This window comes from Streptomyces sp. NPDC041784 (assembly GCF_055591025.1).
The window spans coordinates 1-55,331 of record NZ_JBVJAB010000039.1 but is presented as its reverse complement, the minus strand read 5'-3'; the positions used below and the strand labels follow the sequence as shown (position 1 = coordinate 55,331).

53 protein-coding genes and 7 pseudogenes (1 of these 60 running past the window's edge) are annotated in these 55,331 nt (G+C 69.6%); 30 read left to right on the top strand and 30 right to left on the bottom strand.

Annotation, left to right across the window (positions count from 1 at the left end; translation table 11 throughout):
- Positions 1-1,567 carry the 5' portion of an alkaline phosphatase D family protein gene (locus ACZ6D7_RS42315; protein ID WP_469502944.1) on the bottom strand. It extends 281 nt beyond the left edge of the window, so 1,567 of the gene's 1,848 nt are visible here — the first part of the coding sequence; its start codon is at positions 1,565-1,567; its stop codon lies off the left edge, out of view.
- 128 nt (positions 1,568-1,695) lie between these two features.
- Between ACZ6D7_RS42315 and ACZ6D7_RS42310 the strand changes: the two genes are divergently transcribed.
- Complete coding sequence (locus ACZ6D7_RS42310) at positions 1,696-2,415, top strand: DUF4232 domain-containing protein (protein WP_469502941.1); 720 nt, start codon at positions 1,696-1,698, stop codon at positions 2,413-2,415.
- A gap of 87 nt (positions 2,416-2,502) precedes the next feature.
- On the opposite strand, the gene ACZ6D7_RS42305 is transcribed toward ACZ6D7_RS42310, so the two are convergent.
- Together ACZ6D7_RS42305 and ACZ6D7_RS42300 are read right to left on the bottom strand one after the other, a co-directional pair.
- Positions 2,503-2,922 (bottom strand): roadblock/LC7 domain-containing protein, encoded by a 420-nt coding sequence (locus ACZ6D7_RS42305; protein WP_469502939.1) that lies wholly within the window; start codon positions 2,920-2,922, stop codon positions 2,503-2,505.
- Positions 2,919-4,952: a sensor histidine kinase gene (locus tag ACZ6D7_RS42300; protein ID WP_469502936.1), complete on the bottom strand. Its 2,034-nt coding sequence runs from the start codon at positions 4,950-4,952 to the stop codon at positions 2,919-2,921. Before ACZ6D7_RS42300 ends, ACZ6D7_RS42305 begins: the two co-directional genes overlap by 4 nt.
- Positions 4,953-5,399: 447 nt before the next feature.
- On the opposite strand from ACZ6D7_RS42300, the gene ACZ6D7_RS42295 reads away from it, so the two are divergent.
- Positions 5,400-6,365: a hypothetical protein gene (locus ACZ6D7_RS42295; RefSeq protein ID WP_469502933.1), complete on the top strand. Its 966-nt coding sequence runs from the start codon at positions 5,400-5,402 to the stop codon at positions 6,363-6,365.
- A 217-nt stretch (positions 6,366-6,582) separates the two neighbouring features.
- On the opposite strand, the gene ACZ6D7_RS42290 is transcribed toward ACZ6D7_RS42295, so the two are convergent.
- The 3 genes from ACZ6D7_RS42290 to ACZ6D7_RS42280 all read right to left on the bottom strand — a co-directional run bounded on the left by ACZ6D7_RS42290 (position 6,583) and on the right by ACZ6D7_RS42280 (position 8,307).
- Positions 6,583-7,002, bottom strand: coding sequence for a DinB/UmuC family translesion DNA polymerase (locus tag ACZ6D7_RS42290; protein WP_469502930.1), 420 nt, complete (start codon positions 7,000-7,002; stop codon positions 6,583-6,585).
- Positions 6,999-7,406, bottom strand: coding sequence for a DUF4436 family protein (locus tag ACZ6D7_RS42285; RefSeq protein WP_469502927.1), 408 nt, complete (start codon positions 7,404-7,406; stop codon positions 6,999-7,001). Before ACZ6D7_RS42285 ends, ACZ6D7_RS42290 begins: the two co-directional genes overlap by 4 nt.
- Before the next feature lie 253 nt (positions 7,407-7,659).
- On the bottom strand, positions 7,660-8,307 hold the full coding sequence (locus tag ACZ6D7_RS42280) for a serine hydrolase domain-containing protein (protein ID WP_469502924.1): 648 nt from the start codon (positions 8,305-8,307) through the stop codon (positions 7,660-7,662).
- 146 nt (positions 8,308-8,453) lie between these two features.
- Here ACZ6D7_RS42280 and ACZ6D7_RS42275 point away from each other — a divergent pair, with 146 nt between their 5' ends.
- Positions 8,454-9,167 carry a GntR family transcriptional regulator gene (locus tag ACZ6D7_RS42275; protein WP_469502921.1) on the top strand — a complete coding sequence of 238 codons (714 nt, stop codon included), beginning with the start codon at positions 8,454-8,456 and terminating at the stop codon, positions 9,165-9,167.
- A gap of 36 nt (positions 9,168-9,203) precedes the next feature.
- Positions 9,204-10,370, top strand: coding sequence for an NAD(P)/FAD-dependent oxidoreductase (locus ACZ6D7_RS42270; protein ID WP_469502918.1), 1,167 nt, complete (start codon positions 9,204-9,206; stop codon positions 10,368-10,370).
- A 251-nt stretch (positions 10,371-10,621) separates the two neighbouring features.
- Here the strand turns inward: ACZ6D7_RS42270 and ACZ6D7_RS42265 are convergent, their stop codons facing one another.
- The 5 genes from ACZ6D7_RS42265 to ACZ6D7_RS42245 all read right to left on the bottom strand — a co-directional run bounded on the left by ACZ6D7_RS42265 (position 10,622) and on the right by ACZ6D7_RS42245 (position 13,841).
- Positions 10,622-10,864, bottom strand: a complete 243-nt coding sequence (locus ACZ6D7_RS42265; protein WP_469502915.1) for a DUF6417 family protein — start codon at positions 10,862-10,864, stop codon at positions 10,622-10,624.
- A gap of 535 nt (positions 10,865-11,399) precedes the next feature.
- Positions 11,400-11,693 carry a hypothetical protein gene (locus tag ACZ6D7_RS42260; protein ID WP_469502913.1) on the bottom strand — a complete coding sequence of 98 codons (294 nt, stop codon included), beginning with the start codon at positions 11,691-11,693 and terminating at the stop codon, positions 11,400-11,402.
- A gap of 126 nt (positions 11,694-11,819) precedes the next feature.
- Positions 11,820-12,707, bottom strand: a complete 888-nt coding sequence (locus ACZ6D7_RS42255; protein ID WP_469502910.1) for a septum formation family protein — start codon at positions 12,705-12,707, stop codon at positions 11,820-11,822.
- Positions 12,708-13,065: 358 nt separating this feature from the next.
- On the bottom strand, positions 13,066-13,521 hold the full coding sequence (locus tag ACZ6D7_RS42250) for a transposase (RefSeq protein ID WP_469502908.1): 456 nt from the start codon (positions 13,519-13,521) through the stop codon (positions 13,066-13,068).
- Positions 13,522-13,556: 35 nt separating this feature from the next.
- A complete protein-coding gene (locus ACZ6D7_RS42245; protein WP_469502905.1) occupies positions 13,557-13,841 on the bottom strand; it encodes a helix-turn-helix domain-containing protein in 285 nt (94 codons plus the stop codon).
- 401 nt (positions 13,842-14,242) lie between these two features.
- Here ACZ6D7_RS42245 and ACZ6D7_RS42240 point away from each other — a divergent pair, with 401 nt between their 5' ends.
- Both ACZ6D7_RS42240 and ACZ6D7_RS42235 read left to right on the top strand, forming a co-directional pair.
- Positions 14,243-14,800: a DUF3291 domain-containing protein gene (locus tag ACZ6D7_RS42240; protein WP_469502902.1), complete on the top strand. Its 558-nt coding sequence runs from the start codon at positions 14,243-14,245 to the stop codon at positions 14,798-14,800.
- Positions 14,801-14,860: 60 nt separating this feature from the next.
- A complete protein-coding gene (locus tag ACZ6D7_RS42235) occupies positions 14,861-15,028 on the top strand; it encodes a hypothetical protein (protein WP_469502899.1) in 168 nt (55 codons plus the stop codon).
- On the opposite strand, the gene ACZ6D7_RS42230 is transcribed toward ACZ6D7_RS42235, so the two are convergent.
- A complete protein-coding gene (locus tag ACZ6D7_RS42230) occupies positions 15,009-15,317 on the bottom strand; it encodes a transposase family protein (RefSeq protein ID WP_469502985.1) in 309 nt (102 codons plus the stop codon). The genes ACZ6D7_RS42235 and ACZ6D7_RS42230 overlap by 20 nt on opposite strands.
- Positions 15,318-15,749: 432 nt before the next feature.
- Here ACZ6D7_RS42230 and ACZ6D7_RS42225 point away from each other — a divergent pair, with 432 nt between their 5' ends.
- The 4 genes and pseudogenes from ACZ6D7_RS42225 to ACZ6D7_RS42210 all read left to right on the top strand — a co-directional run bounded on the left by ACZ6D7_RS42225 (position 15,750) and on the right by ACZ6D7_RS42210 (position 19,175).
- Positions 15,750-16,928, top strand: coding sequence for an NAD(P)/FAD-dependent oxidoreductase (locus tag ACZ6D7_RS42225; protein WP_469502896.1), 1,179 nt, complete (start codon positions 15,750-15,752; stop codon positions 16,926-16,928).
- A gap of 71 nt (positions 16,929-16,999) precedes the next feature.
- Positions 17,000-17,391 (top strand): annotated as a pseudogene (locus ACZ6D7_RS42220) (sigma factor); the annotation flags it as partial.
- Between the two features lie 64 nt (positions 17,392-17,455).
- Entirely contained in the window at positions 17,456-18,298 is an 843-nt protein-coding gene (locus tag ACZ6D7_RS42215; RefSeq protein WP_469502893.1) for an NAD(P)H-binding protein, read from the top strand.
- A 499-nt stretch (positions 18,299-18,797) separates the two neighbouring features.
- The gene (locus ACZ6D7_RS42210) at positions 18,798-19,175 is read left to right on the top strand and encodes a VOC family protein (RefSeq protein ID WP_469502890.1); all 378 of its coding nucleotides are present in this window, start codon (positions 18,798-18,800) and stop codon (positions 19,173-19,175) included.
- Positions 19,176-19,197: 22 nt separating this feature from the next.
- Here the strand turns inward: ACZ6D7_RS42210 and ACZ6D7_RS42205 are convergent, their stop codons facing one another.
- Positions 19,198-19,632, bottom strand: coding sequence for a nuclear transport factor 2 family protein (locus tag ACZ6D7_RS42205; protein WP_469502887.1), 435 nt, complete (start codon positions 19,630-19,632; stop codon positions 19,198-19,200).
- Between the two features lie 406 nt (positions 19,633-20,038).
- Between ACZ6D7_RS42205 and ACZ6D7_RS42200 the strand changes: the two genes are divergently transcribed.
- Positions 20,039-21,112, top strand: a complete 1,074-nt coding sequence (locus ACZ6D7_RS42200) for a tyrosine-type recombinase/integrase (RefSeq protein WP_469502883.1) — start codon at positions 20,039-20,041, stop codon at positions 21,110-21,112.
- A 22-nt stretch (positions 21,113-21,134) separates the two neighbouring features.
- Complete coding sequence (locus tag ACZ6D7_RS42195) at positions 21,135-21,887, top strand: hypothetical protein (RefSeq protein ID WP_469502880.1); 753 nt, start codon at positions 21,135-21,137, stop codon at positions 21,885-21,887.
- A 132-nt stretch (positions 21,888-22,019) separates the two neighbouring features.
- On the opposite strand, the gene ACZ6D7_RS42190 is transcribed toward ACZ6D7_RS42195, so the two are convergent.
- On the bottom strand, positions 22,020-22,610 hold the full coding sequence (locus ACZ6D7_RS42190; RefSeq protein ID WP_469502877.1) for a TetR/AcrR family transcriptional regulator: 591 nt from the start codon (positions 22,608-22,610) through the stop codon (positions 22,020-22,022).
- A 128-nt stretch (positions 22,611-22,738) separates the two neighbouring features.
- On the opposite strand from ACZ6D7_RS42190, the gene ACZ6D7_RS42185 reads away from it, so the two are divergent.
- The 3 genes from ACZ6D7_RS42185 to ACZ6D7_RS42175 all read left to right on the top strand — a co-directional run bounded on the left by ACZ6D7_RS42185 (position 22,739) and on the right by ACZ6D7_RS42175 (position 25,221).
- Positions 22,739-23,695: an SDR family NAD(P)-dependent oxidoreductase gene (locus ACZ6D7_RS42185; RefSeq protein WP_469502981.1), complete on the top strand. Its 957-nt coding sequence runs from the start codon at positions 22,739-22,741 to the stop codon at positions 23,693-23,695.
- Between the two features lie 70 nt (positions 23,696-23,765).
- Positions 23,766-24,185, top strand: a complete 420-nt coding sequence (locus tag ACZ6D7_RS42180) for a DUF6841 family protein (protein WP_190107452.1) — start codon at positions 23,766-23,768, stop codon at positions 24,183-24,185.
- A 481-nt stretch (positions 24,186-24,666) separates the two neighbouring features.
- Positions 24,667-25,221 (top strand): class I SAM-dependent methyltransferase, encoded by a 555-nt coding sequence (locus ACZ6D7_RS42175; protein WP_469502874.1) that lies wholly within the window; start codon positions 24,667-24,669, stop codon positions 25,219-25,221.
- Between the two features lie 136 nt (positions 25,222-25,357).
- On the opposite strand, the pseudogene ACZ6D7_RS42170 reads toward ACZ6D7_RS42175, so the two are convergent.
- From ACZ6D7_RS42170 to ACZ6D7_RS42160, 3 genes and pseudogenes are all read right to left on the bottom strand, one after another.
- Positions 25,358-25,486 (bottom strand): annotated as a pseudogene (locus ACZ6D7_RS42170) (IS30 family transposase); the annotation flags it as partial.
- 546 nt (positions 25,487-26,032) lie between these two features.
- Entirely contained in the window at positions 26,033-26,332 is a 300-nt protein-coding gene (locus ACZ6D7_RS42165; RefSeq protein WP_469502870.1) for a hypothetical protein, read from the bottom strand.
- A complete protein-coding gene (locus tag ACZ6D7_RS42160) occupies positions 26,301-27,068 on the bottom strand; it encodes an SDR family oxidoreductase (RefSeq protein ID WP_469502867.1) in 768 nt (255 codons plus the stop codon). The genes ACZ6D7_RS42165 and ACZ6D7_RS42160 overlap by 32 nt, the downstream gene beginning before the upstream one ends.
- Before the next feature lie 68 nt (positions 27,069-27,136).
- On the opposite strand from ACZ6D7_RS42160, the gene ACZ6D7_RS42155 reads away from it, so the two are divergent.
- On the top strand, positions 27,137-27,772 hold the full coding sequence (locus ACZ6D7_RS42155; protein ID WP_469502864.1) for a TetR/AcrR family transcriptional regulator: 636 nt from the start codon (positions 27,137-27,139) through the stop codon (positions 27,770-27,772).
- 804 nt (positions 27,773-28,576) lie between these two features.
- Complete coding sequence (locus ACZ6D7_RS42150) at positions 28,577-29,413, top strand: maleylpyruvate isomerase family mycothiol-dependent enzyme (RefSeq protein ID WP_469502859.1); 837 nt, start codon at positions 28,577-28,579, stop codon at positions 29,411-29,413.
- Between the two features lie 95 nt (positions 29,414-29,508).
- On the opposite strand, the pseudogene ACZ6D7_RS42145 reads toward ACZ6D7_RS42150, so the two are convergent.
- From ACZ6D7_RS42145 to ACZ6D7_RS42135, 3 genes and pseudogenes are all read right to left on the bottom strand, one after another.
- A pseudogene (locus ACZ6D7_RS42145) lies at positions 29,509-29,753 on the bottom strand (ABC transporter substrate-binding protein); the annotation flags it as partial.
- A gap of 204 nt (positions 29,754-29,957) precedes the next feature.
- Positions 29,958-31,187 (bottom strand): acyl-CoA dehydrogenase family protein, encoded by a 1,230-nt coding sequence (locus ACZ6D7_RS42140; RefSeq protein WP_469502857.1) that lies wholly within the window; start codon positions 31,185-31,187, stop codon positions 29,958-29,960.
- A 12-nt stretch (positions 31,188-31,199) separates the two neighbouring features.
- Positions 31,200-31,535, bottom strand: a pseudogene (locus ACZ6D7_RS42135) (winged helix-turn-helix domain-containing protein); the annotation flags it as partial.
- Between the two features lie 896 nt (positions 31,536-32,431).
- Here ACZ6D7_RS42135 and ACZ6D7_RS42130 point away from each other — a divergent pair.
- On the top strand, positions 32,432-33,568 hold the full coding sequence (locus ACZ6D7_RS42130; RefSeq protein WP_469502854.1) for an LLM class flavin-dependent oxidoreductase: 1,137 nt from the start codon (positions 32,432-32,434) through the stop codon (positions 33,566-33,568).
- The gene (locus ACZ6D7_RS42125) at positions 33,565-34,101 is read left to right on the top strand and encodes a GNAT family N-acetyltransferase (RefSeq protein ID WP_469502851.1); all 537 of its coding nucleotides are present in this window, start codon (positions 33,565-33,567) and stop codon (positions 34,099-34,101) included. Before ACZ6D7_RS42130 ends, ACZ6D7_RS42125 begins: the two co-directional genes overlap by 4 nt.
- Positions 34,102-35,052: 951 nt before the next feature.
- On the opposite strand, the pseudogene ACZ6D7_RS42120 reads toward ACZ6D7_RS42125, so the two are convergent.
- Both ACZ6D7_RS42120 and ACZ6D7_RS42115 read right to left on the bottom strand, forming a co-directional pair.
- Positions 35,053-35,431: pseudogene (locus ACZ6D7_RS42120) on the bottom strand (homoserine O-acetyltransferase); the annotation flags it as partial.
- 293 nt (positions 35,432-35,724) lie between these two features.
- Positions 35,725-36,234, bottom strand: coding sequence for an SRPBCC family protein (locus ACZ6D7_RS42115; RefSeq protein ID WP_469502848.1), 510 nt, complete (start codon positions 36,232-36,234; stop codon positions 35,725-35,727).
- Positions 36,235-36,375: 141 nt separating this feature from the next.
- Here ACZ6D7_RS42115 and ACZ6D7_RS42110 point away from each other — a divergent pair, with 141 nt between their 5' ends.
- Together ACZ6D7_RS42110 and ACZ6D7_RS42105 are read left to right on the top strand one after the other, a co-directional pair.
- Positions 36,376-37,317 (top strand): helix-turn-helix domain-containing protein, encoded by a 942-nt coding sequence (locus ACZ6D7_RS42110; protein WP_469502846.1) that lies wholly within the window; start codon positions 36,376-36,378, stop codon positions 37,315-37,317.
- Positions 37,318-37,486: 169 nt separating this feature from the next.
- Positions 37,487-38,452 carry an SMP-30/gluconolactonase/LRE family protein gene (locus ACZ6D7_RS42105; RefSeq protein ID WP_469502843.1) on the top strand — a complete coding sequence of 322 codons (966 nt, stop codon included), beginning with the start codon at positions 37,487-37,489 and terminating at the stop codon, positions 38,450-38,452.
- Positions 38,453-38,503: 51 nt separating this feature from the next.
- Here the strand turns inward: ACZ6D7_RS42105 and ACZ6D7_RS42100 are convergent, their stop codons facing one another.
- Together ACZ6D7_RS42100 and ACZ6D7_RS42095 are read right to left on the bottom strand one after the other, a co-directional pair.
- A complete protein-coding gene (locus tag ACZ6D7_RS42100) occupies positions 38,504-38,689 on the bottom strand; it encodes a hypothetical protein (RefSeq protein ID WP_469502841.1) in 186 nt (61 codons plus the stop codon).
- A gap of 65 nt (positions 38,690-38,754) precedes the next feature.
- On the bottom strand, positions 38,755-39,750 hold the full coding sequence (locus tag ACZ6D7_RS42095) for an alpha/beta fold hydrolase (RefSeq protein ID WP_469502838.1): 996 nt from the start codon (positions 39,748-39,750) through the stop codon (positions 38,755-38,757).
- 143 nt (positions 39,751-39,893) lie between these two features.
- Between ACZ6D7_RS42095 and ACZ6D7_RS42090 the strand changes: the two genes are divergently transcribed.
- The 3 genes and pseudogenes from ACZ6D7_RS42090 to ACZ6D7_RS42080 all read left to right on the top strand — a co-directional run bounded on the left by ACZ6D7_RS42090 (position 39,894) and on the right by ACZ6D7_RS42080 (position 43,001).
- Positions 39,894-40,517 carry a helix-turn-helix domain-containing protein gene (locus tag ACZ6D7_RS42090; RefSeq protein ID WP_469502835.1) on the top strand — a complete coding sequence of 208 codons (624 nt, stop codon included), beginning with the start codon at positions 39,894-39,896 and terminating at the stop codon, positions 40,515-40,517.
- A gap of 32 nt (positions 40,518-40,549) precedes the next feature.
- Positions 40,550-40,749 (top strand): annotated as a pseudogene (locus ACZ6D7_RS42085) (NrdR family transcriptional regulator); the annotation flags it as partial.
- 644 nt (positions 40,750-41,393) lie between these two features.
- Complete coding sequence (locus tag ACZ6D7_RS42080; RefSeq protein ID WP_469502832.1) at positions 41,394-43,001, top strand: phospholipase D-like domain-containing protein; 1,608 nt, start codon at positions 41,394-41,396, stop codon at positions 42,999-43,001.
- On the opposite strand, the gene ACZ6D7_RS42075 is transcribed toward ACZ6D7_RS42080, so the two are convergent.
- Both ACZ6D7_RS42075 and ACZ6D7_RS42070 read right to left on the bottom strand, forming a co-directional pair.
- Positions 42,974-43,687, bottom strand: coding sequence for a hypothetical protein (locus tag ACZ6D7_RS42075; protein ID WP_469502829.1), 714 nt, complete (start codon positions 43,685-43,687; stop codon positions 42,974-42,976). The genes ACZ6D7_RS42080 and ACZ6D7_RS42075 overlap by 28 nt on opposite strands.
- A gap of 342 nt (positions 43,688-44,029) precedes the next feature.
- Complete coding sequence (locus tag ACZ6D7_RS42070) at positions 44,030-44,188, bottom strand: hypothetical protein (RefSeq protein WP_469502826.1); 159 nt, start codon at positions 44,186-44,188, stop codon at positions 44,030-44,032.
- A 197-nt stretch (positions 44,189-44,385) separates the two neighbouring features.
- Here ACZ6D7_RS42070 and ACZ6D7_RS42065 point away from each other — a divergent pair, with 197 nt between their 5' ends.
- Together ACZ6D7_RS42065 and ACZ6D7_RS42060 are read left to right on the top strand one after the other, a co-directional pair.
- Positions 44,386-45,105: a helix-turn-helix transcriptional regulator gene (locus ACZ6D7_RS42065; RefSeq protein ID WP_469502823.1), complete on the top strand. Its 720-nt coding sequence runs from the start codon at positions 44,386-44,388 to the stop codon at positions 45,103-45,105.
- A 1,527-nt stretch (positions 45,106-46,632) separates the two neighbouring features.
- Entirely contained in the window at positions 46,633-47,229 is a 597-nt protein-coding gene (locus tag ACZ6D7_RS42060) for an RNA polymerase sigma factor (RefSeq protein WP_469502978.1), read from the top strand.
- On the opposite strand, the pseudogene ACZ6D7_RS42055 reads toward ACZ6D7_RS42060, so the two are convergent.
- The 3 genes and pseudogenes from ACZ6D7_RS42055 to ACZ6D7_RS42045 form a co-directional block, all read right to left on the bottom strand.
- Positions 47,139-47,441 (bottom strand): annotated as a pseudogene (locus tag ACZ6D7_RS42055) (VOC family protein); the annotation flags it as partial. The gene ACZ6D7_RS42060 and the pseudogene ACZ6D7_RS42055 sit on opposite strands and share 91 nt — an antisense overlap.
- 235 nt (positions 47,442-47,676) lie before the next feature.
- On the bottom strand, positions 47,677-49,197 hold the full coding sequence (gene glpK, locus ACZ6D7_RS42050; protein WP_469502819.1) for a glycerol kinase GlpK: 1,521 nt from the start codon (positions 49,195-49,197) through the stop codon (positions 47,677-47,679).
- A 61-nt stretch (positions 49,198-49,258) separates the two neighbouring features.
- Positions 49,259-50,026: an IclR family transcriptional regulator gene (locus ACZ6D7_RS42045; protein WP_469502816.1), complete on the bottom strand. Its 768-nt coding sequence runs from the start codon at positions 50,024-50,026 to the stop codon at positions 49,259-49,261.
- Between the two features lie 171 nt (positions 50,027-50,197).
- On the opposite strand from ACZ6D7_RS42045, the gene ACZ6D7_RS42040 reads away from it, so the two are divergent.
- On the top strand, positions 50,198-50,644 hold the full coding sequence (locus tag ACZ6D7_RS42040) for an ATP-binding protein (RefSeq protein WP_469502813.1): 447 nt from the start codon (positions 50,198-50,200) through the stop codon (positions 50,642-50,644).
- Here ACZ6D7_RS42040 and ACZ6D7_RS42035 read toward each other — a convergent pair whose 3' ends face one another.
- Positions 50,645-51,001: a hypothetical protein gene (locus ACZ6D7_RS42035; protein WP_469502809.1), complete on the bottom strand. Its 357-nt coding sequence runs from the start codon at positions 50,999-51,001 to the stop codon at positions 50,645-50,647.
- Positions 51,002-51,080: 79 nt separating this feature from the next.
- On the opposite strand from ACZ6D7_RS42035, the gene ACZ6D7_RS42030 reads away from it, so the two are divergent.
- The 3 genes from ACZ6D7_RS42030 (at position 51,081) to ACZ6D7_RS42020 (ending at position 54,128) form a co-directional block, all read left to right on the top strand.
- Entirely contained in the window at positions 51,081-52,667 is a 1,587-nt protein-coding gene (locus ACZ6D7_RS42030) for a hypothetical protein (protein WP_469502806.1), read from the top strand.
- Between the two features lie 230 nt (positions 52,668-52,897).
- A complete protein-coding gene (locus ACZ6D7_RS42025; RefSeq protein WP_469502800.1) occupies positions 52,898-53,125 on the top strand; it encodes a hypothetical protein in 228 nt (75 codons plus the stop codon).
- A gap of 79 nt (positions 53,126-53,204) precedes the next feature.
- Positions 53,205-54,128, top strand: coding sequence for a HEAT repeat domain-containing protein (locus tag ACZ6D7_RS42020; RefSeq protein ID WP_469502976.1), 924 nt, complete (start codon positions 53,205-53,207; stop codon positions 54,126-54,128).
- The last annotated feature ends 1,203 nt before the right edge of the window (positions 54,129-55,331 follow it).

Genomic DNA, 55,331 nt, shown 5'->3' with positions numbered 1-55,331 from the left:
GGAAGGTCGCGGCTGTGGTGGTCGTGCCGTCCCTGGTCAGCACGGTGGAGATCGCCCGCAGTCGTGCGTCGATACGGTCCGCGGTGATGTCGAAGAGCAGATAGCCGCGCCGGGCGTCCATGATCTTCCAGTGCGGGTTGTCCGCCAGCTTGGGCGCCCACTCCGCGGCGAAGGCCACCAGGTCCTCGTCCCCGTTGCTGGAGATGGAGGTCCCGACGAACTCCGCGCCGACCACGGCCGACTCCGCGTCGGCGAAGTCCAGCTTGAGGTCGCTGACGATGGTGCGGTGCCTGTCGCCCGAGAGCACCACGGGGTTGCGGATGTCCTGGAACTCGGAGAGCAGGGTGTCGCGTTCCTTCTGGTAACCGTCCCAGGCGTCGTACGACCACTCCTTGCCCACCCCCGCGAGGAAGTCGGTCTCGGCCATCATCACCTGGGAGGCGACCAGGTTCCACCGCGCGCCGGAGGTGCGCATGCTGTTCACCAGCCAGTTCCGCTGGGTGTCGCCCATGATGACCCGGCCGGCCTTCAAGGCCCCGGCGGAGGTGGTCGCCTGGTCGTCGCGGTACTGCCGGGTGTCCAGGACATGCAGCCGGGCCAGGGGGCCGAAGTCGAGCGAGCGATACATCAGGACGTCCGGGCCGCTGGGCTTCTGCGCGGCACGGATCGGCATGTGCTCGTAGAAGGCCTGGAAGGCGGCCGCCCGACGGGCCCGGAACTTCGCGGTGGGCCAGGTGACGGGGTCGTTCGCGACGTCACCGGCCCAGTCCTGCTCCACCTCGTGGTCGTCGAAGACGACGACGAAGGGTGCCGCGGCGCGCATCGCCTGCAAATCCGGGTCGGAGTTGTACTGCTCGTGGCGGGCACGGTACTGGGCGAGCGTGACGGGCTGGCCCGTGCCTTCGTGGCGGCGTACGCGATAGGAGTAGGCCGAGCTCTCGTAGATGTAGTCGCCGACGAACAGCACGAGGTCCGGCCGCTGTTCGAGCATGTCCCGGTAGGCGGTGAAGTAGCCGTGCTGCCAGTTCTGACAGGAGGCGAGCGCGATCCGCAGGTTCTCGGGGGTGTCCCCGGCGGCGGGGGCGGTGCGGGTCCGGCCGGTGATGGAGGTGCGGCCCAGCGCCTTGAACCGGTACCAGTAGTCGGTGGCCGGGGTGAGGCCCGTGACGTCCACGTGGACGCTGTAGCCGAGGCTGCTGGTCGCCGTCGCCGTACCGCTCTTGACGATGGTGGTGAAGCCGCTGTCCGAGGCGAGCTCCCAGCCCACCGCGACGGTGGGAGCCAGGATGCCGGAGCTGCCCAGCTGCGCCGGCACCACCCTGGTCCACAGCACGATCGCGGTCGGCAGCGGATCGCCGGAGGCGACGCCCAGCTTGAAGACCGTGCCGCTCACCGCCGCACCGGCACCGGCCGCGGCGGTCGGCCCGCCCACGGACGCCGAGGCGTCGCCCGTCAGCAACTGCCCGGCGCCCGCCGCACCCGCGGCGCCCAGCGTGACGGCTCCCGCGCCCAGGAACCGCCTGCGGCGTATCCCGTCGGTGCCCGTGTTGTTGTCGCTCGGGTGCACAGGCGTGCCTTCCCCCTGAGGCGGTGCCCTGCGCAGCGCCGGTGAACATGATCGCCGTGGATTCTATGCAATACGCTCACGCTTGCGGCACCGGGTCCGTGAATCCGTTCGAACAACCAGCAGGAGCCATGCGCCGACCATTGATCTCCGTAGTCACGGTCCTGCTCCTCGCCGGCGCGGCAGGGTGCTCGTCGTCCGGCGCCGAGGAGGAGGCGGGAAGCGGTTCCGGTGCGGGCTCGGGCTCGGGCCCGGGCTCGTCGAGCACCGTGGCCAGGGGCGGGTCGGAGAGCGACGGCTCGCCGAGCGCCGACGGGAGCGGGGGCTCCGGGGAGAGCGGCGGCAGTGGCGGCGCCTCCGGGGGGAGCGGCGGCAATGGCGGCAGTGGCGGGGCGTCCTCCCCGCCCGCCGGGGTGCTCTTCGGAGCCGACTCCCTCCCCAGTCCCGCCGCCGACCACTGCCGTACGAAGAACCTGACGGCCGTGGCACGCGGTACTGGTCAGGGCCGGGCCTCGGTCGTGATCACCAACGACGGCACCGGCTGGTGCACGGTGCGCGGCTTCCCCTCCCTCCTCTTCAAGAGCGAGGCCGGCCGCACCGAGCTGCCGGTGGACTGGGCCGGGTCGGCCACCGAGGCCGCGAAGATCACCCTCGCTCCGGGCGAATCCGCTTCCGCCGCGCTCACCTTCGCCAGCCTCGACGAGTGCGAGCCGGTCACCGGCCTCGACATCGTCCCGCCCGGCGAATCCCGGCCCCTCACCCCTGCTTTCACGACCACGAGCGGGAAGAAGGAGGCGGTGCGCATCTGCGACACCGGCGTGAGGGTGAAGGCTTTCTCGCCCGCGCAGTGATGCGGGGCTTGTGCTGCGGCGATGCGGGGCTTTGCGCTGCGGTGACGCGAGGCTTGCGCCGGGGAAAGCGGCCGGAGCCGGCCGCGGCTATTCCGCGGCCGGCGGAGCGGAGTTGAGCGCGCGTACCAACTGCGGGGTGAGCAGTTCGCCGGCACGGTCGGCGAGGACGGCCATCTCGTAACCGACCAGGCCGACGTCGCACCCCTCGGCGGCGAGGACGCCGAGGCAGCTGCCGTCGCGGACGCGGCCGACCATCAGGAAGCCCCCGAGCATTTCGATCATGACGAGCTTCATGCCGCGGAAGCCGTGTGTCGTCGCCGCGTTCTGGGCGAGGCTGGTGATGCCGGAGACGACGGCGGCGAGGTGATCGGCGCGATCCCGGCCGAGGCTGTCCGAGGCAGCCATGAGCAGGCCGTCGGAGGAGACGGCGACGGCATCGGTGACGCCGTCGGCGGTGCGTGCGAACTCCGAGATGAGCCAGCCGAAATTCTGGACGGCGGTGGTCACGATGACGCTCCTTGTGTGCTGTGGGCCTCGGCACGGGCGACACCTGCTCGAAAGCCGTTGAGCAGGGCGGAGACAGCGGGCCTGGTGGGCGGGGGTGAGGTGGCGGGGTCCTCCGCGGGAACGAGCAGGCGCCCGGGGAGGGCGAGGAGCGCGGACAGGCCACCGCCGGCGGTGTCGAAGAGGTGGACCTGGGCACCTTCACCGAGGCGGTGGGCGAGTCGGCCGACGACGAGGTGGCCGAGGAACCGGGTGGGCGCGGCGAGCAGGGCCTCCTCGCCGGCGTCGGAGAGGCGGGCGTTGGCGCGCTCCTTGTCGGCTTCGGACATACCGATGCCGTGGTCGACGACAGCAAAGCAGTACGTGTCGTCCTCGGTGTCGTACCAGCCGTGCACCTCGACCGGTTCGGCCGGTGGCGAGAAGGTCAGCCCGTTCTCGATGAGTTCGGCGAGGAGGTGGGCGACATCGGCGACGGCGTGCCCGCGCACCCGCACCGGCTCCACGGCCGCGATCAGGACCCGCCGGTACTGCTCCACCTCGGCGACGGCGGACTGGACGACTTCCAGGCCGTCGGCGGGCGCCGCCGTGGGCCTGGGCGGATTCTGGCCGGCCAGGACCAGAAGGCTTTCGGCGTTGCGCCGCATACGGGTGGCGAGGTGGTCGAGTTCGAAGAGCTCGGCGAGGGCGTCCGGGTCGAGTTCCTGCTGTTCCAGGCGGGTGATGAGGCTGAGCTGACGCCGCACGAGGTTCTGGTTGCGGCGGCCGAGATTGGCGAGCGATTCGGTGGTGTTGCGGCGCAGGCCGGCCTGCTGGGCGGCCAGGCGGAGGGCGGTGCGTTCCACCTGCTCCAGGGACGCCGCGACCTCGGCGATCTCCGCCGCGCCGCCCAGCAGACGTGCATCGGGGTGGTCCGGCGCGTCCGCCGGCGGGAGGAGCTCGGCATGGTCCTGCGGGGACTGCTGGATGCGGGCGACCGTCGCGGGTAGCCGGTTCCGCGCCACGTCGTGGGCGGCCTCGGCGAGCGCGCCGAGCGGGCGGGTGAGGGAACGGGAGGCGAAAGCGGCGAGGCCCGCGACGAGGGCGGCCACGAGTGCTCCCGCGACCAGGTAGACGGCGAGGCCGATCTCGGCGTCGTGGCTGAGCCGGTCGGCCCGGTCCCGTGCGTCGTCACCGACCGACTGCTGGACGGCGTACAGATCGTCGACGAGTACGGTCATCGCGTCCCACCAGGCGCCGGCGTCGGCGTGCGGCGCGGACCCGTCGGCGGCGGCTTCCGCCCGGTTCTCGTAGCCGGTGGCGCGTTGCGCGTCCTCGGTGCCGAACGCCTTCTTCAGGGCCGCCCGCTGGGATGCGGTGGCGACCTGCCGGAAGCGGGCGAGGGCGGCGACGCGCGTGGCACGTACCTCGGTGAAGGTGAGGTACTCGCGGCCGTGAAAGCCGCCTTCAGCGAACACGCCGTTGAGGAAGCCGCGTTCGAAGGCGACCGATTCCTTGGCCGCGGCCAGCTCCCGCAACGCCGCCAGACCGTCGCGCAGTTGGCGGTCGGCGCCGGTCGCGGTCTCCGCCACCGGGTCGACGGCGTTGAGGGCGTCGACGGCGGTGGTGTAGAAGGCCAGGGTCGCGGCCCGGTCCGCGGTGTCCGTGCCGGAGCTGCCCTCGTCTGAGCTGCCCCCGTCTGAGCTGCCTTCGTCGGAGCTGCCCTTGTCGGCAGCGGCCCGGACGGCGGCAAGGCGCCGCAAGTGCCTCTGGACGACATCCTCGACGGCGCTCTCGCGGAGCATTCCGCGCAGGGTTGTGTCGACGCGCTCGCGGGTGGCGGCGAGTGGTGGGCGGAACTCCTCCTCGCCTCCCAACAGGCCGTTGGTCAGGCCGCGTTCGCGTTGCAGCTGGTGGACCAAGGCCTGGATGCGCAGGCTGAGGCCCACCTCGGAACGGGTCGTCCGGGCGTCGCCGAGGGCCTCCGCGCGGCCGTGCACGGCGAGACCGGCCACCGCCAGCAGCAAGCAGATCGGGACCGTGATGACCACCGCCACACGGCCCCTGATACTGCGCCAGCCAGGCATCTGCCGACGCGCGGATGACGTCCGGCCCCTCCGGCGACGCCCGCCCCGGCCCCCTGGACCGCCCTCGTCCGAACTGCCCTCGTCCGAACTGCCCTCGTCTGAAGCGCCTTTGCCTGAACTGCCCTCGTCTGAAGCGTCTTTGACGATTGCACCAAGCCTGCCGAGCGCCGGCCGTAACGGCGTCCATACCCTCATAGTCACGAAGCTAGTCCGACCGCCGTATAGGCCGGTTTCCGAGCTGTAAGGCCGCGTGGGAGATTCAGTTGCACCGCCCTCACACCGCGGGCCGGGAGGCTGTGACCGCGGCCGACAGGACACCGGCCTCCAGCCCTGCCGGGCACAAGGCGTCGCGCGCCAAGGGCGTCGGGCGGGCTTCGTGGTGGGCGGGAGTCGCGCAGGTGCTGGAGCAGTTCGCCATTGACTAGGCCGACGACCTCGGCCGAACGCCAGGGCTTTCGCGGCATGCGGCTAAGCTCCCTGGACATGCCCACAACAGCGCGCAGGTCAGTCCTCGGCACCACCGTTCTGGCTGTCTTTCTGACGGCCTTGACCGGCTGCTCGTCCGACTCCGGCCCGGGCAGCGATTCCAAAGTGTTGGAGGGGCTGGGCGCATTGGCCGACGACAGCAGCGCGAGCGAGGTCGCCTACCTCGATGTGGCGAAGGCGCGTGAGTTGCGCAAGGGTGGCGAGAAGTGGCAGGGCTCTGTCAGCCTGCCGGGCGGCATCCTCTCGCGGTACACACCCGGGCTGTGGGAGGAGGCCTTGAAGTTGACGCAGATCAGCACCTCCGTGGACACCAAGAGCGCGGGCGTCTGGGAGGGCTCGTTCGACGAGGCGGCCATCACCGCCGAGCTGAAGTCGAACGGATATGAGCAGACCGGAGACGACGACACCTGGACGAAAGCCGGCAGCAATGGAATGTCGGTGAGGGTCTCGAAGCAGGAGATCTCCTACATCGCCGAAGACGACACGTCCATGGCGGCCGTCCGCCCGAAGAACGGCGCCTCGCTGGCCGACAAGAAGGAATACCAGCGTGTTGCCGAGTGCCTGGGTGACGTCTACCGCGCCGACTTCCTGCCCCTCACCTCCGCCAAACCGGTACACCTGTCCGCCCTCGGCCAGCAGGCCGCCACCACCGCCAAGAACACCGAGATCCTGTGCCTCGTGGCCAAGGACGAGGCAACGGCCGATCGTGCCGCGGCGAAGTTGCGCTCCGTCGTGGCCGACGAGGCGCCGACCTTCGACGGCACGGAAGTGACCGTCGAGAAGGGCGAGCAGCCCGTGGTCCGGGCGGTCGTCCCGGACACCGGCACACAGCCGCTGGGCCGGCTGCTCTTCTCCGACATGGAGCTCTGGACGGCCATCGCAGGCTCCGAGTTCTGACGAACCAGACGCCTCACGGCCGCTGTCCCGGACGTGCTCCGGACTCGCAGCCGGCTGACGTCGTCCGGTGTCAGAGTCCCGTGTCAGAGGCCGGTGGTCCAGACCCCGACGGGGCGCTGGGCTGGTGGCAGCAATGGTTGAGGCTGTGACATCCGGTGTCGCCGATGCACCTGCTCTTCCCAGTGAGAATCGGCTTCCCGCGTCGGGCGCTCCCCGGTCATGCTCCCGATCCCGGGCGATGCTCCCCGCCTCGTTGCCCTGCCCGCGAGTCGCGCCCGACATGCCGGATGAGCATGCGCCACGGCGTCGGGCAGACGGGGGACGGGTGCTGATGGCGAGCAGTGGCGGGGTAGAGGACGTTGTGCCCGTACCGGGTTCGGGCGCGGTCGGCGACGGCTTCGATCGCCAACGGCTTGTCGTCGCTGTGGACGAGGGTGAGTTGACGGGTGGCCTGGTCGTCGGGGCGTAGGGCGTCGGCGCGCAGGGCGATGCTGCGGACCCGGGCTCGCTGCGGAGCGAGGGAGTCGTAGACCGCGTAGGTGGTACGGGCCAGGAGGACCGTGTGGTGGGTGGCTTCGGGCAGGGTGCGGCCGCGGCGGGTGGCGCTGTGGTCGGCGTAGCGGACGGTGCAGGTCAAGCCTCCTGCCGGGAGGGCGCAGGTTCCGCGGAGATCGAGAAGAGCGTGTCGTTGTTGGAGAACAGCATCCGTACCGGCACCTGCTCGCCGCCCAGGTGCGCCCGGAACGCGATGTCGGTCTCGTAGGTGTCGAACGGGTAGTCACTGATCGATCCGCCTGTGAGCGCAACCTGCACGTCTGTCGTCGCGAGCCGCTCATGCGCCGCGAACTCCAGGTCGCTGAGGGGCGCCCCCGAGGTCTGGAGGCTGAGATCGGCCACCGGGGCCGCCCCGTCCGCCTCGCCGAGGGTCCCGCGCGGGGTCACCCAGACCCGCAGTACCAGCTCTCTGTTCGCGGCGTCGACGCTCTGGACGGCGGCCTCCACGTCCACCCGGTCGGCGGCTGAGGATCCGACGGTGTGCACTGTGTCGACCGCCTACCGCTCGGTGAACTGCAGCCACGAGCCAACGGCCACCGCCACAACGATCAGGAAGGCGATGAGGATGAGCACGGGCAGGATGGACCCCCCGGAGCGTCGTGAGCGAGGCGAGTCGGCAGGTGCCGGACGGCCCTGACGCATCACTTGGTCCAGATGTCCAGCAGTTGGTTTGCCGCACGGAAGTTGTCGGGTGGTTCCGCGTTGCACACGACGGTGACGGCAGTGTCGCGGTCCGGGCTCACCTTGAAGGTGCTGTGAAATCCTCCCAGTCGCCGCGATGCACCAGGCTCTTGTCGGGGAGGAGGATTCCGGCCCCGTAGCGCCCTTCTTCGATGCCACGCGGGCGCAGGACATCGCCCACACTCACCGCTCCGTCCGTGACGCCTGCGAGCAGTTCGGTTCCACCGATGCGACCAGTGCGGTAATTGTCGGCCCAGCGGACGAGTTCCCCCGGGGTGGTTTGGACGGACCCGTCTCCGTACTGCTTCCAGGGGGAGGAATGGGGAGCGAAGGAGCCGTCCTTCCCCTCGTACGACTTCGCCTTTCCGGGAACGTCCACTGCCGGGGACACCGTCATGTGCAGGTCCAGCGGGGTGAAGAACTCCTGCTGGATGAAGGTCGGGAACGGCTTGCCGGTCACCCTCTCGACGGCATGTGCCAGGAGTACGTAATTGGAGTTGGAGTAGGAGAATCCCTCACCTGGCGGATCCTGTGGCTGTGAGGCGAGGACGGCCGCGATCGCTTCCTCCTGGCCGGCCGGATCCGTCAGCTCGATGCCCTTGGCCTCCACGCGCAGCAGGTCGTCCTGTTCGGTCCGCGCGAATGCCGCCCACGGCAGACCGCTCACGATCACGTCGGCGTGGCGGTGGCCGCGGCCTGTGAGCACCTCACGCAGGTTGCGTGCATCCGCCACGGCGACGCCGACCCGTGGGCATCGGCTCGCCAGTGGCTCGGCGAACCGGGCTTTCCAGGGTGTCGCGGGCCTGCTCCCCGCATATTGACCGGTCAATTGACTGAATGTACGGTCTAATTGTGACCGTGCCACTCTACGTGCAGATCAGGCGAGAGATCGAAGCGAAGATCCGGGCTGGGGACCTGCCCCCCGGCGCGCGGCTGCCGACCGAGAAGGACCTCTCCGCCCAACACGGCGTCAGCCGTGCCACCGCCCAACGCGTCCTCAATGACCTGGCCGAGGCGGGACTGGCGATCCGCCGGCGGCGCCACGGTACGTTCGTCGCAGACGTGACGCGGCAGATCAATCTGCTCAACTTCGTCACCCCCGCCACAGCCGCCAAGGGCGCACCAGGCAGACACGAAGTCGTTTCCGCGCGGATCGTCAGGGCCGCCGACGCCGTCCCGAACCTCCCCGGCGCCTCCGCCGACACGGCCGTAGTGGAACTGGTGCGCCGCAAGCTCGACGTACGCGAGGAACCACAGTCGGTCGAGCGGCACGTCGTTCTCTTCGCAGTGGCCCCCGACCTGCTGAACGAGAACCTCGAAGACCTCGTCACCCTGCCGTATCTGCAGCGCAGAGGAGTAGCGATCGAGGCGATCCGGCTCTACCTCGAACCGGTGGCTCTCGGTGAGCACGACGCCGCTCTGCTGCACAGCGAGACGGGAACGCCCGCGCTGATGAGGCGCAGGGAGTTGCGTGCCGATGACGCAAGCACCGTCGAGGTGGTCACGACCCTCGTCCGTCCCGGAACTGCCGAGTTCTTCCTGGAGCTTCCGGTCCCCGCCATGTGAGCAGCGTGTCGCTGCCAGAGAGGAGATGCGCACACCATGAAGGTCATCATCATCGGTGCCGGCGTGCTGGGCGTGAGCGTCGCGAGGCAGCTTGCCGTCGCCGGCGAGGACGTTCTCCTGCTCGACCAGCGGGGAGCCGGCACCGGTACGACCGCGACCACCTTCGCCTGGACCAACTCCAGCCGGAAGCCCGACCCGGACTACCACCGGTTGAACCTCGCGGGGATGGAGGAGCACGCCAGGCTCGCCGAGCAACTGCGCGGCGCGCCGTCGTACTTCCCCAGCGGGGCGCTGCAGTGGGCGGACACCGCAAACGAGCAGTGGCTAGCCGGCAACGTGGAACGACTGCAGTTACTCGGCTACCCCGCTCACTGGATCACGCCTGACGAGGCAACGCGGATCGCAGGCGACCTACGCATCCCGGCGACCATCACGTCCATCGCGCACTTCCCCAGCGAGGGATACGTTCTGCCGAACCTCTTCGTGAACAACCTGCTGGCAGATGCCGAGCGGCACGGAGCCACGTGCGCGACCGGCGAGGTCGTGGCCATCGACGACAGGCCGGACCAAGTAGCCGTCACCCTGGCCACAGGCGAGGTCTGTACGGGCGATCGACTCGTCCTGGCGGCTGGCCGCTGGACACAACGGCTCGCCGCACGGGCCGGGATCGCCGTCCCCATGGTGACGGATACCGGTCGTGGAGCGCAGACCGTCGGTCTCCTGGGATACGCCAGATCCCCGGCACTCGACCTGCGATGTGTGATCCACAGCCCCGGCCTCAACCTCCGCCCCGCGGCCGGCGGGCATACCGTCCTACAGGCTCTCGATCTGAACGCCGACGTCGATCCGGCAGACCCTCCGACCGTGGACGGGGACCTGGCAAGCACACTCGCTCGGCGGTTCTCCGCACTGCTGACCGACCAGAGCCGGGCACCGAAGATCGACCTGCGCATCGGCTTCCGGTCACTGCCCGCAGACGGCCACACCATCGCCGGCTATGCATCCGCGCAGGCCCGTGTCTACTGCCTCGTCTCGCACAGCGGGGTCACCTTGGCGCCGATTCTGGGCCGCCTGGTCGCGGCCGAAATCGCAACCGATCAGGAACAGGACCTTCTTGGGGCCTTCCGGCCCACACGATTCACCGGCGCACGGCGCGCGGAGATCGAGGTGGACCAACATGCCACCAGTCTGGGTGAGCAGTAGCCGAAAGCCCTCAACCGCGATTCCCGTCACGGAAGGCCTGCCGCAACGGCCACACGGCACGCCGATATGCACCGTCCTGATGATGATTCGGCCGCGCCGCCCAGGCCCGCCCAGCCGCCGACCACAGCCGGGCGGGCACGATGGGCGACTGGTCATCGCGGTGAGCGTAGGCCCCACCGGCACCCGGAGCAGCACAGGCGGGTGCACCCACGAGCGCTCCCGGGTGGCGATGGTGTCGGATGCCGTTCTCGTCACGGTAGGTGAATCGGCCGGCACGGCCGACGGTGGGAGGTGGAGGAGCGGAGTGGATGCGGGGGTGGCTCAACGCGGGGCAGGGCAGGGGAGGGCTGGTGGGTGATGCCGGTGTCGCGGGCGAAGCGGTTGGTTTCGAGTGCGGAGCTGGTCATGTTGTGCAGCCAGAACACGTAGGCCACGGACGTGAGCTGGTCGTCGGCCAGGTAGAGGATCCACCGCTTCACACTGTGGTCTGCCACAGGGCGGCCATCGGGGGCAGACACAGTTCGCCCGGTGCCGGCCCGGTCCGGGCTCGTCCGCAGGCGTGGTGTGCCGTGGGCGGGTGCGGGCGTAGAGGAGGAGATCGTGGCCGGGCGGGGCGAGCCGGGCCGCTCACCTCACTGGCCGGCCCTCCCATGCCGAGTGGGCCGCCCGCTCCTCCCGGCCGGCGAGTCCGACCAGGCCGCGGTCGGCGATATTGAGCACGCGCTGCTTCACCGGCAGCAGCACCCCGTCCACGCCCAGCCGTGCTCCGCCTCCACACCGGTGAGGGCCGAGACACCGGCACCGACCTCTACCAGGACCGCCGCCAGTACGTGTGGAACAACCCTGAGCGACCTGCGCGAGGGAGGTCCAGTCGAGATCGTCACCCTCATCCTCCGTGAAGCCGATGGCTGAGCGGTGCGAAAGCGGCCGCTCGGGCGAGAGCTGTGGTCCTACGTCCTGTCTGGTCGATCACGTCGGAGGACCGGTTACGCCGACCCGACCCGACCCGACCGGGGGATCCCGGCCGGGTCACGTCGTACCGTCGGACGCCGAAGGCGTCGGCGAGAGCGGAGAGAGGTCCGAGCAGGCCGGTGAGCACGACGGCGGGCACGGCGGTCGGGTTTTCAGCGGCTGGCTTCCACGGAGCGGTCGTCCACGTCTGGCCGGGCCGCCCTTGTTCTTGCCGACCAGATAGCCGTTGTCGTCGGTCCAGTAGGTACGCTCCACCGCCACGGTCTTGCTGTCCGCGCCGTAGATGTAGGTGCCGTCGTGCACCCATCGGCAGGTGTCGCCCGTGCTGCGGCCGTCGCAGCAGCTGCGCATCTAGGTCCGCGAGCCGGATGCGGCCCACTGGGGTGGATCTCTTCCTTGGCGGCGTCGAGACCGGACAGGTCCTAGGAAGCGGGGCCGGGTTCTTGACGGACACGGCCCCGCTAATCCGACGGAGCGTCAGCCCGCCCAGACCTCGGCCTCGTCGGCCGGGACAGTGGTGGCCAGGCCCAGTTCCTTGCGGGCGGCGACCGACTTGTTCGGGTCGATGTCGGTGAACGCCGGGTCGTAGGCGATGTAGAACGCGTCGGCGTCGGCGGCGTTCGCGGCCTTCTTCCAGTTCCCGGCCGCCTTCGTCAGCGTCGCGCGGAGCTTGCCGACCTCGGTGCCCTCGATGCCGTCCAGTCCCTTGACGTGCGCGTCGAGGGCGGCCGCGACGGCCTTGGCCTGCGCCTTGTAGCCCGCCAGGTCGTCCTCGACGGTGTCCTTCTCGGGCTGGTTCGCCCACAGGGCCTCGTAGACCGCGTTCGAACCCTTGAGGTACGTGGCCTGCTCGGGCTTGAGGGACTTCGCGGTGTCCAGCGAGCCGCTGAACGTGCCCTTCTCCGCGGTGTAGGTGCAGCTCACCGCGCGGTCACCCGTCGCCCAGCTCTCCTTGGTCGGGGTGTAGTAGAAGAGGGCGACGCCCTTGGGGAGTGCCCAGGTGTCCGGGGCGTACTTCTGCGCCTCGACCGGGCATCGGTTGTCCGCGATCGTCGAGACCCCGTCGTCGCCGGGGTACTCCTTGCCCTTGTCGATCGCGAACTCGCCGACGACCTGGCCCTCGTGCGCCTCGTCGCAGGGCACGATCTCGACGGCGTATGCCGTCCCCTCGGCCTTGCCGTTCGGGTTGTAGCAGTCGCCGATGTCCAGCGAGTACACCGAGCGCTGGCGAGCCGCCTTCTTCGCGCCGTCCTTCGCGCTGTCGACGGCGTCGGAGACGTCCGAGCATCCCACCGCGCCGATCGCGAGCAGGGCGGCAACGGCGGATATGCCGCGAAGGGAACGATATGGGGCACGGATTGCCATGACGCGTACATCCTCTTACGTGATCTTTATGAGGGTCGCGCGCATCGTATGCCATTCCTGTGGCCCGGTTGTGCGAAGGCCCCCCACTTCATCGCGTCGTCTGACGCGCGACGGGCCGCGAGGGTTGTATCCGGGCTACTCGCAGGTGGGAGGCGGGAGGGAACCGGACCCTGTGACACTACTCAAGACCTCGCACCTCGTCTGACGCCGCAGCCGACTGCACGAGCTGCGCACGCGCCATCGACGAGCCCCTCGTGATGACGCTCTTTGGAAGCGGCTGTGGACCACATTTCACAACGATCACTGGCTGCGTAGATGCGACCGCGGAGAGTGAGTGTCGGTGATTCCTGACATCGCTTCACCGAGAGGCCCCGGAATGTCGATGAGACTCGACTTGGTTGAGCCAGGTGGCGTGCAAGGGGGTGTGGACCATGACCGTGTTCGGGAACGCCGCGGTGAGCCGGTCGGCCGCCTTCTGACCGCGATGGGAGGAGCCGTTGTCGACGATCCAGAACACGCGGTAGACCAGGGCACCGCCGCGTCCGTAGGTGTGATTGACGCGCATCGCCCTGGCCTTGCCAGGGGCGAGGGTGGGGTGGCAGCGGCACCGGGCCTGGATGGAGGTCTTCTCGTCCGCGCTGATCACGTACTCGTCACCGCCGAGCTGTTCGCCCTGCCAGGTGCGGTCGGACAGATCCAGCACCCAGGCGGCCTTCAGCCGGAAGCCGGTGTTGGTGATGAAGATCCAGGAGCGGTGCTGCCAGGGCTTGAGCGAGTCCTGGGCCAGCCAGCGACGCACGGTCGACGCCGACACGAACGGGGCGATGCCCCGCCGGGCGGCCTCGCGGGTCAGTTCTGGGCACGGCCAGTGTGAGAGCGGTACTTCACTCTCGACAGGCAGGCAGCCGGCCGGCAGGCAGGCAGCCGGCAGGCCAGTGCCTTGACCTCGGCGGCCCGCAGCGGTGTGAACGAGGCGGGACGGCCGCAGCGTTGACGGACTTTGAGCCCGGGCAGGCCCGCCCGGGCGAACCGGCCACGCCAGCGGCGCACGGTGTCCACATGCAGCCCCGTCTCCCGGGCGATGCATGCGTTGGAGCGTCCACGCGCGGCGCGCAGCACCACCTGCGCACGCACCCGCAGCCGGTGCTCGGTCTTGTAGCCGTAGGCCTCTTCTTCAACCGCACGCGTTCGGCGGTACTCGGCGCTGTCGGACAGGGGGTGCGGACGGGCATGGCAGGCGAACCGATCGGCCGAAGTGGATCACTGGTACCCCCCAGCCTGCCCGCCCGTCACCGCCCCAGCCCCCGCAATGACCGGTGCAAGAGGCCACTTGGACAGGGAAAACGCAACTTCGACATGGCCCGCAGAGGCAGCTACCTTCACCTGGTCTTCGGCGATCGCCCACGGTCGCGCAGGAGTTCCTTCAGGCGCTGAGCCACCCACGACGGGATGAGTCATGCCCCATGAACCCTCGCCCCCATGCGTAAGCCACCGAACCGGGTCCACGTCAGGCAGCCCCAACCAGGGAGAGAAACATGCCCCATCTTGCTCTGTACACATTCGGCGTCCTGAAGTCACCTCTCGCCGATCCCGCACCTCTCACGCGCGAGTTCTACGAGATTGGTGAGGCCGTCTACCGGAAGATCAGTCAGTACCCCGGATACCTCGCGCGTGCTGAAGCGGCAGACGGTGACCGGGGCATGCTCTTCGAGGCGGACTGGGGTGCATGGGGAGAGTTCGCCGTACCGACCTGGTACGGCAAGGGCCGTACGGTGGAAACCACCGCCCTGGCCGCGACACTCTCACTCTGGACCGACTTGCGCCCCGCCTTCGACGCCGTCTACACCGGTCTGCACCGTGAGGCGCTGAACAGGCGTTACGACTGGTTCGAGAGGACAGGACACCCGAATTACGTGTGCTGGTGGGTCTCCGACGGCGTGATACCCACCTGGCAGGACGGGGTTTCCAGGCTGGAACACCTCCACGACCACGGCTCCGCGCCGCACGCCTTCACCTTCCACCACTCCTTCGCCCCGGACGGAACTCCGACCAGGATCACAGGCATCGGGCGGAAGAGCGACCAGGTTCGCTGACAAGGAAGCCTGAACGACTGGGTTCGCTGTCAAACGCCTCGATTGAATGACGGCGAACAGATGCGTCTGGGCCAACGGCGGATCCGCCAGTACCTGAGGCTTCGCCTCTACCTCGCGAGCACCGATGAGTACCAAGACGCCATCCTGCCCACCAGCGGCTTCGCCGGCACCCCCGAGGACGCCCTCGACTGCGCCTGCGACCTCTACCTCACCGACCCCAGCATCTGACCCCGCACCACGACGGGGCGAAGGGTCTCGACATCCACGAGCACCGTCCCGTAGGTGCGTCCCCTTGCGGAACGCGAACTCGTCGACGCCGACAACCCGGACGGTCCCCACGGGTGGATCCGGCCTGCTCGACGAATGTCCGTCGGCTGCAAGCCGCGTTGTCGCAGAAGAACCGACGGACGAGCAGGCTGAGCACAGCGCGTCGGCCGCCCAGCGGCCGGTCCGCAAGCCGTCTCGCGTACCTGCTGTGAACTCTCGTTCCGAAGGATTCGCAGCCCGGACAGACCACGTCACAGCGGTCGCTGCGAGCCTCGAGCCGTACTGCTTCGTCATCGGCTTCAACTCGGTCGACCACGAGTCCTTCGACCTCCGGCCAGACCAAGTTCCGCAACCTGCACTCGACCCCCACCAGAACAACGCTGAGGGGCGAGCGGCCTCTGGCCGACCCCTTGATCGAAAGTGATCGTCACGGAAAGGGGTTCGTCGGGGCGTCGGATACGTGCCTGCCTGGGCGGCAGCGGGAACCCGTCTCCTTCGGCGTTCCTGCTCCGCCTCGGCCAGGCCCGGTACGGCGAGGCAACTGACGGGTCCCTGCCAGCACACCAAACGGTGCGTCTGATGCGACGTGGTTCACATCAGTGACCTGTCACATCCGGTGCGGGTTGCTCGTCCCATGGGCGTCACCGACACCGAAACCGGTGCCCGAACATGGGAGATCGAGATGAGCAACGGCCACCACGTCGTCGTCCTCGGCGCTGGCTACACGGGTATGTTCAGCGCCATCCGGCTGGCCCACCGCACCCGCCGGACCGGCGTCAAGATCACCCTGGTCAACCCCTCGAGCCGGTTCGTCGAGCGGCTGCGGATGCACCAGATCGCCGCCGGGCAGGAGCTGGCCGATCACCAGATCCCCGACCTGCTCGACCGGACCGGCGTCACGTTCGTCCAGGGCACCGCCGTCGCCATCGACCCCGAGGCCCGGCAGATCACCGTCGACGGCGCCGGGACCCTCGGGTACGACACGCTCGTCTACGCGCTGGGCAGCTCGACCGACACAGGCAAGGTCCCCGGCGTCGACACCCAGGCGTTCACCCTCAACAACCCGGAGATCGCTGGTCGGTTCGCCGCGCGGCTCACCGAGGTCGCCGCGTCCGGCGGCACGGTCACGGTCTGCGGCGGCGGCCTGACCGGCATCGAGGCGGCCACCGAGATCGCCGAGAGCCATCCCGGCCTGGACGTCATGCTGATCAGCCTGGACGAGCCCGGCGGCATGATGGGCGCCAAGGCCCGCGCCTACCTCTACCGTGCTCTGGACCGCCTCGGCGTCACTCTTGAGACCGGCGCCCGTGTCACCAAGGTGCTGCCCGATGCCGTCGAGCTGGCCGACGGCCGGCTCGTCCGCTCCGACGCCTGCCTGTGGACCACCGGCGTCAAGGTGTCGCCGCTCGCCGCCGCCTCCGGGATCGCCACCGACGACCGCGGCCTCATCCTGGTCGACGCCACGCTGCGTTCGGTGTCCCACCCGGAGATCCACGCCATCGGCGACGCCGCCGCCGTCCGTCTGGCCTGGGGACAGATCCACGGCACCTGCCAGAGCGGCCTGCCCACCGCCCAGTACACCGCCGACACCATCGCGCGGCTCGTGCGCGGCAGGGCCGTCAAGCCGTTCCGCTTCGGCTACTTCCACCAGCCGGTCAGCCTCGGCCGCCGTGATGCCGTCATCCAGTTCACCAAAGCCGACGACACCCCCCGCCGCATGCACCTCACCGGCCGGAGCGCCGTCGCGTACAAGGAGATGGTCAGCGGCAGCCCGCTCAAGACCTACCGGTTCAGCAAGCGCATGAACGTCACCACCATCGTCTCCAAGGGCGGCCGCGCCACCCGCGAGCCCGCGGTATGACGGGCGCATCGGCTCCCAGCGCCGTGCTCTCGGGCCTGCCGCCCTGGTTGCGGCGCTGGGGGCATGAGCCGATGGTCGATGCCAGAGCTGAACAGGACCCGTACATCGAGCACCGCAAGCTGCTGTTCGCCACCGCGTACCGCACGCCGGGCAGCGTCGCCGACGCCGAGGACGTCCTGCGGGACGCCTGGCTGAGTCTGGACACCGCGGACCGCGCAGCGATCCGCCGTCCCAAGGCCTACCTGGTGCGCACGGTCACCAGCCTCTCGTTGAACGGCCTGACTTCCGCGCGGGCCACCCGCGAGACGTACATCGGCCCGTGGCTCCCTGAACCGCCGAGATCCTCGAACGCCCCGAGCCGACGGTCCGCCAGATCGCCCACCGCGCCCGCGAGCACGTCCAGGCCAGCCGCCCCCGCTTCGACACCGACCAGACCCAGCGCCGGCAGGTCACCGCCCAGTTCCACATCGGTCCCATCCGTTCATCCATCACTGACCAGATCTGCACATCGAGCAAAGGACACTGTCATGATCCTTATCACCGGAGCCAACGGCGTTGTCGGGCGTCAGGTGATGAACCTGCTGCTACAGGAGGGCACGGCGGTCACCGCGGTCACGCGCGGTCCCGGCGCGTCCGAGCTGCCTGACGGCGTGCACGCCGTCAGCGGCGATCTGTTTCGTCCCCAGTGGATCGAGGCGGCGCTGGAAGGAGTGGACGCACTGCAGATCAGCCCGCGCGCCACCGGGCCCGGCCTCGGTGAACTCCTGCGGCTCGCCGTCAGGCAAGGCGTACGGCGCGTGGTGCTGCTGTCGGCCACCACCGTGAAGTATCCCGCGGGGGAAGCCCGTTTCGCCGCCCAGTTCCAGCACGCCGAAGACCTCGTCACCAGCTCCGGCCTGGACTGGACGGTTCTGCGCCTGGCCGACTTCGCCGCCAATGCACTGGCCTGGGCGCCCCAGATCAAGGCCGGTGACGTGGTGCGCGGCGCGTACGGCCAAGCCGCGACCTCGCCCATCCACGAAGCCGACATCGCGGCGGTCGCCGTACGCGCCCTCCGCAACAGTGTTCCCCCGGGGTCGATCCACACGCTGACCGGGCCGCAGTCACTGGACCAGGTCGAGAAGGTGCGGCTCATCGGCGCAGCCGTGGGCCGGGCGCTGTCCTTCCAGGAGGTTCCGCCCGAGTACGTACGCCAGGGCATGCTCGCGCAAGGCATGCCCGAGGAGGTCCCCGCCCGCCTGCTCGGCTCCCTGGCCGACTACGCCAACCGCCCAGGCCCCACCACCAGCGCCGTGGAAGACCTGCTGGGCCGGCCCGCACGCACCTTCGCCGACTGGGCACGCGACTCCGCACCCGCCTTCGGCGGCTGATCGGTACTCGACGGCCGGTGGAGGTTCTGGCCCGCCAGGTGGAAGGGCGTTTGCCCGGGCCTGCTGCCTGTGGTGCTGAGCGGCCCGGTCGAGAGTGCTCCGCTGCCCGCCTCCAAGTGGAAAGCGTGGAAGCTGTCGTGGTCGACTACGACAGCGGGCGTCAGGTCTGGTCGGCACCCGGCCGGGACGCGGCCACCGTGTGCTCCTGCTTCGACCCGCTCGGCGCCGAGCGCTGGGCGAAGCAGGAGCGCACGCATGTGACCGCGGACGCCGCCGAGTGGATCTCGAAGGTCGTCGCTGAGCGGTGCCCGCAGGCGGTGTACGCCGACAGACTGGGCCGGGAACCGGACGAAGGGCAGCCGTGCGAGCGACACGCGACACGAGGCACCGCCACTGGCCGCATCCGCCGGCCGCGCACGGCAGCCTGGAAGGCGAGCACCATTCAGTACGGGCCGAGCCGCTCACAGCGGCCTCGGCTCCCTGCCCGGAGGAGCACGGCATGGCGATCGAAGGGGTATCCCCCTACTTGAGGTACGAAGACGCGGACGCGGCTCTCGAGTGGATGGAGCGGGTCCTCGGTTTTACCGACGTGATCCGCTGGCGCGACGATTCAGGGCGGACTTTCGAGGCCGACATCCACGCAGGTGCAACGAAGATCGGAGTCAGCGGCGGCGGGGTGAGCGATGAAGGCAGGAACGCTCTGTTCATCGTGCACGTGGACGACGTCGACGCGCATTTCGAGCTGGTCCGGGCCGCGTCGGGCAGGGAGCTGGACGCGCCGGTGGATCAGCCGTACGGGCCGCGGACCTTCACGATCACTGACCCCTGGGGATATCAGTGGAGCTTCTGGCAGGGCGAGGCCACACCACCCCAGTGATCGCCGGTGCGCCCCTGCGGTTTCACGGGGCCGTCGTCTGCGATGGCGTCGCCGACTCCGGAGCCGCCGGGGTGATGTGGCTCAGCAGGCACAGCCAGCGGCCGTCCCGCCTCACGAACACATCCGACGTCCACTCGTCGGCGTCGAACCGCCGACCCCCGTAATGAGCGGTGTTGGTCATCCGCACGCTGAATACCGCTGTGTCGCCGTGCACCCGGACCCGGGGCCTGCTGACCAGGTCCATGGCCGAGTGGGTCAGCTGCCCGGAGGCGACGAAAGCGAGGAACTCGTCCCTGGAGGCGATGCCGGACTCCGAGACGATGGCCCAGTCGTCGGTCATGAAGCTCGCGATCCGTGCCGCGTCGTTGGAGACGATGGCCGCGGCCCAGGCCTCCGCGACGGCCGTGAGATCCGCGACCACCGTGCCGGTCGGGTCTCCACCGGGGTTCTCGGGCATGACTCGATTTTAGGCCTGTCGGAACCCCTGTCGCGTTCCCAGAGGCCGGGAATGCCGCGGTCATCCACGATCAGCTGCCCACGGAGTACGGGGTCACCCGCAACTGCAAGCGCGTCAAGCTCTACGTCCAGGAAGCCCGCCAAACGGAGGAACCGCCGACTACCTGCAGCCGGCCGGGCAGGTCGCTGCGAAGCCGTACAAGCTGAACCCCGGGGAAATGCAGCGAATGCAAGCCGACTTCCCGGTGTAGCCGTACTGCCTGGGCTTCTGTCGCGGTCGCATGTTAGCGCCGAACTTCCCTTCTGGGCTGGCCGGTTGCCCATTCGTGCATGTGATGCATGATTCGCGCGACAGCTGAACGGAGGGGGCAATGGTCAGTGCTGGAGGTGACAGCAGCCGTGCTCGCATGCTGCTACTCGACGGCGTTGCCCTGCTCCATCCCGAGGACGCTGTGTTCGAGGCGATGTTGGAGGGCTGGGGTCGCCAGCAGCGCGGGGGCCGCCGCTTGGCCACGGAGACGATCCTTGGACGGCAGCGGATCGTGCGCCGGTTCATGGAAGGCATCAACGAGTACCCATGGACCTGGACCTCTGGCCACGTGGACGAGTGGATGACGTATCTCGTCGCCGAGAAGAAGCGGGCGAGATCTACGATCCGCAGCTATCAAGACGCGCTGAAGCTGTTCTGCGACTACATCACCTCGCCGTACTACCAGTGGCCAGAGGTGTGCGAAGCCCGCTTCGGCACCCATCCAGTGCAGGTCTGCCATGAGTGGAACACGATCGCCCATCTGACGGACTACGAGGGACGGCCGGGTCGGCGGCCGATGACTCGGGAGGAAGTGCAACTCTTCCTGGATCACGCCGATGACCAGGTCGATCGCGCGGTCAGACTGGGCCGCAAGGGTGCACCGGCGGCGTACCGGGATGCGACCGTGTTCAAGGTCATCTACGGGTGGGGGCTGCGCTGCAACGAGACCTCCCGGATCGATACAACCGACTTCTACCGGAATCCCAAGGCGCCGGAGCTGGGGCGGTTCGGTTCGCTCCAGGTCCGCTACGGCAAGGCGAGCAGGGGGTCTGGGCCTCGCCGTCGGATGGTGCTCAGCGTCATGCCCTGGGCTGTGGAGGCGGTCCAGGACTACCTGGTCAATATCCGCCCGCGGTACCGGAGCAGCGACGGGTCCGCGTTATGGCTGACGGAGCGGGGCGGTCGGCTCAAGCCGCGTGAGATGGAGGAACGCTTCGCGGAGTACCGGGACGAGCTGGGGCTGGATAAGGAGCTCACCCCGCACTGCCTTCGGCACTCCTACGTCACGCACCTGATCGAGGACGGTGCCGATCCTGCGTTCGTGCAGGAGCAGGTCGGGCATCGGTTCGCGTCGACCACGGCCATCTACACCGGAGTCAGCGGGGACTTCATGAACACGATGATGCGTAAGGCTCTCGACCGCGCCTATGCGGCGGACCAGGAGATGTGATGACTGCCAAGCTCGACTACCAGTGCGCTACTGCCTCACGCACACCGTTCACTTCCTGCAATGGCTGCGGCACGGCGGCACGTCCCTCACCGCCTGCGCGCAGGAGGACATCGACGCCTACCTCTGCGACGGCACCGTGATGCGGTACAACGCCCGCGGCTTCGTCCTGTGGGCCGCTCGACGCAGCCACATCCGCCGCCCCGTCGACTTCCCGCCCATGCCCAGCGGCAAGCCGCGCCGCTCTCTGGCAGACGACGAACGGTGGCGTCTGGCCCACCGCTTCCTTCACGACGACACCATCGACACCGTCGACCGCGTCGTCGGCTTGCTCGTTCTCCTCTACGGCCAGCCCCTCACCAAGATCTCGCGCCTCACCACCAGCCACGTCATCCAGGCCGGGCAAAGCGTCCGGCTGGCCCTCGGCACGCACCCCGTCGACGTGCCCCCACCGCTGGACCGGCTCCTGCTCGCCCTGGCCGAAGACCGCGATGGCCCTCCCGGCCTCGGCCGGGCCGACCAGCCCTGGCTCCTCCCCGGCTTCCTGCCAGGACGCCCGCGCGGCACGGCCCATCTCCGCTCCCGCCTGACCGCCTACGGCCTGCCCTCCCGACGCGGCCGCAACAGCGCCCTGATGGACCTCGCCGCCCAGATGCCCCCCGCCGTCCTCAGCCAAGTTCTCGGCGTCGGCGTAAAAGCTGCCACCCAATGGGCCGACGCCGTCGGCAGCGCACGAACGGAGTACGCCGCCGACCGCAGCAAAAGGCCGCCCCGCTGACAGCTGTTTGATCGAGCGTCAGTGCCTGATTCACATTTCCTGACCCGTGTCAGTGGCTCGCGCTCCGCAACGCGGTCGGGGCTGCTGGACCGCTGACGTCACACAGCCGGCGGGGACGCGGCCAATGCCGGGTCACGAGCTGGATGCCGATCCGTCCGCTCCGTACCGGAGGCCGTCGAGGAGCAGGTCGAGGAGGCGTCCGGCCCGTTCGCGCTGGTCGGGAGCGCTGGTGATTAGCCCGATGCCGGCCAGGCTGAAGCCGACATCGAAGGGGTCGATGTCCGGGCGCAGGAGACCGGCGTCGGCGCCGGCGTGCAGCAGGGTGCCGAGGGCGGTGGCGAGCTTGGCGAGGGTTTCGGCGAAGGGGTCCGCACCGGATGCGGCCGCGGCCCGCAGTGCGTCCGCCATGCCCTGCTTGGCAGTGAGGTAGTCGATGAAGTCGTCCATCCACAGGCGGATCGCCCGGTCCGGCGCATGGTCGGCGAGGAGGTTCGTGGCGCTGTCGCAGACACGGGCCAGCTCGTTGCGGTAGGCCGCCTCGATGAGTGCTTCGCGTGTGGGGAAGTGGCGGTAGAGCGTGGCCGAGCCGACGCCCGCGGCTTTGGCGATGGTGTCGATGGCGACGTCCGGGCCCTTCTCGGAGAAGGCGCGCACGGCCGCTTCGAGGATGCGCTCGCGGTTGCGGCGGGCGTCGGCGCGCAACACGCTCGGCTTGGTGGTCAAAGGTGCTCCCTTCGTCAGGGGATCAGTCTATCTGGACAACCGGGGAGTTCCCCGTTTACCGTGATGACTAACCGGGGAACTCCCCGGTTATGGCGTTGACCGTGACGCTCCACGCGCAAGGAATGGCGATCATGACAGCACAGCAGCCCATCGGTTCCGGCTTCGGGGCCCGCAGCACCACGGCCGACGTCCTGGCCGGCCTCGACCTCACCGGAAGGCTCGCCGTCGTGACCGGCGGTAGTTCCGGACTGGGGCTGGAGACCACACGCGCCCTGCGGGTCGCCGGCGCGAGCGTCGTCGCAGCCGTCCGCCGCCCGGAAGCGGCCGCGGAAGCCTTCACCGCAGTGGACGGGGTCGAGGTGCGCCGTCTCGACCTGGGCGACCAGGCCAGCGTGCACACCTTCGCGGACGAGTTCCTGGCAAGCGGCCGCAGCATCGACATCCTCATCAACAACGCCGGCGTGATGGCCCTGCCCGAGACCCGACTCGGCCCCGGCTGGGAGGCGCAGTTCGCCACCAACCACCTGGGCCACTACACACTCACGAACCGGCTGTGGCCCGCCCTGGCAGCCGACGGCGGCGCGCGCGTGGTCGCGCTCAGCTCTGCCGGACACCGCTACTCGCCGATCCGCTGGGACGACGTCATGTCCGCAAACGACTATGACAAGGCCGTCGCCTACGGACAGTCCAAGACCGCCATCGCGCTGTTCGCCGTCCACCTCGACGCCCTCGGCCGCGAGCACCAGGTGCGGGCCTTCGCCGTCGCCCCCGGTGCCGTCATGACCCCGCTCCAGCGGCACATGACCCGCGAGGAGATGATCGCCTTCGGCTGGATCGACGACCAGGGCAACACGGCCCCCAGTTTCAAGACCCCCGAGCAGGGTGCCGCCACCCAGGTCTGGGCGGCCACCTCCCCGCAGCTGGCCCACACCGGCGGCGTCTACCTGGACGACTGCGACATCGCCCCGCTCTCCCAGGACGACGCACCCGGAGTCAGGCCCTACGCGGTCGACCCCGAACAGGCCGCACGCCTGTGGACCCTGTCCGCCCAGCTGACCGGCACCAACGCGTTCGCGAACCGGTGACACGACGGCAGAGCGCACTCCCCTCCAAGAAACCCGCACCTGAAATCTCCGCAAGAAGGATCACGAAATCATGACGAACACCGATCTGGCCGCCGTCGCGAACGAAGCACAGGCATGGTTCGACAGCTACGTCGAGACGTTCATCGGACTGGCAGCAAAGGGGAGCACCGATCCTGCGCCGCTCCTCGACTACTTCTCGGTGCCGATCAGCATGACCACGGGGACGGCCCACACCGTTCTCACCTCCGCCGAGGCGCTCTCCCAGGGACTCGCACACGAGCTGCGTGCACTGCGCGACGCCGACTACGGGGGCAGCAAGGCCCTCGACCCGGTGGTGCGCGTGCTCAACGAGCGGGCCGCGCAAATCGAGGTGACCTGGGCGCGCCAGGACAGCCAGGGGCGGGAGTTCCAGCGTGTCCGTGTGCTCTACCTGGCCGCCCGTACCGAGGCGGGATGGCGGACGGTCGCCTCCGTGATCCTGGCCAGCTGACGAAGCACATTGCCCGCGCGCTCGCCCGCAGTGCGCTCGCCAGTCAGCGAGGCGACAGGACCCGGCCACAAGATCGCCAACGTGACAGTACGTGCTGATCGATGTCACGTCGATGCTCGTCCCCACGGCTTAGCGTGCCTCGCCGTCCGGCGACGGCGCGGCAATCCGTCAGCCGACGTTCTTGAGGATGCCAGGCATGGGCGCGTTCGGGCCCATCCGCCGTGCCACCGTCGCCCGGCCGCCGTACGCATGCCGCTCACCGCCACGTTCGCCGCCACTGACTTCGTGAACGTCGAGCGCCCAGGTGCCGGAGCGAAGGCAAGGCCGCGGCTCCCTTGCCTTTGCCGGCCTACTGACCTGGCCGGGATCAGTCCGTGCACCGGCATCCGCACGCATGCATAGGAACCACATGACCGACACCAATCGAGGCACCACGGACCTCCCACGCCACTGTGAGGCGACCTTGTTCCTGGGACAGTGGATGCGCTCGCCCTCACACATCGGTGCCATCGCGCCCAGTTCCCGGCATCTGGCCCGCGCCGTCACGTGCGCCATCCCAGAACGCGGGGAACCCGTCGTCGTGGAACTGGGCCCCGGAACAGGGCCGTTCACCGCAGAGATCCAGCGCAAACTCGCCGGACGCGGCCGTCACCTCGCCGTGGAGATCAATCCGCGCCTCGCCGAGCTCCTTCGCGACCGCTACCCGGCGGCCGAGGTGATCCAGGGCAATGCCGCGGATCTGCGCCAGCTCCTGGACGAACGCGGCGTCGACCAGGCCGACGTGGTGGTGAGCGGCCTGCCCTGGTCCCTCTTCCCCACCACGGTCCAGGAACAACTCATCGAAGAACTGACCGCGGTCCTTGCACCGGCGGGCGCCTTGACGACCTTCGCCTACCGCCACGCCGTCCCCCTGGCCTCCGCCCGCCGTTTCCGCGACCTGCTGGCCGACCGCTTCGAAGAGGTCGTCCCCGGCCGCACCGTCTGGCGGAACTCTCCGCCGGCTTACGTCCTGCACGCCCGCAGGCCCAGGCCGTAACCGGTGCCGTGGCCCTCCTGTGTGTCTGGCGCGGTCAATGGCGAGGGTGCCGCAGGTTCACCTCCTTCAGTCGGTGGCCGGAGCGTCCAGCCCCAGGTCACGCGCCGGCCAAGCAGCCGACGGTGATGAGAGGGGTCCCGACGCGTTTGCAGGCTTCGGCGCTGCTCGGGCCCTGGTCCATGAGCCGGAAGTATTCCTCCCGCTCACGGACCAGGGTCCTGCGGCCCTGAGCCTTGCCCCGGTTCTCCCGAATCCTGAAGTCCATCGCACCCCTTGAACTGGGGTGTTGCAACGACTCCTAGAACCCAAGACGATCCGTCGGGGCCTCAGCATGGTCGCGGTACCGCTTTACCGGGACGGCGCACAGAGCTCAACCCGGGCCCCCAGCCGACCGGCCCCGTACCAGCTGCACCGGAACCAGCCGGGGCCTTGTTCGGGGTCGGGTCCACTCGCAACCTCGGCGAACGCTCAACCATTCCGCAAGTTCGCATAACCGGGTTCGCCAGTGCTGCGGCAGGCCCTGGAGCGGTCATCAAAGTCGCGGTCGCCACGTACGCGTGGTCGGGCCGGGAGCGTCTCGGCCTGCTGCGGGTCCGGGACGATGTGATCGTGTTGCACGCGATGCGCTGGCCCGGACGCGATCCGGGACCCTGCCGAGTTGCTGCTGGGAAGGTGGAGCTGTCGGAGGAGGAGATCGCGGAGGCGGTGGGCCTGATCGAGGGCATGTCCCCGCCGGCGCTCAGCACTGATCTTGAACAGGGGGTGACCCCAGAGGGAGGTGATCGCCGGGCCCTCCTTCCCCGGTGGCCTGTCAGTGGCGCGTGGCGCGGGTGCCAGCGGGTGAACAGCACTCGTCGGGTCCCGCGTGGACGCCGAAGGGGATGTTGATGTGCTGGAGGGAGACTCCCTGCCCCGGGTCGAGAACGGCGTAACCGCACCGGGTGTCGAAGGCGCCCAGGTCGCGTTCGGTCTCGTAGGAGCCGTACAGCAGGAGGTGGTCCAGTTGGTCGTAGACCTGGGACGCCTTCTGGTATGGCGGCGGCGAGGCCCTGGCGGCGGGCCGGCGAGGATGTCCCTTGCTAACCGACGCGCGGTCCGAGGAACAGCCCACCGCTTGCGTCGATGACCTGCCCGGTGATCCAGCGCGCCGCTTCGGAGGCGAGGAACGCGACCACGTCGGCGACATCGTCGGGCCCGCCCAGCCGATCGAGCGCCGTCGTGCCGGCGATGAATTCGGCCAGGCCCGGCGTTTCGAAGAACGATCCGTTGGTCGCCGTCCGAGTGGCGCCGGGGGCAACCGCGTTCACCGTGATGCCCCGGACCCCGAGCTCGTTGGCCAAGGTCATGCTCATCGTCTCGACCGCACCCTTCGTCATGGCGAAGGACGTCTGGGCGGGGCTGGCCATCCGGGTCGCCACGGACGAGATCGTGATGATGCGGCCGCCGTCGCGGAGCAACGGCGATGCTCGCTGGATGATGAAGTACGGCGCTCGCACGTTCACCGCGCAGAGGTGGTCGAATTCTTTCCTAGTCGTGGCTCCGAGCGGGCCGGCGGGCGCAGCCGCTGCGTTGTTGACCAGGATGTCGAGTGGCCGCCCAGCCGGGCCGGCCTCGACTCCCGTGAAGAGCGTCTCGACGTCGTCATCCACGCCCAGCTCTGCCCTGACGGCGAGCGCGGTTCCACCGGTACGTTCGATCTCGTCGACCGTTGCCGTCGCACCGTCCTCGTCCGTGCCGAAATGCACGATGACCACTGCCCCCTTCGCCGCAAGCCGGGCCGCGATCGCCTGCCCGATGCCGCGCGATGCCCCAGTCACGAGAGCCGTCCTGCCGGTCAGATCACTCATGTCCACCACCCCGTCATGTTAGCGACTACCAATCTGGTAGTCGCTACCACTCCGGTAGGGTCTATCACATGCCCGACCAGCCCTCAACACTGCGAGAACAACGGCGAGCCGAGACGCAGCGCACGATTCAGGCGCACGCGGTACGGCTGTTCACCGAGCGCGGATACGACGCCACGACCGTGTCCGACGTCGCCGAAGCCGCGGGCGTGTCGCCCATGACCGTGTACCGGCACTTCCCCACAAAGGAAGACCTCGTGCTCGTCGACCAGAACGGTCAGCTCGTCGCCGAGCGGATCATCGCGTCGTCCGCCGACCAGCCCTTGGTCCGCCGCATCGGCAGCGCGCTCATCGATTCGGCCGCGACGTTGACCGGCGGCGGCCACGGAGACGACCTGACGGCGGGCGAGCAGTTCCTGCTCGCCCGCCTGCGGCTCATGATCTCGACGCCGGCATTGCGGGCCAAGCACCTGGACAACCACTATGCCCTTCAGCGGGCGATCGTCGACGCCCTCGGGGGCGATGCCGCCGATCCCGACGCGGCGTTCCACGCACACGCGGCGGCCAGTGCCTGCCTGGCCGCCATGCACACGGCATTGGTGCGCTGGGCCGAGGGCGACGGGCGGACCGGACTGCCCGACCTGATCGCGAAGGCGCTCGCTGCCGCCTTCGGCGATGACATCGTCGATACCGCCCCGGACGCATGAGAAGGACCCTCCGAGCACTCACCTGAAGCGACTGACGCCCCACATGGCGCGCAGGCAGCGGCCAGGGAGCTGAAGAAGCTGCAGTTCCCGCCCGAAGTGCCTGCCGACTGCCTCGCTGCGACCAGCCCGGACCTTGATCTACCGGCGAGCACCGCGAGTTCAACCCGGCGCGGAACCAAACAGGAACTAGCGGACCAAACGCTCAGCTGAGATCGCTAGGGCCGTGCTTCCATGACTGCTACGGCCGATGCATCGCCGGGGGGCATGCAGCGGGTGAGTGGAGGAAGGCGTGGTGCATGTCGTCTTGGGTTCGGCACGGCCCTCGCGGTGGGCCGAGGACTGTGGCAAGGACGGCTTGTGACGATGACGAGCGCCGCGCTCCTGTCGACTTGGCGGGCGTCGCCCTCGTCTGCGGAGTGCTCTCCCTCTGCATTTCGGGCGCTGCACCGCATGGCCCCTGCCCGCCTGCCTGCCAGGGACTGGCGGGCGTTCCCGCAGCCGCCGCCCACCTATCCGCTGCGCATCACCTGCGGGAACACGGCGTTCTCGCAGGCGGCGCGATCAGCACCACTGCGTGCGCGTCTCGCCCTGGCGTGCCATGCACCGTGTAACCCGACTCAGGCATGGCCCACTCGGCGCCCTCTCGCCCGCGCCGTGGTCAGCATCGCCGTCACCCGTCCCCCGTCCGCCGGCAGTCACCTCAGCGCACCGTGGAGTGCCAGGGCTTGTCGCGCGCCCGCGAGTCTGATTGGGTTCGGCGCGCCGGACACGCGAGGGACGCGGCAGGCGGGAGGGACGGGCAGCATGCGGCCTACGGCGCGGCAGGACATTCGCGGGCCTCTGCCCGAAGGGCTCGCACGAGCGATACGTGAGACTGCCGGTGACATCGCCACGCTGCTGAACAACGCCTCCGATACGACCGTTCCCGTACCGGACTCGGAGTGGACGGTCGGTGAGGCGGCCGCCCATCTGGCACTGGCCAACGAGCTGATGGCCGACCTCGCGGCCGGGCACGAACGCCCCTACGGCGACGGCACGCCGCAGAGTCTGGCCGCTGCCAACGCACAGGCCCTCGCCGCGTTCGGGCAGCGTGGCGCGCAGCCGCTGGCGTCGATGATCACAGAGCAGGCCGACGTATTCCTCGACGCCGTGGAACGGGACGCGGGGGAGGAGAGCGCCGCCGGCCCGGCACTCGTCACACCTCTGGGGCCCATGGACCGGCACGTTCTCGCGTCCTACCTGCTGACGCACATGCTGGGCCACGGCTACGACCTCGCGCGTGCCCTGAAGCGCCCGCACATGATCGACCGCGACCGGGTCGGGCTGTGCATGCCGTTCATGATCTCGGTCATGCCCCGCGTCGTCGACACGGCCGCCATCGCGGATCTGGCTGTCCACTACGCCATCCGCCTCCGGGGCGGCGCGGCGTTCGGTGTGAGCCTGGGCGACGGCGCCGTGCACGTGTCCCCAGCCCCACGGGAACGTCCGGACTGCACCATCCTGATCGAACCCGTGACCTTCCTCCTCATCGCGCTGGGCCGTCGTAATCCATGGCGGGCCATCGGGCAGGGACAGGTCCTCGCCTGGGGACGCAAACCCTGGCTCGCGCCCCGCTTCCCGACCCTGTTCACCGCGCCCTGATCCCCTACCGAGCGGTCGGCGAGTTCTGTTGACCGAGGATCAGGAGCCCTGCTGGGAGTGACGTTCGAGCTGTGCGGTGATGGTGACAGCGTCCCGGCCTCGTCCAGGAGCACCTCGGCGCCCTCGGCGACCAGCTTGGAGGCGGTCGGCTCCGGTACCCAGGCGCCGTCGATGGAACCGGACTTGTAGGCGTCCGGGGTGATCTTGTTGTCGGTACGGACCACCGATACGTCGCCTTGCCGCTCTCCGCGTCGACCTTCCAGCCCTGTTCGGTGATGCAGTTGAGGAACGCCACGTCCTGCGTGTTGCCGAGCTGCGGGGTGGCGATCTTCTTGCCCTCGTTTCGGCCCTGGCTGAGATCCGCATGTGCGCATTATCCCGTACTGCTTCGGTCGGGTGTCCCCGCCGGGTGGTCGAAGCGCCCCGGTCGCGGCGGGCGTGCAGGGGGCGTTGTCGCCCTCGATGACGTGGCTGAGTGCGCCGTCGACGCTCGCGGGGACGATGCTCGCTGATCCGGTGCTTCCGGTGCTCCCCGGGCCCTCGGTCAGACGGGCAGGACGAACGGAGGGTGCGCACCGTTGAGGAAGTAGTCCCCGACGTCGCGGAGCCGGTGGGCGACGGGCTCGTACAGGGTATGGGTCCGGGCATTGCGCCAGAAGCGGTCGAAGCCCAGCCGCGAGGACGCGGAGCGGGGGCCGATGATGTCGAGGGCGCGGGTGGTCGCTTCCGTTGCCGCCCTGGAGGCGGCGGCTTCCGCCATGGTCACCAGGACCGAGATCTCCGCGTACTCGTCGTAGGCGAGGTCTTCGCCGCGTGCCAGCCCGCCCTGCACGGCTTCCAGCGCCTGCCCAGTGAGCGCGGAGGCGGAGCGGGCGAGGACGGTGAGTTCTCCGTAGGCGGTCAGCACCTGCGGGTCCTGGGGAGAGCCGACCGGCAAGGCGGTGTACTGGGGTGAGTGCCCCGCCCGGCTGTACTCACGGGCTTCGGCGAGCACTCCCTCGGTCATGCCGAGAAGGATCTGGACGGAGAGGAGACGTCCGACCGGCGAGGTGAGAGCGGCCAGCGGTGACAGGACGTCCTCGTCCGCGGAGAGGGAGCCGAGTACGTCGCGGGCGGCGACCGGCACGGCGTCGAACTCCACGCTGCCACCGGCCGCGAGCCGCTGCCCGAAGGTGTCGGCATCGCCCTCGATCCGCACGCCGTGATGGGTGGGATCGACGGCGACGGCGAGTGGTTCACCGGTGTCGGCCCGCCGGGCCCGCACGGCGAGGCGGTCGGCGACCAGGACCCCGGTGGTGTAGCTCTGCCGGCCGTCGAGGACATAGCCCCTGGCTTTCCTGGACAGGGTCAGGGGCAGTTCCTGATGCGCGAAACCACCACCCCAGCACCACTGCTCCGCCGCGGACGTCCGCTCGACCTGAGTGGCGAGGGCGGGCTTGCTCAAGAAGCGGGCGCTCCACGACAGGAAGTAGTGACAGCCGAGCAGTTGACCGATCGCGCCGTCGGCGGCGGCGATCGTCCGGACGACGGTGTAGGCCGTGGGCCAGTCCGCGCCGCCTCCCCCGAGGTCGGCCGGTACGAGGAGCGTCAGCAGTCCCGCCTCACGCAGTCGGGACACCTCGTCGAACGGCACCTTGCCCGCCTGCTCCCTGGCCGCGGCGTCCGTCGCCAGGTCGTCCGCCGTTTCGCGGGCCACGCGCAGCCAGTGCGTACGGCCGGGCCCGCTCAGGCCGGATTTCGCGGCGGGTCCGGACGACGCGGTGGCAACGCCCATGGCAGTGACTCCTCAAGGTCGGCGGCAAGGTGCGGTGGTCGGGCTCTCCTGCTGGTCGGGCACGTACTTGTAGCCCACCCGCCGTACGGTCACGATCCGGGGCCGATGAGCCCTGCCCAGCGTGCGGCGCAGCCGCGCGATGTGGACATCGACGGTGCGGCCGTCGCCGATGTGGTCGTAGCCCCAGACGCCGGCCATCAGCCGCTCGTGCGAATGCACCTGGTGGGGATGCAGAACGAGATGGGCCAGCAGCCCGAACTCCAGGTAGGTGAGGTCGAGTTCGCGTCCGTCGACTTCCGCGACATATCGCGCGGAATCGATGCGGATGGCCCCGCCACCCGTCCGCTGCGCGGGAGGTGGGTCCACGTGGGCCACGTCGGGGAACGGCGAATCCACGGAGTGGCCTGAGCCGGTGGTGCCGTGGTCATGGCGGTCGTCCTTCAGAGTTGCTTCGGGCCGTCAGGCGCGCTGGTGGGTTCGCCTGATCACCTAGGATGAGAGAGAAGGAGCGGAGTGGCACGCGCAACGTCTGCGCCGCGTGCCCTACCCGCGACAGCAGGCGGCGCTGACGACGTGACCAAAGTCGACATGCCGACGACGAACGAGTCGTTGCTGCGTGGGGGACATGTACATCATCCTGCGCACCCGCCGGGCGGGCCGTCAATGCTTTCCTAGTAATTCGATAGGAAAACTAGGGAATGCAGTCTCGCGGGTGGCCCACCGGCCGCCGTCGGCCGCTCGGCGTCAGCACCCTCGCCGCGTGCCCCGACACCCGGGAACTGCTCAACGCCGGTCCAGCATCCGGGCCGTGGTTGACGACAAGCGAGATGCACTGCTCAATTGGTCGTATGAATCCCGAGCAGCGCCTGGTCACCCGTGACCACATCGACTTCGGTCGGGTGTGGTCCGCCGCGTGTCGCGCCTGACACGGCAACGGGCCGCCTGACCGGCCCTTCCCCTCTCGGTGGCCCCGTCGCGGGCCGACCTCCTCCTTGCGCGGCATCGTCGTACGCATACGCCGGACGCACGCCGAATCCGGGTACGGACGGTTCTGCGAGATCTGACACCGCTGTCGCCGCCTGGCCTCGCCGTGGGCCATGCCTGGCGTCTCACACCCGCTCACCACCTGGTTCCCAGCACCCTGGAGCGCCGTTGTCCCGGCCGCACCGAGGGCTGCTCCGCCGTGCCCGCGCGTCGCCCAGGGCGCGGCCGGCCCCAGAGGCTTTTGAGAAAGGCCATCTCCCATGCCCGTGGAATTCCTCGGCATAGCCGCCACCAACGACGGCTCCGAAACGACCCCGCGCTCCGGCGCCGCGTTCGACAAGGAGTACACACTCCGGCTCGCCCGGGCGCACGAGGACCACGGCTGGGACCGGGTGCTGTTCGCCTACGGTTCCGGATCGCCGGATCCCGCGCCGGCCGCCGCCTACATCGCGAGCAGGCTGGACCGCCTCCAGATCCTGCTGGCCCACCGGCCCAATGTCTCGTACCCGACCTTCGCCGCGAAGACGTTCGCCACCCTCGACCGGATCAGCGAGGGCCGGCTGACCGTGCACTTCATCACCGGCGGCAACGACCACGAACAGGGCCGCGAGGGCGACACGCTCACCAAGGACGAGCGTTACGCGCGCACCCGCGAGTACATCCGGGTCGTCAAGAAGATCTGGACCACCCACGAACCCTTCGACCACGAGGGCGAGCACTACCGCTTCCACGACTTCGTCAGCGATGTCTTCCCGGTCCAACAGCCCCGCCCGAACGTGTCGTTCGGCGGTTCGTCGCCCGCCGCGTACGCCGCTGGAGGCGCCGAGGCCGACATCTACTGCCTCTGGGGCGAGCCCCTGGCCAGGACCGCCGAACAGATCGAGGCCGTGAAGGCCGCCGCGAAGGCCGCGGGCCGCACCGACGTACCGCGCATCCAGGTCGCGTTCCGCCCGATCATCGCCCCGACCGAGGAGCTGGCCTGGGAGAAGGCCCACCGCACGGTCGGTGCGATCAAGGCCCGCAAGGAGAAGGGCGAGCCGGTCACCAAGCGCCACAACGGGCATGCGCAACCGCAGAACACCGGCTCGCAGCGACTGCTGGCGATCGCCGATGCGGGGGAGCGCTACGACCGCGCCCTGTGGACCCCGACCGCCGCCGCGACCGGAGGCGCCGGCAATTCCAATGCCCTGGTCGGAACCCCGGAGACGGTCGCCCAGGCGCTCCTTGACTACTACGACCTCGGCGTCGACATCCTCTCCGCCCGCGGCTACGACCTGCTGGACGACGCGATCGACTTCGGCCGGTACGTGATCCCGATCGTCCGTGAGGAGGTCGCCAAGCGCGACGCCGAGCGAGCAGCGGGCGGCACGCGGGATCGCGCGGCGGTGGACGGATGACGTCCGTCGCACAACCACCCTCGCATGCCGTCGAGCTGACGGTCGTTCAAGTGACCGTGTCCGACCCGAGGGTCGGACCTCTGCTGCGTGAACTCGGCGACGAGTACTCGACGCGCTACGGCAAGGACGCCCACGCCGAACTCGCCCGCTATCCCGATGAGGAGTTCACCGCCCCGCACGGCGGGGTGCTGCTCCTGCTCCTCGAACACGGCGAGCCGGTCGCGGGCGGCGCCTTCCGTCGGTTCGACGAGACCACGGCCGAGCTGAAGCGGATCTGGACGCACTCCGCCCACCGCAGGCGCGGTCTGGCCCGATGTGTCGTCGCCGAGTTGGAGCGTGAGGCGAGCGCCCGCGGATACCGGCGTATCTACCTGACCACCGGTCCGCGCCAGCCCGAGGCCCGCGGCCTGTACCTGGCGACCGGCTACACCCCGCTGTTCGACACCGAGGCCGATCCGGAAACCATCGGCCCCCTGCCGTTCGAAAAGGACCTGCCGACCGCGGCACATCAGGGGAAGGCGGCCGACGTGTGAGGGCTCGTGGCGGCAGAGCACGTCTGCGCACTGCCGCCGTGGACGTTCTCGGCGGGGCGATCCCGTTGCCGAAGACGTGTCGTCACAGCTGTCCTTGGGTGCGCAGGGCCGACCAGTGCGAAGCGGGCACCCCGGCGCGCGGCGGGCACGGCCGCGGTCAGCTGGTCACCGCCGACCGGTGTCCAGCAGCACGTCGATGCCGTCCGGCGCCGCCGAGGCCAGTTGCTCGTCGACCGACCGGGATCCCGGCACCACGACCGCGTCGTAGCCCAGTTCGGCCCACAGCCGCTCTGCCTTGTCCGGCGAACCCTGTGCTCCCGATACCCTTCCCGGCGTCCCAGGGGACGCGCGACGGGGCCCGTCGGCGTTCCCACGGCTCCTGCCGCGCCAGTGACGAACACGGTGTCACCGGGGCGGACTTCGGCGAGCCGGGTCAGTGCTCCGTGGGCGGCCGACCCGGACGACAGGTGGGCGACCGGGTCGGGCAGGGCATCGCCCGGCGGAGTGCAGTCGGCCGCCGTCGGCGCGTGCTCGCGCCCTCCGTGCATGTGCGTGACGATGTCCTCCGGGTGCAGCGGACCGCCCGGCGCGGCCGCCACGACCTCACCGACAGCCGGACCGAACGGCGCCTCGCCGGCGTGGACGCGGGGCAGCGGTACGCCGTCGGACTGGCTGCCGATCAGAGTGGCGCGGCCCGGGGAAACACCAGGAGGTACCGGTTCCGGACGACGACTTGTCACCGGCCGGGAACCAGAATCGGCTTCTGCGTGACCGTCAAGCGCTCGGGCCCGGGCAGCCCGCCGGGGGTCCCGGCCACCAGGATCCCGCGGGTCGTGAAGGGCGGGGCAGCGACCGTGTCGGGCCTCCGGAGCGGCTTCGAGGGTGAGGGCGGGCCGTGACCGCCGGACCGGTCCGACGGGCGGTGTGCGGACGCCACCCCTGACGCGCGCGTCAAGGGCAAGACAGCTGCGGGCCACCATCGACTGCCTTGAACGGCCGCCGCTGTGCGAGAAGTTCGCGCACGAGCGCGGCGACCTGCTCCACTTCGATGAGGAAGCCGTCGTGACCGTAGGGGGATTCGATCACTCGGAGGTCATCTGCCGTGGGGATACCGGTGGCCAGCTCCGCCTGCTGGGCGAGGGGGTAGAGGCGGTCCGAACTCACCCCGGCGACAAGCGTCCTGGCGGTCACGCGGCGCAGGGCGGCGCGGGGTGCCGCCGCGACCGCGGCCGATGTCGTGCCTGTTCATGGCGTCCGCCAGCACGACATAGCTGCCCGCGTCGAAGCGGCGCACCAGCTTGGCGGCATGGTGGTCGAGATAGGACTCGACATCAGATAACCACAGATGGTGACGGCGCACCAGCACCACGGGAGGGAGACCATGCCTCGGCGCCTCGGCGCCTCGGCGCCTCGCCGGCCGTCGCCCCGGTCCCGTATCACCCGTCAAGCTTCTGTGTCACCGGACATGGCGTTCCCGCGTCCGTGCGGGAGGAGGCCATGCAGGCGGCCGAAAGCGCCGGCTACGGGCGTAGGCGGCAGCCAGGTGGCAGCCGCCATCGCGCCGTTGCCGGGTGCCTCCCGTTCGGGCCTTTGTTCTGAATGGCTGGTCAGATGCACGGCATGTCACCTCGTGCGCTCTTCGGCCAGCCACTGGGCGAGGGTGGTCAGGGTGGTTTCGACGCTGTTCGTCATGTAGCGGCGGAGCGTGTCCAGGTCGGTGCGGGTGGTGCCGAGCACCGGGTCGAGGCGCAGCAGTCGCCAGGACTGCTGGACGACGGTTCCGTGCCCTTGGGGGGTGAGGGTCCATTCCCAGTGCACGATGCCGTTCTCGGCGCCGCCGACGACGAAGCCGAAAGCCGCCCCGGGGTCGGCCTGCACGATTTGGGAGCGACTGGTCCACTCCTTGCCGTCCTTGCGGTTGCGGCCGCTGAACCAGGCGCCGACTCGGGGCCCGGCCCCTGGGTCGAAGACGACGTCGGTGGCGTTGGGACTCCAGCGGCTGATCGCGGACACGTCGCTGATCAGGTCATAGACCCGGGCGGGTGCGGCGTCGACCCAGGCACGCCTGGTGAAGGCGAAGTCGGCTGCGTCAAGAGCCTCGACGGGCTCGTTCTCGGTGTCGGTGCCGCTCATGGTGTCCTCCTGGGTGCGCGCGGGATGCCGGATCGGCTGCGTCCCACTTCACCGGCGGCCCCGGCCCACGAGCCAGACCCACTGCTGCCTATCCACAGCTGGGGCAGGCTGGGCGCCCGGAGGCCGCCCATACTCGGAGACATGAACGGAAAGACGCAGCTCGGGGACTTCCTGCAGACGCGGCGCTCACAGCTGCGCCCGGAGGATGTCGGGGTGCCCACCTATGGGGAGCGCCGACGTGTGCCGGGTCTTCGACGCGAGGAGCTGGCGCTGCTGGCGGGGGTGAGCGCCTCGTACTACACCAGGCTGGAGCAGGGGCAGTCACTGAGCGCATCCGCGGAGGTCCTGGACGCGATAGCCGGGGCCCTGCGACTGGACGAGTCCGAGCGGCGGTACCTGCACGACCTGGCCCGAGTGGACAGGCACCGCCCCCGGGGCCGGCGGCCCGCGCCGGAACGGGTGACGCCGGAGATGCGCCAACTGCTGGACGTGCTGGGGGATGTACCCGCGATCGTGCTGGGCCGGCGCACCGACGTGCTGGCGTGGAACCGCCTGGGCCACGCTCTGTTCGCCGGGCATCTGGACCCCGGCGCCCCGGAGACGACGGCGCAGCGCCCGAACATGGCCAGGCTGGTGTTCCTTGACTGTCATTTCCGTGACCTGTACGCGGACTGGCCGAGCAAGGCCAGAGCGGTGGTGGGGAATCTGCGCCTCGTGGCGGCCGAGCACCCGGAGGACGCGGCACTGCACGCGCTCCTGGGCGAACTGGCCGCCAAAAGCACGGAGTTCGCCTCGATGTGGGCCGACCACCGGATCAAGGCGTGCACTGTCGCCACCTACGAGATGCGACACCCGCTGGTCGGGCCGCTGACCGTCATCCAGCAGACCCTGAGCAGCGGGCCGGGCCCCATCGTGGTGGTCGCCACCACACAGGCGGGCTCGTCCTCGTGGACCGCGCTCACCCTGCTCGCTCAGGCCACCAGCCAGGCAACCACGCAGGTCGGCCTCCTGACCGACCTGGAGCAGGTGCGGCCGCGGCCGCGAGCCGGCAGGACTGTCCCCACCGAACGACACGAACGCTAGACCGCAACGAGCCGACACCTGTTCCACCCGTGACACGGCCGACGAACGGCCCTGCCGCGGGCAGCCGCAGGGCGCCGCCCCGCGAGAGGAACCCACGCAACCCAACCCATGCGCGTCGGCCTGTTGCTGCCGCATGCCCGAAAACGCTCCCAGAAGGCAGAAAGAAGCCATGCTCAAGAAACTCTCCGTGTCCGCTGTAGCGGCGGGCGCCCTGGTCGCGGCCACTGCCGCGGCGCTCAGTCCCACTGCGGCCTCGGCCGTCTCCGCCCCGCTGAGCAACGCGCGGATCGCCGCGCACTTCGACCTGGCCAAGGGCCAGACGCCGGAGAACGTCGCCCTGGCACCGGGCGGCAGCGCCTACGTCACCTTCGCCAAGGGCCGCCAGATCGCCAAGATCTCCCCGACGGGCACCGTCCGGATCGTGGCCACCCTGCCCGAGCCCGCCGACGGCGGGGTCCACACCCCGGCCCTGGGATTCCCCCTGACCGTCGGAATCGTCCGCGCCCACGACGGCACTCTGTACTTCCTCTACGCCACCGGCACACCCGACCTCACCGGCGTGTGGCGCCTGCGCCCCGGCGGCGAACCGCAGCGGATCGCCGCGCTGCCCGCCGACGGCCTGCCCAACGGCTTGGCGCTGGACGCGCGCACCCACACCCTCTACGTCGCCGACTCCGTGCGCGGCACCATCTGGAGAGTGCCCACCCGCGGCGGCACCCCCACCGCATGGTCCACCGCTCCGGAGCTGGCGCCCGCCGGCTTCCTCGGCGCCAACGGCCTGAAGGTCCACAACGGCGCGGTGTGGGCCACCAACTTTGACAAGGGCACCGTCCTGCGCGTTCCGATGCTCCGGAACGGACGCGCCGGCCACATCCAGACCCGGGCCACCGGTATGCCCGGGATCGACGACATCGCCTTCACCGGCCACGGCGAACAGCTGCTCGCCGCCCTGGACGGGCCCAACGAAGTCGCGCTCATCCAGCCCGACGGCAGCCACTCCACCGTGCTGACCTCAGCCGACGGCTTGCAGAACCCCACGTCCATCGCCTTGCATGGCAACACCGTCTACGTACTGAACGCCGGCTGGCTCACCGGCAAGGACCCCAACCTGATCCTCGTCCACCGGACCAAGTAGGGCCGCACGGACCAGCACGGGCACGCGACCAAGCGAGCACCTGATCAATGTTCAGACCGTTGCGCGTGTGATGTCCGTTTCGATTCGCCAGGTTGGTACGGATTCTCCGTTCGGTTCGCGGGACATTTTGTACCCCTTCGTGCGCGACCGCTGCACCACTTCGACGTCGATGCCCAGGTCGGCGCCGTGGTCGAAGATGCTGTTCTGGTATCCGCCGTCGGCCCAGACCTTGGTCACGCTGGGATGTGCTGCGACCACAACACGGCCGGTCACAGAACATCCCAGAATACCAACTACCTGGATCAGATGCCCTCTTGAGACACCGCCTCCAGCCAGGTGATCAGAAGCTTGTTGATCTCCTCTGGGCGTTCCTGCTGGAGCCAGTGGCCGCCACCCTCCAAGAGGTGGGAGGAAACCAGGCCTGGAAGGGTGGTCGGGTAGGCGTTGATCGCGTCCGCCATCCAGGTCGTGGAGGCGTCCAGGCTCCCGCCGATGAACAAGGACGGCTGGGCGAGGGGGGAGCCGTTCAATTCGGCGAGGTCTCCCCAGTCGCGGTCCATGTTCCGGTAGCGGTTGAGCGCTCCGGTCATGCCGGTGCGTTCGAACTCCCCGGCATAGTGGTCGAGGTCGGCTTCGGTGAGCCAGGAGGGCAGAGGGCCGGCGGGGAACCGGTCGCGCAGTGTGGCGCCGCTGCTGACGAAGTGCGGGTCGGGCTCTCCTGGCGCGGGCATGGTGTCGGCGGACAGAGCCGCGTAGAAGCCCGCGAGCCAGCCGCGGACGTCGGGCTCGATCTCGGCCTCGGCCCGGCCCGGCTTCTGGAAGTAGGAGACGTAGAACTCCTGGTCGCTGCCCAGCTGCGCGAAGATGTCGCTGGGACGGGGTCCGCCAGGCGGGGCGTAGGGAACGCTCAGCAGGCCCACCGCGCGGAAGACCTCGGGGTGGAGCAGGGCGGAGGTGGCCGCGATGTTGGAGCCCCAGTCGTGCCCGATGATGACCGCTGTCTCTTCGCCGAGGGCGTGGACCAGGGCGACGTTGTCCCCCACTAGGGCGCGCATCCGGTACTCCTGCGTCGCGGCGGGCTTGGAGGAGCGGCCGTAGCCACGCACGTCGAGTGCGGCGGCGCGGTATCCCGCCGCTGCGAGGGCCGGGAGCTGGTGGCGCCAGGAGTACCAGGACTCGGGGAAGCCGTGGACCAGCAGGACCAGCGGTCCGGTGCCCTGCTCGACCAGATGCAGCCGGCCGACGGGCGCGTCGATGACGCGGTGGCGCAGGTCGGTGGACGGCGTGGGCCGGTGCATGACTGTCTCCTCGGTTTCCCGGAGTGGCCGTGGTACACATCGATCATGCGTTGCGGCGGCCGGGGATGCGACTAGCCTTGACACTTTGGCAAACTTGCAGGTGGGAGGCAGTGGCAGGAGCGGCTGGAGAGGGACGACGCGAGATGACGGACGACGACGTGGCCGGCGTCCTGGCCGCCATCGGGCCACGGCTGCGTGCGGCACGCGAGCGGCGCGGAGACACGCTCACCGACGTGAGCCGCACGACCGGCATAGCCCTCAGCACGCTGTCGCGCATCGAGAACGGCCGGCGCAAGCCGAACCTGGAACTCCTGCTGCACCTGGCGAAGGCATACGACTCCTCCCTGGACGAACTGACCGGCAGGTTGCCCGCCGCAGCCGAGCAACCACACAGCCCTTCACCACCGCGTTCGGTGGACGACAAGGCGGTGCTGCCGCTGACCCGGTACGTCGGGGGCCTGCACGCCCACAAGCACGTCCTGCCCGCCGCCGACGGCCAGCCGCCACGGCCACGCCAGGTGTCACATGAAGGCTACGAATGGCTGTGCGTGCTGTCCGGACGACTGTGGCTGGCGCTCGGCGAACACGATCTTGTCCTCACCGCCGGAGAAGTCGCCGAGTTCGACACGCGCACCCCGCACGGAGTCGCCAACGCCGGACTCGGCGGACCGACCGAATACCTGATCATGTTCGGGCCACAGGGCGAACGCCTACGACCACGCGTCCGGCCCACAGCCAACTCGGACACCTCTGGTTCAGAGAAGTGACCAGGCCGGAGCGGATGGCACCTGACCAGAACATTCGGGACACGGGGCAGACCTCCGCGCAGGGCCCGAGACGTCCACGGTACGGCGACTGCCGTGTCGTCGACAGCCGTACGACGGACGCTGGCACGTCCATCCGTGTCGGCGCCGCCGGTGCCGGTGCCCTGACTGCTCCCGTCGTTTCACGACAGTGGAGACGTGCTCGCTCATGGTGGTGAAGCGGTCCGGAGCCACCGTGCGACAGCAACTGCGTGTCCGGCAATCGGCTGCCAATGCTGTGACCTGAGATGGTCGGCCCCGTGATCGGGGTTCCGGCTGCCATGGTCGGACCTGTGATCGGCGCACTGCGCAGGCTGCAGGGCGGCGCGTACCTGCCTGCGCGGGCTGCGGCACCGGCGGGTCCATCCAGATGACGGTGCGGTCGGGGTCGCGGACGGGTGCCATATGGGTGTGGCGGGGCCGTGTTGGAGCAGGTCGGTCATCGGCGCGGCCAGAACAATCACCTCCGCAGGAAGCCGGCCACGGCAGCATCCCCGATGGCTGCGTGCGGGGCACGGGGATGCGGGTGGCGATACCGGCCGGGCCGGTGCCGTCCAGGACGAGCAGCCGTGGGAAGAGCGGGTAGTGCCGCCACCACTCCTCCTGGACCGGCTCCGCCGAGGGGCGCCGCGCGACCGGTGCGGGCGCATGGGTGGTACCGCGTGTAGGCCCGGAGCTTGGCCGCGAGACGCCGGCGGACGGTCCGGCCTCGTGTGGCCGGAACTCGCCCGAGGCGGGCGAACAGAGAGTTACTTGCTGGTAACTTGCGGGGGTTGAACAAGGTCGGAGGCGTGGCTGACCACGCCCCGGCCGGAGCCACCCCCCAGTCAAGGAACCACATTGGCACGCACCGTCCGTACGACGGCCCTCGTCTCCACCCCGGCCCTCGCACTCGGCTTGTCCCTCCTCGCCGCCCCCGCCCCCGCGTCCGCCGCGGATGCGCCCACACCGCACCTGGACGCGGTCGAGCAGACCCTGCGTCAGGTCTCGCCGGGCCTGGAGGGCTCGGTCTGGGAACGCACCACCGGCAACCGGCTCGGCTCCTCCACGCCCGGCGGCGCCGACTGGCTGCTCCAGACGCCCGGCTGCTGGGGCGACGCCGCGTGCGCCGACCGGCCCGGATCGCGCCGTCTCCTGGAGAAGATGCGCCAGGACATCGCCGGCGCCCGGCAAACGGTGGACATATCGACGCTGGCGCCCTTCCCCAACGGCGGCTACCAGGAGGCGATCGTCGCGGGCCTGAAGGAGTCCGCCCAGAAGGGCAACCGGCTCAAGGTGCGCATCATGGTGGGCGCCGCGCCCATCTACCACTCCACCGTGATCCCCTCGTCCTACCGGGACGAGCTGCTCGCGAAGCTCGGCCCGGCCGCCGCGGGCAACATCACCCTCAATGTAGCCTCGATGACCACCTCGAAGACCGCGTTCTCCTGGAACCACTCCAAGCTCGTCGTGGTGGACGGCAGTTCGGTGATCACCGGCGGCATCAACAGCTGGAAGGACGACTACCTGGAGACCTCCCACCCGGTCGCCGACGTCGACCTCGCGCTGTCCGGGCCCGCCGCAGGCTCCGCGGGCCGCTACCTGGACTCCCTGTGGGACTGGACCTGTCGCAACAAGAGCAACTGGAGCTCGGTCTGGTTCGCCGCCTCGCCCGGAGCGGACTGCATGCCCTCCCTGCCCCGGCCCGCCTCCCCGGAAGGTGGGGGGAACGTGCCCGCACTCGCCGTCGGCGGCCTCGGTGTGGGCATCCGCAAGAACGACCCCACCTCGTCCTTCCGCCCGGTCCTGCCCACGGCCGGCGACACCAAGTGCGGGATCGGGTTGCACGACAACACCAACGCCGACCGGGACTACGACACCGTCAACCCGGAGGAGAGCGCCCTGCGTGCCCTGGTCTCCAGCGCGACCTCGCACATCGAGATCTCCCAGCAGGACGTGCACGCCACCTGCCCGCCACTGCCCCGCTACGACGTACGCCTCTACGACGCCCTCGCCGCGAAGCTCGTATCCGGCGTGAAGGTCCGCATCGTGGTGAGCGACCCGGCGAACCGCGGCACGATCGGCAGCGGCGGCTACTCGCAGATCAAGTCGCTCTCCGAGGTGAGCGACGCCCTGCGCGGCCGGGTGACGGCCCTGACCGGTGACGACGGTCGGGCGCGCACGGCCCTGTGCGAGAACCTCCAGCTGGCCACGTTCCGCGCCTCCGACCAGCCGACCTGGGCGGACGGCAAGCCGTACGCCCAGCACCACAAGCTGGTCTCGGTCGACGGATCGGCCTTCTACATCGGCTCCAAGAACCTGTACCCGTCCTGGCTGCAGGACTTCGGGTACATCGTCGAGAGTCCGGCCGCGGCCGCACAGCTGAAGAGCGACCTGCTGGACCCGCAGTGGCGGTACTCCCAGGCCACCGCGACGTACGACTACGCCCGCGGCCTCTGCCAGGGCTGACGGCCGACCCCGCCCCGCCCGTCCGCCCCGGCGGGGGCGGCCGTCGCCGGACCGTCACCGCCGCGCGCGAGGTGGGCCGCGAGAGGACGCATTGCTTCGGGGTCGGTCTCGTCGATCGGCCCGTCCGGAAGGACGGCGGCGAGTTCCATCTCCAGAGGTGCCAGCACCTCCAGGGCGATTTCGGGGTCGTAAAGCCGGTGCAGCGCCTCGGCCCGCAGCACCCGCAGGTCTCCGTAAGGGGCGGGCGGTGTGCCGCGCGATGGCAGGGAAGGGCCGTGCGGCAGGCGCGTGGCCTTGTCCACGAGCGACAGGGCCTCGCTGGCCCGGCCCTCCTGAAGCTCGTACTGTGCCTTGCCCGCCAGGAAGTTGCGGAGCTGGTCCGGCGCTGCGTGGGGGGTGAACTCCTCGGCCGCCGCCCAGTGCTCCTTGACCTGCCGGTACGTACGGACTCCGGACTGGTGGGTGGTCAGCTCGCGGCCGTAGGCGTCCAGCAGGATGCCCGCGACGTCGGACGCCTTGACCTGGCCCGGCGTGACACCGCCGGGCCGGTCCAGCACCGCCAGGATCTGTCGTCCGAGGACGGTCAGATGCTGGAAGAGCCGTCCGGTCGGCTGCCCTGCGTCGGCTGCCTGCCAGTACTGGGCCCGCACCTCGAAGAAGTGCGTGGCCAGGTTGTGGAATTCCACCACGTGCCCCCGAAATCGCCCCGTGTCCCCGTATCCCTGTGTCCCCGTGTCCCCGATGCCGCTGACCGGCGGATGCCGCCCGTGCCACCGAAGTGCCCCGGCGCGCCTGACTGTTGCGGGGCCCGGTGTATCCGGCCGACCCGCGTGACCACCGTACGACCGCCAGGGACGCAAGGGGAGCCGTCACAGGAGCCGCCGGAGCGCGGCGCGGCAGCGCACGCTCCGCTCCCGGCTGCTGTGCGCCCCGCAGAGCAGTACTCGAAGCGGCGAGGCCGGCCTGTGGCGTGACATGCCCTGGCGGCTCCCGCTAGGTGGTGACTGTGTCGCTCGTCGGGTACGCGGTCACCGGCGCCTGCGGACCCACTCGAAGGTCTTGCCCCCCAGCATGACCAGGCCCTGCCAGGCGACCGCCTCAAGGGTGCCGCCGGCACCCCCATGAGGACGAACGTCGTTGACCATCTGGCCGGTGACCGTCGGCGGGGGCGGGGGAGGCGGCGCCATTTGGTTCGGTGTACTGGTAGCTCATCCGTAATCCCTTCCTTCCCCATGAGATCGGACAGCCGGTCCTGCAGGCCTACGCGGTCTCCACTCTGGCCCGGATAGAGGCTGCCCGAGGACGCGCCGAGAAGTGCACCGAGCACGCCCGCCAGTTTCGCGGACTCATCGAGAACCGCGGAGCTGAGCTGGTCAGCCCCTACATGGAAGCCGCACTCGGTCTCCTGGACCTGGGCACCGGCAAGGACTCCGAAGCCGCAGCCCGTCTCCATGACCTACAGCAGCAGATGGCCGCTGCAGGGCTGAGGGAACCAACCGTGTTGCAGCACCAGCCCGACCTGATCGAAGCCTGCGTGGCCGCAGGCGACCACGCCGGCGCCCAGGCGGCGCTGGGCGAACTCATGGGCCAGGTCCAGCAGGCGCCCTCCGCGTGGGGTCACGCAGTGAGTGCACGGTGCCGGGGACTCGTCCACGCCGACGAAGACGCCCTTACGGAGGCCTTTCGGCACCATGAGCAATTGCCGGATCCCTACGCGAAGGCCCGAACCGAAATCGCCTACGGGCGATTCCTGCCCAGGAAGAGGAAGCGCGGTGCCGCTCGTCGTCCGCTTGTCGCTGCCCGACAGGTATTCGAGCGCCTCCGCGCGGATCCGTGGACGGCGCTCGCCGAGCGGGAACTTCGAGCGGCCGGATTCGAGACACCCACCCGCCGCAGCCATGAATCCGTCGCACTGACCGAACGTGAGACGCAGGTCGCAGTCCTCGTCACCAAGGGTCATACCAACCGCGAAGTGGCGGCGGCGCTCTTTCTGTCGGACAAGACGGTCGAGTATCACCTCAGTCACATCTACGCCAAACTCTGCATTCGGTCCCGAGTCGAACTCGCCAGTCGTCTGGCCGTCGACTCGCGCATCCCTGCATGAGTGACCGCGCGGTCCTCATGCGAGCCCCATCGCGCTATCGGTGGTCGTCGCGGAAGTGGGTGGTGAGGCGGGGTGGTCGGCCACCGGCAGCACCGATCCGGTAACCGCGTGGACAGTGACGAACGGCTGCTTCACACCTCGTAATTCGGTGCAGCGGTGGTCGCCTGTGCCGAGCACCGCTGCACCGAATTACGGGCACCGCCCGGACTACGCGCAGGCCGCGGTGCGCTGGGCGCTCGAGACCGCGCCCAGCCCGCTCGCCGGAGCAAGCCGAGTTTCCGCACGGGCAGCGCCGCACCGCCGACTCCCTCGTCGCGACCGTCGCGACGCGCGCGCGGGGGTGTTGGTCATGCCAGAGGAGGAACAGAAGGCCAGGCCGGGCCGGATGCGGTCGTTCCCCGCGAGTAGACCGGAGACCGCCCGTGGTGAATCCACTATCCCGATGCTGACCACTGTGCTGCGCCTCCTGCGGCTGTGAAGCCTCGGCGAGGTGAAGCCCCGAACCCCGGCTGTCGGCGGGAACCGCCGATCCTGACGTGCTGTCCCGCGGCCGGAGCAGTGGACTGCGTCCCGGGCAGGTCCAGGCTCTCGCCTGCACGACAGCCGGGATCTCGGCTGACCACCACCCGCCCGAAGAGCCGAGACGGCCGGCCAGACGAGCTGACGGACCATCATGAGAAGGCCAAGACTAGGGAGACCACTGGTGTGTCCCCAGGATGCCACTCCGTAACGTGCACAGCGCTACGTGCTCCTCGCTGCCGCGGCGACGCGCCTGCCGGGGAGCCTGCGATCGGCCGGACCGAGAAACGTCCGCCGGGCATGTTCGATCGGGGGGATGTATGGGTGCCTCTACGGCAGCCACAATTTCAGGCCTCGTCCGTGCCCTCGGGCTGAGTCCGGCGCTCGGCAGTACGTGCCTGCTCGGACGAGGAACGACCTGACCCGCGCCCACACGCAGCGTGATGTCGGGCCATCCGATGCCGAAATTTTTGCCTCCGTGTGGACCAACGACCAACAGGCGAGAACGAGTTATGCGCCGTCCGTGGGAGGGACCGCGAAAAGATGCGCCAGTTCATCATTGTCGTCGAATTCCTGGCGGCGATTCTTTTTCTGCTGTCTTTGGTGTCGACATGCACGGCTCCGGAGCCTCCTCCTGCCAACCCCTACCAGCCCCACCAGGTGCCTGCGCCCCCGCCGCCGTGCTGTGACGCCGTCAGTTGCTGCTGCCCGCCCTGATGCGGAAAGGGGCCGACGTCCCGCATCAAAAGCACCGTGGCCTGGCGCGCGGACGTGCTGTGCCGCCGAGCTTCGGCTTCTGAAGTCGACTGCACGCTGCCGCTGCCGCTGCCGCTGCCGCTGCCGCTTCCTCATCCGGTGCCGGGCCGGCATGCGTTGTGACATGCCGAGTGCCCGCCACGATCGGAGCGGTGGGCTGGGGCAGCGGCCCCCGCGGACCGGCCCCGTTGACAATCTTGGTCGTGCGGCGACGACTTTCCCTCGAACGCGTCGAGAAGGCGGGGGCGGACCATGCCAGGCGCGAGGAAAGGCAGGAAGGCGATGACAACCGACGACCGGGACCTGGTTGCGAGGTATCGCGCCGGAGAGTATGAGGCTGGCCGACAGCTGCTGGATCACCATTGGCACACCCTGGTCAAGGCGGCGCTGCCCAAGCTGGGCAACAACTGGCACGACGCCGAGGAGGCCGTCGTCGATGCGTTCGCCGCGCTGGCGAAGGACGACAAGCCGATCAGGAACGTGGAAGCGTGGCTGAGGACGGTGGTCGGCCGCAAGGCGGTGGACGTGGTCCGAAGGAGGCCGTCGACGCCAGCCGGGGAGCCCGAGGAATCGCTGCCCGCCAGTGATCCGGGAGTGGAACGGATCACTGAGCAGCGGGCCTTCATCTGCCTTCTGCAGGCCCTGGACCATGAGGAACGGCGCATCATGGCGGCGGCCATCGACGACGCCACCACGGACCGGCCGGCGCTCCAGCAAGCGCAGGCGCTGAATCTGCGTGAGTACATGAAGCCGTGGTCCTCGGGGCCGTCCGCCTCCGAGCCGCCCGCGGCGAGCGCAGCCTCAGCGACCGTGTCGACCTCATCGCGGGTTGACACGCTGAAGCAGTAGAGCGCCAGCGTGTGCGTGGTGGGGTCGGCCATCGGCAGCTTCGAGAACTGCGCGAACGTCTCGTGGCTGAGCAGCATGACGCAGGCTTGCTCGCCGACCAGCATGCAGGCGGCGGTCTTGCCGGTGAACCTCGGGTTGTAGTTGAACCCGAGCCGCGCGAAGAACGCCTTGCTGCGCTCGATGTCGGCCACGGGGATGTTCACGAACAGCATGCGACCGGTGTGTGCGGGAGTGGTCATGGCCTCTAGTCGAGTTCCAGGTCCCAGGCGTTCGTCGGTACGTCGTGCATCACGACAAGGAACTGCGCGGCGCCCCGACACTGCATGCGGCGCGGGCACACGTTGGTGGGACGGCCGGGCCAAGACCGTCCCGCGCATGCCACACCCCCACTACACTCCCCACCGCCAAGCCGTTGACCAGGAGAAATACAGAAGCCCAGCTGGAGTACTAGGGGCCGTTCGGCCGTCTGATCCAGCCCAAGGACCGTTCGACGGCCCGTTGCCAGTTTTCGTACTCCGACGCCCGTCGCGTGGGGTCCATGTCCGGCAGCCATTGGGCCGCCCGGTGCCAGTTGCCGCGCAGCACTTCCAGGTCCGCCCAGTAGCCGGCGGCCAGCCCGGCGGCGTAGGCGGCGCCCAGGGAGACGGTCTCGGCCGCCATGGGCCGCACCACCGGCACGTCGAGGACGTCGGCCAGGATCTGCATGAGGAGGTTGTCGGACGTCATGCCACCGTCGACCTTCAGCTCTCTCAGGGTGAGAGAGGAGTCGGCGTTCATGGCGTCGACGACCTCCTTCGTCTGCCAGCCGGTGGATTCCAGCGCCGCCCTGGCCAGGTGCCCCTTGGTGATGTACGAGGTCAGGCCGACGATGACGCCGCGCGCGTCGCTGCGCCAGTGGGGTGCGAAGAGACCGGAGAACGCCGGGACGATGTAGCAGCCGCCGTTGTCCTCGACGGTCCGCGCAAGGGTCTCGATGCCTGGTGCGCTGCTGATGAGTTCCAGCCGGTCGCGGAACCACTGGACCAGGGCGCCGGTGACGGCGATCGGGCCTTCCAGCGCGTAGACCGCGGGCTGCTCGTCGATCTTGTAGGCGACGGTGGTGAGCAGTCCATTGCTGGACCGGACGACGTCGGTGCCGGTGTTGAGCAGCAGGAAGCTGCCGGTTCCGTAGGTGCACTTCGCCTCGCCCGGGGAGAAGCAGGTCTGCCCGAAGAGCGCGGCCTGCTGATCGCCGAGCGCGGCCGTGATGGGCCTGCCGGGGAGCACCGAGCGGTCCTCGCCGTACCACTCCGCCGAGGACCGGATCTCGGGCAGGATCGCGTGCGGAATCCCGAAGAACCCCAGCAGTTCCTCGTCCCAGTCGAGCGTGCCCATGTTCATGAGCATCGTGCGGCTGGCGTTGGTCACGTCGGTGATGTGGCGGCCTCCCGCCGTCCCCCCGGTGAGGTTCCAGATCAGCCAGGACTCCATCGTGCCGAACAGGACGTCGCCGTTCGCGGCCCGCTGTGCCAGTCCGGGCATGTGGTCGAAGAGCCAGCGGATCCGTGGTGCGGAGAAGTAGGTCGAGGGCGCCAGGCCGCAGCGTTCCAGGAAGAACGCGTCGCCCGGGTCGCTGCGCAGGTCTTCGACGAGCGGGGCGGTGCGGGTGTCCTGCCAGACGATCGCCCTGTTCAGCGGGGTGCCGGTTCGCCGGTCCCAGACGACGGTCGTCTCGCGCTGGTTCGCGATGCCCAGGGCCGATACGGCCTCGGCAGCGACGCCGTCGCGCGTGCCGGACAGGGCCTCGGGCACGATGCGTCGCAGATTGCGCCAGATCTCCAGGGCGTCGTGCTCGACCCAGCCGGGCTTCGGGAAGAACTGCTGGTGCTCGCGCTGGGCCACGGACACCAATCGCCCGCGGTGGTCGAACAGGATGCACCGGGTGGAGGTGGTGCCCTGGTCGATGGACATCACATACCGTTCGACCATGATCCGGACCGCCTTCCGATGCGTGGAGATGCGATGCGTGGAGATGCGCTGCGCGAGGGACCTACCAGCGGGCGGCCCCCAGGTTTCGTGAGATCGCCCGGGCGGCCTCACGGAGCAGGGTGACCAGCTTGAGTTCCGGCCGGCCCCTGACGTCGCAGATCCGCTCGACCGGGCCGGACAGGCCGATCGCACCCACCACGAGGCCGCCGTGCCCCCTGATGGGCGCGGCGACGCCGGCTTCCCCCATGCTCATCTCCTGTACCTCGGCGCCCCAGCCGTTCTCCCGGATCTCGGCGACGGCGCGGGTCAGCTCGTCCGCGTGGGCCAGGGTGTGTCGGGTGTACGCCTCCAGCCCGGCGTCGACCGCCGCATCGAGGGTCGCGCTGCCGAACGCCAGCAGCACCTTTCCGAGCGAGGAGGCGTGCAGGGGCAGCAGTGCGCCCACGTCCAAGGTCTGGAGGGTGTCGTCCGGCCGGAAGACGTGGTGGATGATGAGCACCCTGCCTTCCAGGGGAGTGCCGAGGCGGACCGCTTCGCCGCTGCGGGCGGCCAGGGCGTCGGCCCAGTTGATCGAGCGCGATCGCAGTTCGTTCACATCGAGGTAGCTGGTGCCGAGATGCAGGAGGGCTGCCCCGAGCTGGTACTTCCCGGTCGCAGCGTCCTGCTCGACGAAATCCACGTGCTGGAGGGTGCGTAGAATGCCGTGGGTCGTCCCCTTCGCCAGCCCCAGCGAGACGGCCACTTCCCCGAGCCCGAGCCGACGGGGGCCTGCGGCGAGCAGGCGGAGAATTGCCGCCGCCCGTTCGATGGACTGGACGGGACCGGCCATACCGCGATTCTAGATCCGCCTTCCCCGTCCCACATCGGCCATGACACGGTGGTTTCTCCCGATCTCGACTTGCGTTCGGTAATGCCGACCGACGTTTATTGACCGGTTTCGTATCACTTCATAGCGTGCGTGACGTCGGCACCTGTCGGCACCTTTCGTCGAGGAGGGCAGATGGCCACCCAGCTCAACATCGTCGGCACCGAGGCAGTCGATCGCCTCGGCCCCGATGCTGTCGATCATGTCGGCCCCGTGCCCCATGCCCCGGAGGCCGTGCCCGCCGTCCGCGGGCGGGTCCGCAACATGCTCGCCGAGTGGGGACTGTCTCCCGACGCCATCATGGACGCACTCGTGGTGGTCTCGGAGCTCCTGACCAACGCACTGGTCCACGCCCTGCCACCGGCGACGCTGCGGTTGTCGTGGGTCCGCGTCGACGGACATGGGGCCCTGCGCGTGGAAGTGACCGACGCGGGACCCGTCCTCGGCGGTGACGGGTGGGGAGCCCCGGACCCGGACGAGCACGGCCGCGGCATCGACATCGTCACCGCGTTGGCTGTCCGCTGCGGCATACGCGTCGGCGCCGAGGGGATCACACGCTGGGCTGACCTCCCTGCGGCCTAGCTAGGGCCTGTCCGGCACGAAAGGATCGTCGTGCAGTTCGGTGACCGCGACGCCGGGGCCGCCGACTGCCACCAGCAGGCTGCCGTCGGGCATGGACAGCGCTGCGACGTCCGCGACCGCCGTACCGAAGCGCAGTTCTGCGACCAGGCGCCCCGTTCGCGGGTCCCGGACGCGCACCGTGGCGAAGTGTGACGTGAAAATCGCCTCCCGCCCATTGATGCGGGCGAAGGCAAGCCATCTCGGGACGCTGGGCGTGGGGACGGTCGGAGCGAAGGGCGCGCCGGTTGTGATCAGGCGGAGCTGGATACCCCCGGATTCGGCGATGGCGAGGACTTCAGTCCCGTCGATGGCGCCCATGAGTCGGTTCCCTCGGAAGACCACAGGAAAGCGACGGGCCTGGCAGACTGTGCGCCACCTGGGGGAGGGGGAGAATGTCGTGCCGGATGAGCTGACCGTCCGCCGGATACTCGGGGACCAGCCGTTCGCCGAGATCGGCCGGCCTGTGTGGGCGGTGACCGACGCGCGTCACGGCTGTGTCATCGCGGCCGGTGACCTCGGGCACGTCATGTGGCGCGGTACGGGCCACTGGCTCGGCCACCGGATCGGCGTGTACGAGGCCGGCACTCTCCGTCCGCGCCACGTCGTCGCCTCCCGCTACTCCGTATGTGCCATCGAGCCTCACCCCGAGCTGCCGCTCGTCGCCGTCGGCACCGGCCGCTACGACGGCTCGTGGGACTTTCAGGGACAGTTGCTCCTGCTGCACCTGGAGACCGGGCGCGTGACGAACCTGCTGAGCAAGAGCCGCCAAGTGCGCCACCTGCGCTGGCTGGAGGACGGCAGGCTCGCGATGCTGCTCTCCCCCGAGGACAAGGACGGTGGCTTCCGCAAGGGCTTCGAGCTGGCCGTCGCGGTGGACGACTGGCTGTCTGCTCCGGCCGGTCTGGTCGACCCCGACGACACACGCCATCCGATGGTCGAGAGCGGGCTCCTCTACGACCCGCGTGTGGAGGACACCCTCGCTCGGCTGTCGGAGGGCCGGTGGCGGCGGCGGGGGGAGGTGCGGGACCTGGCGGTGCTGGCCGACGGTCGGGTGCTCGCCACCGGCCGGCACACGGACCTCGAATGCTGGGATCCGTCGGGCGCGCTGAGGTGGGCTCTTCCTGCGGACGGGGAGGGGAGCGTCCGGGTCGAGGCGGCCCCTGACGACGAGTCGGCGTGGGTGACGTACCGGGGCTACCGGCGCGACGAGGTGACGGGTCGCCCGGTTGACCGCGCGACCACTGTTCGGCGGATGTCGACGACGGACGGCGCTGCGGTGGACTGCGTGGACGTGCCGTCGGTCCCCGCACTGTGCGCCGCGGACGAAGGCTGGCTCGCCCTGCGCCCGCAAGGGCGCGACGCACAGGCCGCGCTGCTGCTCGCCCCCACGCACCAGGAGGCGGCACGCCTCGACCTCGCCCCCAGCCGCTCCAACTCCCCGGCGCTGCGCGTCAGACACAGCGCCCGACTGCTGTATGTGGATGGCCCCGGCCCGGACGACGCGCCGTGGATCCACGCGATCGATCCTCCAGGCGCCCACGGCCCCGCCACTGTGCGTGCCCTCTTCCCCTTGCGCTGGGACCCGGCGTCCGCACTCCAGCCCTGGTACGGCCCCGCCGTCGAGCTGACACACACCCTCGTCCACGCGGGCCGGTCGTACGAACGGGGCGCTACCTACGGGGAAGCCCGCGAGGGCACGTACGTCGTGAGCCGCCGGCTGCCGGACGGAGAAGCACGCTGGGTGTACGGCACCGACAAGCCACTCGCCGATCTCGACGGCGACGAGCGGAGGTTGTACGTCGTGTATCTCACCGGTGAGGTGGAGACCCTGGACACGGCGACGGGCGAGGTGCGCGCCCGGCACACCCTGCGCGCGCACGGCCACCCGGTCACGCCGGTGTCCGCCGCGTACCGGGCGGAGCAACAGCGGCTGGTCGTGGGCACGGTGGACGGGCGCATCCTGGACTGCTCGGTCCCGGGTTGACCGGGTCGGTCGAAACCGCCCGCTGCCCGAAGCGAGGAACTCACACGGTGAACCCTCTGCCAGAGCACCTGCACCGAGCTGCGAAGGCGCGGACCACGGACGCCGACAAACGAGGCCCGGACCGCTCTCGCCCAGATCGTCAACACCGGCTAAGCCTCAGCTTCACCGCCGTTGCCCGTGAGGCAGGAGTGAGTACCGACTTCCTCTACAGACATCCCCAGCTCCGAAGCATGATCGAACGCCATCGCGCGAAGCACAGCCAGGTTCCCGGTGTGCGCCGGGCCGACACCGAAGCGCCGTCGTCGACCTCGGCGGCCGTGCGCGCGCTGAGCGCACGCCTGTCACAACAGCAGCAGGCCCACCGAGAGGAGATCACCCGGCTCCGGAAGGCCCTGGAGGTGGCCCACGGGGAGAACCTGGAGCTCCGGCGCCGTCTTGCCGTGTTCGACGCAGACTGACAGCAACCAGGCAGCCCGACCGTGCACTATGGTCGCCTCGAACTTTCATCCGACATGAGAAGACGTACCGGTGGACGCCATGATCACCCGGATCCAAACCAAACTCGCCGCGCTGCCGGCGACGGAGAAGGCCGTACTTGGCCCCCCGCTCACCGAAGCACAGATCTCGGATTTCGAGGACAGCCACGGCGTCCGACTGCCTGAGGAATTCCGCCAGTTCCTCACCCGTATCGGCCACGGCGGATACGGTCCCACCTATGGGTTGCTGCCGATGGAGCGGTGGGTCAGCCGGCAGACCGGCGTGGGACAGCTCGCCGAATCGTTCCCGATCGTCCCCGATCTGGATATCCCCCAAGGCCCCGCTGGCCAGGGCGAGTTCACAGGCTCTTTCCCCGGCACCATCACGGTCGTCTACCGGGGCTGCAGCGACTTCACGTTGCTTGTCGTCACAGGCCCCGGGCGCGGGCGCCTGGTCGAGGTCAACGACGAGGGGTTCTTCGCTCCCCGCTTTCACGCCGACTCCGGCTTCCTGCCCTGGTACGAGCGGTGGCTCGACTTCGTCCTGACCGGACACCGGTCCCTCACCTGGTTCGCCGACCAGATGTCCGGCAACGAGGCCCAACTTGTGGCCACGCTCCTGGATGACGAACTTCCGACAAGGCGGCGAGCCGCCGCCTGCACCTTCATCACCCACCCGGACCCGAGCATCGACCTGCCCGGCACACTGCTACAGGCACTGACCACAGAGACTCACCCAGCCGTCCGTGAAGTGATCCTCCGCGCCCTGGCGGCCCAGGGGGAACCCGGCCGAGATCTACTCGCCACGGCGCTCACCGATCCGGTTCCCGGCATCCGCTCCCTCGCGGCCATTCTGATGACGACGTGCACTCCGAAAGGCTGGCGGCTACCCGCCCAGCGACGACAGGCCCTCAGCCAGCACCTGGCGAACGAGACGGACGACTCGGTGCGCGACTCCATTGAGCGAGCACTCAACCTGATGTGAGGCGGTGCCCAGGTCTGCGATGGACGCCCAGCGGCAGACCGCTGACGCATTGACCAGCAAGAACTGTAGGTCAAGCCGTCGAAGGCACAGAAACATGTGGTCGACGTCGAGGTTCGCCGCCGAGGTCACCCATGCCTGGCGGCGCACCACAGCGGGCTGGGCACCGACGAAACCCTCCGCCGCGCCTTCGCCCGCCACCTGGACACCACACGGACCCACTACCGCAGTCACCAGCACGCGCCGCCCGACACCCATGCCGTGAGCCGTGACCTCCCGGCTTCAGCTTCACCGGCCGCCAGACCACGCCGAGACAGGAAACGGCCCTGATCCGATCGCGCTCGTGGGTGGCGAGCCTTCGAACGACTCCTCCCCGACGTGCTCGCGTTCCCACATGCGCTCGCATTCGGACTCGGATACGCCGACGCGAAAGGGGGCGTTGCCGAGCGCTGGTCGGGGTCGTAGCCAGCCAGATCGAACCCCCGAACACACCCTGGAGACCCTGCTGGGTGCCCTGGGCCTGGCCGACCACATGCCCTCCGCTTTGGTGTGCAGGTACTGGATGTGTGCGTGCGTGCGTCGGGGCGGGCGGCAGCGGTCTGGTCGGCTGTGACGGACGGCTCGCGTGCCGCGGCGTCTTTGGCGGAAGCGGGGACGAGTTCCGGAGTGCGTGGGGCCGGGGGCGCTCGGGTGGGGCCGGATCGCGGCGCCGTTCGTCGGCTCCTCGTAGGCGTGCTGGTGTTTGTCGGCGGTCGGCGAGTTCGCCCGGTCGTGCCCGGCGGGCGTGACCGTGAGGTCGGCGGCCGCTGGGGTGGTGTCCGCGGGGGTGTGGGCGTGCCCGGTGGGGTTCTCCGGCGTCGGGGAGGTGGGGTGTGGCGCCGGCCCAGGGGGTGATCGGGTGGTTGGTGTGTGGCGGCTTGCCGGCTCCGGTCGTGGTGTGCGTGGCACGGTGCCGAAGGAAGCAGTCACCCTTGGTGCCGACGCCATGGCCGTATGTGAGGCCGGGGGCCGTCCCAGCGGGTGTGGGGACGGTCCACCTCATCCTCACCCTCGGTCCGGCCGTGCTCAAGGCGCTACGCAGAGCCACTCGGCGGGCCGCGTTCGAGACCGTGGTCACGTTCGAGGGCCGTTGACCGGTGAAGCACCCCACATGACCCACATCACCTACTACCTTCCCTAGTGGTGCATTTCGGACGCCATGCCCAT

Coding starts and splice junctions, on each gene's coding strand:
- ACZ6D7_RS42095 (WP_469502838.1), bottom strand. CDS start 39,750: ATGCACCGGCCCACGCCGTCCACCGACCTGCGCCACCGCGTCATCGAC.
- ACZ6D7_RS42270 (WP_469502918.1), top strand. CDS start 9,204: ATGAAGGTCATCATCATCGGTGCCGGCGTGCTGGGCGTGAGCGTCGCG.
- ACZ6D7_RS42020 (WP_469502976.1), top strand. CDS start 53,205: ATGATCACCCGGATCCAAACCAAACTCGCCGCGCTGCCGGCGACGGAG.
- ACZ6D7_RS42235 (WP_469502899.1), top strand. CDS start 14,861: ATGCGTCTGGGCCAACGGCGGATCCGCCAGTACCTGAGGCTTCGCCTC.
- ACZ6D7_RS42045 (WP_469502816.1), bottom strand. CDS start 50,026: ATGGCCGGTCCCGTCCAGTCCATCGAACGGGCGGCGGCAATTCTCCGC.
- ACZ6D7_RS42040 (WP_469502813.1), top strand. CDS start 50,198: ATGGCCACCCAGCTCAACATCGTCGGCACCGAGGCAGTCGATCGCCTC.
- ACZ6D7_RS42130 (WP_469502854.1), top strand. CDS start 32,432: ATGCCCGTGGAATTCCTCGGCATAGCCGCCACCAACGACGGCTCCGAA.
- ACZ6D7_RS42210 (WP_469502890.1), top strand. CDS start 18,798: ATGGCGATCGAAGGGGTATCCCCCTACTTGAGGTACGAAGACGCGGAC.
- ACZ6D7_RS42025 (WP_469502800.1), top strand. CDS start 52,898: ATGATCGAACGCCATCGCGCGAAGCACAGCCAGGTTCCCGGTGTGCGC.
- ACZ6D7_RS42035 (WP_469502809.1), bottom strand. CDS start 51,001: ATGGGCGCCATCGACGGGACTGAAGTCCTCGCCATCGCCGAATCCGGG.
- ACZ6D7_RS42110 (WP_469502846.1), top strand. CDS start 36,376: ATGAACGGAAAGACGCAGCTCGGGGACTTCCTGCAGACGCGGCGCTCA.
- ACZ6D7_RS42060 (WP_469502978.1), top strand. CDS start 46,633: ATGCCAGGCGCGAGGAAAGGCAGGAAGGCGATGACAACCGACGACCGG.
- ACZ6D7_RS42150 (WP_469502859.1), top strand. CDS start 28,577: ATGCGGCCTACGGCGCGGCAGGACATTCGCGGGCCTCTGCCCGAAGGG.
- ACZ6D7_RS42205 (WP_469502887.1), bottom strand. CDS start 19,632: ATGCCCGAGAACCCCGGTGGAGACCCGACCGGCACGGTGGTCGCGGAT.
- ACZ6D7_RS42260 (WP_469502913.1), bottom strand. CDS start 11,693: ATGCGCAGCTGCTGCGACGGCCGCAGCACGGGCGACACCTGCCGATGG.
- ACZ6D7_RS42155 (WP_469502864.1), top strand. CDS start 27,137: ATGCCCGACCAGCCCTCAACACTGCGAGAACAACGGCGAGCCGAGACG.
- ACZ6D7_RS42175 (WP_469502874.1), top strand. CDS start 24,667: ATGCGCTCGCCCTCACACATCGGTGCCATCGCGCCCAGTTCCCGGCAT.
- ACZ6D7_RS42310 (WP_469502941.1), top strand. CDS start 1,696: ATGCGCCGACCATTGATCTCCGTAGTCACGGTCCTGCTCCTCGCCGGC.
- ACZ6D7_RS42115 (WP_469502848.1), bottom strand. CDS start 36,234: ATGAGCGGCACCGACACCGAGAACGAGCCCGTCGAGGCTCTTGACGCA.
- ACZ6D7_RS42225 (WP_469502896.1), top strand. CDS start 15,750: ATGAGCAACGGCCACCACGTCGTCGTCCTCGGCGCTGGCTACACGGGT.
- ACZ6D7_RS42255 (WP_469502910.1), bottom strand. CDS start 12,707: ATGGCAATCCGTGCCCCATATCGTTCCCTTCGCGGCATATCCGCCGTT.
- ACZ6D7_RS42090 (WP_469502835.1), top strand. CDS start 39,894: ATGACGGACGACGACGTGGCCGGCGTCCTGGCCGCCATCGGGCCACGG.
- ACZ6D7_RS42200 (WP_469502883.1), top strand. CDS start 20,039: ATGCTGCTACTCGACGGCGTTGCCCTGCTCCATCCCGAGGACGCTGTG.
- ACZ6D7_RS42160 (WP_469502867.1), bottom strand. CDS start 27,068: ATGAGTGATCTGACCGGCAGGACGGCTCTCGTGACTGGGGCATCGCGC.
- glpK (WP_469502819.1), bottom strand. CDS start 49,197: ATGGTCGAACGGTATGTGATGTCCATCGACCAGGGCACCACCTCCACC.
- ACZ6D7_RS42180 (WP_190107452.1), top strand. CDS start 23,766: ATGACGAACACCGATCTGGCCGCCGTCGCGAACGAAGCACAGGCATGG.
- ACZ6D7_RS42070 (WP_469502826.1), bottom strand. CDS start 44,188: ATGGCGCCGCCTCCCCCGCCCCCGCCGACGGTCACCGGCCAGATGGTC.
- ACZ6D7_RS42065 (WP_469502823.1), top strand. CDS start 44,386: ATGGAAGCCGCACTCGGTCTCCTGGACCTGGGCACCGGCAAGGACTCC.
- ACZ6D7_RS42140 (WP_469502857.1), bottom strand. CDS start 31,187: ATGGGCGTTGCCACCGCGTCGTCCGGACCCGCCGCGAAATCCGGCCTG.
- ACZ6D7_RS42240 (WP_469502902.1), top strand. CDS start 14,243: ATGCCCCATCTTGCTCTGTACACATTCGGCGTCCTGAAGTCACCTCTC.
- ACZ6D7_RS42125 (WP_469502851.1), top strand. CDS start 33,565: ATGACGTCCGTCGCACAACCACCCTCGCATGCCGTCGAGCTGACGGTC.
- ACZ6D7_RS42105 (WP_469502843.1), top strand. CDS start 37,487: ATGCTCAAGAAACTCTCCGTGTCCGCTGTAGCGGCGGGCGCCCTGGTC.
- ACZ6D7_RS42215 (WP_469502893.1), top strand. CDS start 17,456: ATGATCCTTATCACCGGAGCCAACGGCGTTGTCGGGCGTCAGGTGATG.